The following is a 57,201-nucleotide window of genomic DNA, read 5'->3' as shown; positions in this document are numbered from 1 at the left end:
CACTGGACCTGCGCCAAAAAGAAGGCCAGGACATCGCCCGCCAGCTGATTGCCGAGGCCGATGTACTGGTCGAGAACTTCCGCCCCGGCACGCTGGAAGGCTGGGGCATGTCGCCCGAAGAGTTGCACCAACTCAACCCAGGCCTGGTGATGCTGCGCATCTCCGGCTATGGCCAGACCGGCCCCTACCGCGACCTGCCGGGCTTTGGCGCCATCGGCGAAGCCATGGGCGGCCTGCGCCATCTGACGGGTGAGCCCGGCCGCGTGCCGGTGCGCGTGGGCGTGTCGATTGGCGACACGCTGGCGGCGCTGCACGGCACCATCGGCGTGCTCACGGCGCTGTACCACCGCAAGGTCAACGGCGGCAAAGGCCAGGTGATTGACGTGGCGCTGCACGAGGCGGTGTTCAACGTGATGGAAAGCCTGATCCCCGAATACAGCGCCTTTGGCGCCGTGCGCGAGGCGGCGGGCAGCGCGCTGCCGGGCATTGCGCCGAGCAACGCCTACCCCTGCCAGGATGGCTGGGTGCTGGTGGCAGGTAATGGCGACAGCATCTTCAAGCGCCTGATGGACGCGATTGGCAGGCCCGACCTGGGCGCTGCGCCGGACCTGGCCAACAACACCGGCCGCGTGGCCCGCGTGGAAGAGATCGACGCCGCCATCGGTGCCTGGAGCGCCCAGCGCACGGTACAGCAGGTGCTGGACGCCCTGGGCGCCGCGCGCGTGCCTGCGGGCAAGGTCTACACCGCCAAAGATATTGCCGAAGACCCGCACTACCGCGCCCGCGACATGCTGCTGATGCAAGACACGCGCGACGGCTACAGCGTGGAAGTGCCCGGCATCGTGCCCAAGCTCTCGGCCACGCCCGGCACCATACGCAGCAGTGCGCCGCATTTGGGCGACGACACCGACGCGGTGCTGGTAGAAATGGGGCTCAATGCCGAACAGATTGCATTGCTGCGCAACAAAGGAGTAGTGCAATGAACGCACCCAGCACCGTTTGGCAAGGCGCAGGCCGCCGCATCCACATGCAGGAAGTGGGATTGCGCGATGGCCTGCAGATGGAGAAGACCTTCGTTCCCACCGAAGACAAGATTGCGCTGTGCAATGCGCTGTCGGTGGCGGGCCTGTCCAAGATCGAGGTGACTTCGTTCACCTCACCCACCGCCATCCCCGCGCTGAAAGACGCCGAGGTCGTGATGCGCGAGATCACGCGAAGCCCTGGCACCGTCTACACCGCGCTGGTGCCCAACCTGCGCGGGGCCGAGCGCGCCATCGAGTCGCGCACGGATGAGCTGAACCTGGTCATGTCCGTCAGCGCCACCCACAACCTGGCCAACCTGCGCATGACGCAGGAACAGTCGTTTGCGGCGCTGGCGCAAGTGGTGGCCCTGGCGCAGGGTGCCAACGTGGCGGTGAATGTGTCGCTGTCGTGTGTGTTCGGTTGCCCCATGGACGGCGATGTGGCTCAGGCCGATGTGTTTGGCTGGGTGCAGCGCTTTGTGGATCGGGGCGTGCGTGGCATCACGCTGTGCGACACCACGGGCATGGCCTACCCCACGCAGGTGCACCAGCTCACGGCGGCGGCCCGCGCGCGCTGGCCGGGGGTGGAGTTCACCCTGCATTTCCACAACACGCGCGGCATGGGCCTCGCCAACGTGCTGGCGGCCATCGACGCGGGTGCAGACCGGTTCGATGCCTCGCTGGGAGGCCTGGGTGGCTGCCCCTATGCACCGGGCGCCAGTGGCAATGTGTGCAGCGAAGAGATCGTGCATGCGCTGGCGCTGATGGGCTATGACACCGGGGTGGATCTGGCGCAACTGGTGGCCGCTGCGCAGCAGCTGCCTGGGTTTATTGGCCACGACATTCCGAGCCAGATCGCCAAGGCAGGCCCGCGCCTGGCGCTGCACCCGGTGCCTGCGGATTTCGAGGCCATCCGCGAAAGAGCGCTTGCCCGTTGAGTACGGAGAGCCTGCATCTATCTACAACAACAGGAGACAAAAGCCATGACATTTCAAACCCCACTGTCCCGCCGCATCTTCACGGCCGCTGTGTTGTGCTCCGCTGCCTTCGCAGCGGGCGCGCAGGACAAGTACCCGTCCAAACCCATCACCGTGGTCGTGCCCCAGGCTGCGGGCGGCGCCAACGACGCCATTGCGCGTGTGGTGGCGCAAAAGCTCAGCGAACAACTGGGCCAGAGCGTGATTGTGGACAACCGCCCTGGCGCGGGCGGCACTCTGGCCACGGGCACTACAGCCCGTGCACGCAACGACGGCTACACGCTGCTGCTCACGGCCGACAGTGCCCACGTCATTGGTCCTGCGCTGTACAAGAACCCGGGCTTTGACCCGGTGAAGGACTTTGCGCCCGTGGCGCCCGTGGCCACGGCCGGTTATGTGCTGGTGGCTCACCCTTCGTTCCCGGCCAACACCGTGGCCGAAATGGTCGCCCTGGCCAAGGCCAGCCCCGGCAAGTATTCGATTGCCTCAGCGGGCAATGGCACGCTGAACCACCTGATTGGCGAGATGCTGCAAAAGGCAGCTGGCATCCAGCTGCAGCACATCCCCTACAAGGGCTCGGCGGCGGCGGCCACCGACGTGGTGGGTGGGCAGGTGCCGCTGTCGGTGCAAAGTTTGCCGTCAGCCATTGCGTTCATCAAGGCGGGCAAGCTCAAGGTGCTGGGTGTGGTCAATGAAAAGCGCGTAGCGGCCTTGCCGGATGCGCCCACCATTGGCGAGACGATCAAGGGCTTTGGCCAGGCGCCCTGGTACGCACTGTTTGCTCCGGCTGGCACGCCTGCACCCATCGTGGCGCAGTTGCAGGCCGAGGTGGCGCGTGCGTTGGAGCACAAGGACGTGGTGGACAAGCTGGCCACCGTGGGCTGCGAGCCGTTCAAGGGTACGGCGGCGCAGCTGGCGGCGCTGGTGCAGTCCGACCTGCCCAAGTGGAGCCGCGTGGTCAAGGACACGGGCGCCACGGTGGATTGAGCGGTGCACAGCCGCTGCTTACCACAGACTTTTTTTTGACCTTCAGACCTTTCGCAACAACGACAACAGAGACATCCATTTCATGAAAACTACCCGCAAACAGTTCACCGCCCTGGCCCTTGCCGTAGTGGCTACGGGCTTCATCGGCCACGCAGCAGCGCAGGGCGCTTACCCATCGAAGAACGTCACCATGGTGGTGCCTACCGCAGCAGGCGGCACCACCGACCTGTCGGCCCGCATGCTGGCGCAGGCCTTGGCGCCGGTGCTGGGCCAATCGGTCATCGTGGACAACAAGGGCGGTGGCAACGGCAACATTGCAGCCGGTGCCGTCAAGCGCGCCGAGGCCGATGGCTACACGCTGCTGATGCAGTATTCGGGTTACCACGTCATCTCGCCCCACATCACCAAACAAAAGCAGTGGGACCAGACGGACTTCCAGCCCGTGGCCAACGTGATCTCGGCCCCGCAGATCATTGTGGTGCGCCACGACCTGCCGGTGAAGACCTTGCCTGAACTCATCGCCTACGCCAAGGCCAACCCCGGCAAACTCAACTACGCCTCGTCAGGCAATGGCTCGCTGCAGCATGTGACCGGCGCCATGCTGGAGCAGCAGGGCGGCATCAAGATGGTCCACGTGCCCTACAAGGGCACCGGCCCCGCGCTGCAGGACCTGCTGGGCGGCCAGGTGGACCTGACCTTTGGCACCGCGCCCCCATTCATGCCGCACATCGCCAGCGGCAAGCTGCGCGTGCTGGCCGTGACGGGCAAGCAGCGCCTGCCCAGCCTGCCCGATGTGCCCACCACGGCCGAGGCGGGCTACCCCAAGGTCGATGCCACCTCGTGGTTTGCCGTGTTTGCCCCGGCCGCTGTGCCCAAGGCGGTGGTGGACAAGCTCACGGCCGACATTCGCACCGTGGTGCAGAACCCGGCCTTCCAGCAAAAGGCGCAGGAGCAGGGCGCCACGGCCGACTACCAGACCCCGGCGCAGTTGGGCGACAAGGTGAAGGCGGATCTGGCCAACTGGGCGCAGGTGGTGAAGACCTCGAAGATCGAGGCGGAGTGATCGTGGGGCTGCGGTTTTTATAAAAATGGCTGCAAGCGCTTGTTGGATAAGCGCTGGCAGCTATTTATTTGATAGTAAGTAGACCGGATGTGCGCGGGGCCACAATACGCGCCATGTCTGATGTGCATTCCGAAGAACTCCTGGCGCAGGTGGCTGCGCTGCCCGCGTTGCCGGGCGTGTACCGCTATTTCGACGCGCAAGATGCGCTGCTGTACGTGGGCAAGGCGCTCAACCTCAAGCGCCGGGTGTCCAGCTACTTCCAGAAGAACCACGGTGGCACGCGCATCGGTCACATGGTCAGCAAGATCGTGCGCATGGAGACCACGGTGGTGCGCTCCGAGGCCGAGGCGCTGCTGCTCGAAAACAACCTCATCAAGACGTTGAACCCCAAGTTCAACATCCTGTTCCGCGACGACAAGAGCTACCCCTATCTGAAGATCACCGGCACGCCGGGCGCCCACACGCGGGGCGACGCGCCGGGGCAGGTGTTTCCGCGCATGGCGTATTACCGGGGCGCGGTCGACAAAAAGCACCGCTACTTTGGCCCGTACCCCAGTGCCTGGGCGGTGAAGGAAACCATCCAGCTTTTGCAAAAGGTGTTCCGGCTGCGCACCTGTGAAGACACGGTGTTTGCCAACCGCACGCGGCCCTGCCTGCTGTACCAGATCAAGCGCTGCACCGGGCCCTGCGTGGACTTGATTTCGCCCGAGGCTTATGCCGCCGACGTGTCGCATGCCGAGGCGCTGCTGCGCGGCGAAACGCAGGAGCTACTGCAGGCGCTGGAGGTGCGCATGATGGCCCACTCGGACAAGCTCGAATTTGAGCAGGCGGCCGAGGTGCGCAACCAGATCCAGGCGCTGTCGCGCGTGCTGCACCAGCAGTCCATCGAGACGGTGGACGACAAGGATGTGGACATCCTGGCCGTGCGCGTGTTGGGCGGCCGTGCCTGCGTCAACCTGGCCATGGTGCGCGGTGGCCGACATTTGGGTGACCGGCCGTACTTTCCGGTGCATGTGGAAGACGCTGCGGCGGTGTTTGAAGAAGAGGGCGGAGAAGGCGCGGATGAATCGGTGGCCAACCCGTCGCGCCCCGCGCGCCCGGTGGAGGCCCTGGTGCTGGAGGCCTTCATTGCCCAGCACTACATCGGAGTACCCGTGCCACCGCTGCTGGTGACCAGTGTGCCGGTGGACAAAACCTTGCTGGATGCATTGACCGAACAGAGCGGGCTGCGCGTGAGCGCCATCCACCAGCCGCGCGAACAGCGCCGCGCCTGGCTGGACATGGCGCAAAAGAACGCCGACCTGCAACTGGCCCGCCTGCTGGCGGAGGAGGGCTCGCAGCAGGCCCGCACCCGCGCTTTGGCCGAGGCGCTGGACTTGCCACCCGAAGACCTGGACCAGCTCATCATCGAGTGTTTCGACATCTCGCACACGGCGGGCGAATCCACCCAGGCGTCGTGTGTGGTGTTCCACCACCACAAGATGCAGAGCAGCGAATACCGCCGCTACAAGATCGAGGGCATCACGGGCGGCGACGACTACGCCGCCATGCGCCAGGTGCTCACGCGCCGTTACAGCAAGGTGGTGGAGGCGCAGCGTGAGGAGGGCGGCATTGACTTTGCCGCCCCGGACGCCGAAGCAGGCGCGCCCACCCGCAAAGGGGCTGCGCGCCTGCCCGACTTGGTGCTCATCGACGGCGGCAAGGGCCAGGTGGGCGTGGCGCGCGAAGTGTTCACCGCGCTGGGGCTGGACCTGACGCGCATCGTGGGGGTGGAGAAGGGCGAGGGCCGCAAGGTGGGCCTGGAAGAGCTGGTGTTTGCGGATGGCCGTGAGAAGGTCTACCTGGGCAAGGATTCGGCGGCGCTGATGCTGGTGGCGCAGATCCGCGATGAGGCGCACCGCTTTGCCATCACCGGCATGCGGGCAGCACGGGCCAAGGTGCGCGTGGGAGGCGGGCAGCTCGAAGAAATTGCGGGGGTGGGCCCCAAGAAGCGCGCGCGGCTGCTGCAGCGTTTTGGCGGGGTGCGTGGGGTCGCTTCAGCCAGTGTGGAGGACTTGGTCACGGTGGATGGCATCTCACGCGAACTGGCGGAAGAAATTTATAAGGCGCTGAGATAAGCCTATCGACAGCGCCACAGCCGCGCCGTGACACAATCGCCGCCATGTTCTGGACTATCCCCACCTTGATGACCTGGACGCGCATCGTCGCGATACCTTTGATCGTGGGGGTGTTCTACGCACCGCTGGACCCGGCCACGCGCAATCTCATTGCCACCGTGATGTTCGTGGTGTTTGCCGCCACCGACTGGCTGGACGGCTACCTGGCCCGCAAGCTCAACCAGACTTCGTCGTTTGGGGCCTTCCTTGATCCGGTGGCTGACAAGTTTCTGGTCTGTGCGTCGCTGCTGGTGCTGGTGCATCTGCAGCGTGCCGATGTGTTTGTGGCGCTCATCATCATCGGCCGCGAGATTGCGATCTCGGCCCTGCGCGAGTGGATGGCACAGATCGGCGCCAGCAAGAGCGTGGCCGTGCACATGATCGGCAAGGTCAAGACCACGGTGCAGATGCTGGCCATCCCCTTCCTGTTGTATGACGGGCACCTGTTCGGCGTGATCGACACCGGCGTGTGGGGTGCCTGGCTCATCTGGGCGTCGGCAGTGCTCACGGTCTGGTCGATGGTGTACTACCTGCAGAAGGCGTTGCCTGAGATCCGGGCGCGTGTCAAATAGTTTTCAAGTCTTTTGTGCCTCTGGCGCTGGGTACATAAGCGCAGGCAGCTATATTTTCAGGAGCATCTGAATGGCGAAGCATCGCATTGCAGTCATTGCCGGTGACGGCATTGGCAAAGAGGTCATGCCCGAGGGGCTGCGTATGCTGGACGAGGCCGCACGAAAGTTTGGCATCGATCTGCACTTCGACCACTTCGACTTTTCGAGCTGGGACTACTGCGAGAAGCACGGCAAGATGCTGCCCGACAACTGGAAGGACCAGATTGGCGGCCATGAGGCGATTTACTTTGGTGCTGTGGGCTGGCCTGAGAAGATTGCCGACCATGTCTCGCTCTGGGGTTCGCTGCTGCTGTTCCGCCGCGAGTTCGACCAGTACATCAACCTGCGCCCCGCGCGCCTCATGCCCGGCGTGATCGCCCCCGTGGTGCGCCGTGACGGCAGCCCGCGCCTGCCCGGCGAGATCGACATGCTGATCGTGCGCGAGAACACCGAAGGCGAATACTCCAGCATCGGTGGCCGCATGTACGAAGGCACCCCGCGCGAGATCGTGATGCAGGAGACGGTGATGTCGCGCCACGGTGTCGACCGCGTGCTCAAGTTTGCGTTTGAACTGGCCCAGTCGCGCCCCAAGAAGCACCTGACCAGCGCTACCAAGTCCAACGGCATCGCCATCACCATGCCCTACTGGGACGAACGTGTGGCCGAGATGGCCAAGGCCTATCCAGATGTGAAGGTGGACAAGTTCCACATCGACATCCTCACAGCCCACTTCGTGCAGCGCCCCGACTTCTTTGATGTGGTGGTGGCCAGCAACCTGTTTGGCGACATCCTCAGCGACCTGGGGCCCGCCTGTACCGGCACCATTGGCATAGCGCCCAGCGCCAACCTGAACCCCACGCGCACCATGCCGTCGCTGTTTGAGCCGGTGCACGGCTCGGCGCCCGACATCGCGGGCAAGGGCATCGCCAACCCCATCGGGCAGATCTGGTGCGGCGCAATGATGCTGGACTTCCTGGGTTACCGCGCCGCGCACGATGCTGTGCTGGCCGCCATCGAAGCCGTGTTGCAACCCGGCAGTGGTGCTCCGCGCACCCCGGACTTGGGTGGCTCGGGCGGGACGCAAGATGTGGGCAAAGCCATTGCGCAGGTGCTCGCAGCCCGTTGAGTACGGCTGGCTGCGGGGTGTCAATACGGAATGCTGCCCATACGGCGTGTTTGAGACAAAAACCCCCGCCAAGCCCTGTCGCAGCGTGAAATACGACTAGAATTCGGAGCAACGCTGACGCAAAACAGCGTGTTGTATTGACACTCTGAAACTCGATGGCTTTAATCTGATGCAGCAGCCACTGCTGTGTATGCCAGTCATTCCCCCGCCTGTTCTCCACCAGCCCACGGCTGTGCTTTCAGGCGTGTGAAGACCAGATATCCGCGAGACATTCCATTAACTCTTTTCCGAGAGGCTTCTTGTGAACAAAACCGAATTGATTGAGCACATCGCTACCAACGCCGACATCTCCAAGGCCGCTGCTGCGCGTGCCCTGGAATCCACGATCGAGGCTGTCAAGAAGACTCTCAAGAAGGGCGGCACCGTGTCGCTCGTCGGTTTCGGTACCTTTGCTGTGGGCAAGCGCGCTGCCCGTACCGGTCGCAATCCCCGCACTGGCGCTACGATTAAAATCAAAGCTGCTAAAGTTCCGAAGTTCCGTCCTGGCAAGGCATTGAAAGATGCCTTGAACTGAGGATCAGTTTAGGTGGGGTCCTTAGCTCAGTTGGTAGAGCGGCTCCTTTACACGGAGTAGGTCGGCGGTTCGAGACCGTCAGGACCCACCATCACCGAACAAAGGCGAACGCAAGTTCGCCTTTTGTTTTTTGCCTTCTGAAAGATCGACCATGTTTGAATCCATCCGCAAGCACTCCAAGATCGTGATGATCTTCTTGTTCTTGCTGATCATTCCTTCGTTTGTGCTGGTGGGCATCGACAGCAACTACTTCTCTGAAAAGAGTCCTGTGGTGGCCCGTGTCGATGGCAACAATATCAAGCAGACAGACTGGGACAATGCGCATCGCATGGAGACAGACCGCATTCGCGCCCAGTCTCCCTCGGTCGATCCCAAGTTGCTGGACTCGCCCAGTGCCCGCTATGCCACGCTGGAGCGCCTGGTACGTGACCGAGTGCTGGCGGCTGCCGCGCAAAAGATGCATCTTGTGACCAGCGATGCGCGCCTGGCCCGCAGCCTGCAGGAGATTCCCGCGATTGCCGGACTCAAGCGCCCGGACGGTACGTTGGACGCCGATGCCTACCGTTCCCTGGTCGCTGCACAAGGCCTGACGCCCGAAGGTTTTGAAGCCAATGTGCGCCGCGACATCTCGGTGAACCAGGTGATGGGTGGTGTGATGAGCACCGCGTTTGGCTCCGATGCACAGGTCAAGCTCGCGCTCGACGCGTTGTACGAGCGCCGCGAGATCCAGGTGGCCCGTTTCAACGCTGCTGACTTCGCCAACAAAGTCACCCCTGCGGATGCGGACCTGGAGGCCTACTACAAGGCCCATCCTGCCCAGTTCCAGCAGCTGGAACAAGCGGCCATCGAATACTTGGTGCTGGACCTCGACAGCGTGCGGGCGTCCATCACCCTGGGTGAAGACGACCTGCGTACTTACTACAAAGAGAACGTGGCTCGCATGACGGCGAAGGAAGAGCGCCGCGCCAGCCACATCCTGGTGAACGCTCCCAAGGATGCATCCGCTGCAGACCGCGAGAAGGCCAAGGCCCGTGCCACTGAACTGCTGGCCCAAGTGCGCAAGACTCCCGGCAGCTTTGCTGATGTGGCCAAGAAATCCTCTGACGACAAGGGCTCGGCCGTTGCGGGCGGAGACCTCAACTTCTTTGCCCGGGGTGCCATGGTCAAGCCATTTGAAGAAGCTGCTTTTGCGCTGAAAAAGGGCGAAATCAGTGACTTGGCGGAAACCGAGTTTGGTTATCACATCATCCAGCTCACTGACATCAAGACACCCCGCCAGCCCACGTTTGAAGAACTGCGCCCCACTATGGAGGCCGAACTCAAGCAGCAGCAGGCCCAGCGTAAATTTGCCGAGGTGGCAGAGTCTTTCACCAACGGTGTGTATGAGCAGGCAGACAGCCTCCAGCCCGTGGCCGACAAGCTCAAGCTCAAGATCCAAACCGCCAAGGGCGTGACTCGGACCCCCGCTGCAGGTGCCAAGGGGCCTTTGGTCAATGCCAAGTTCCTCGAAGCACTTTTTGCCACCGACTCGCTGCAGAATAAGCGCAACACCGAGGCCGTGGAAGTAGGCCCCAGCCAGATGGCCGCTGGCCGTGTGACCGCCTACACCCCCGCGCTCACGCTACCCTATGACGAAGTGAAGGCCCGTGTTCGCACTTTGTATGTGGCAGAAAAATCTGCCGAACTGGCTCGCAAGGAAGGCGAGGCTAAACTCGCTGCGTGGAAGGCCGCTCCGTCGTCCGCCACAGGCCTGGCCGCAGCCACGGAAGTATCCCGCGAACAGACCCAAAACCTGCCGCGCGCGCTGATTGATGCAGCTCTGAGGGCTCCCACCGAAGCGTTGCCCGGCTGGACCGGTGTGGATCTGGGGACTGCTGGTTATGCTGTGGTCAAGGTCAACCGTGTCGTGCCACGCCAGGCTCCGGATGCACAGCGTGCGCAGCAGGAACGTCAGCAATACGTGCAATGGCTGGCGACTGCCGAGGGTCTGGCTTACTATGAACTGCTCAAGCAGCGCTTCAAGGTGCAGATCAAGGCACCACGTCCCGAAGCCGTGCCAGCAGTGACTGCAGAAAATTAAGCGATTTGATGCCTGGGGGCAAAATCCCAGGCTATAATACAAAGCTACGGTGGCTGTAGCTCAGTTGGTAGAGTCCAGGATTGTGATTCCTGTTGTCGTGGGTTCGAGCCCCATCAGCCACCCCAAAAATAGCAAAGCGCCGCAACAGAAATGTTGCGGCGCTTTTTGCTTTGGCGTGCTGTCTTGCGTTTGCCCTTGTGCTGCATTGCGCCTCAAAGGGGTCTTTCTCAATCAATGCTCCACCTGCTGCGCATCACCGCTCCGCACGGCGCATACTGCACGCTCCACCTTTCGGGAGTTTCTGATGAGCCTTGTGATTCGCGACGCGTCGCCCAGTGAAAAGCGCGGCAACGCCATGTCTGCGGCCTTGGCCAAGGAGCAACTGCAATACGCGGTTCAGATCGTGCGTGACGTGCTACCGCAAAGTGCAGCGGATGCAGCACTGATCGGTGCCGTGGTGCAGGCCATTGCCATGAATTACGCCGCTGTACCGCAGCCGAACCGTTAGTGACTGTGCGTGAGTTGGTGCATGGGGCACCCGCCACCCATGCCAGCGCGCATTGTCAGCGCTATTCCACTCCCGTGAGAATGGTTGGGTTTGTGTGAATGCGGAGACTGAAAGCTGCCAGCCATGCGGCTGGCCTGCCCGGAGGGACTCGAACCCCCGACCTATAGCTTAGAAGGCTATTGCTCTATCCAGTTGAGCTACGGGCAGATTGGTGTTGGGCGACTGTGGAGTCGCCTAGCTTGCGGAGTGTCCGCAACTGCGTGATGCAGGGCGCCAATCATACCCGTCTTGACCATCGCCCTTGGCAGGGTCGCCGCGTCGATTTTGTGCCCGGAATGGCGATCCGGTTATAACCGCGTCATCACCCTTTGTTGCCCGCAGCCTCACTGGAGTATCTGCCCATGCCACACAGCGTTACGCTGATCCACACCGTTGCCGCTGCCTTGGGCCTGGCATTGGTGTTGGGCTTTCTGGCTGCCCGTCTACGGTTGCCAGCGTTGGTGGGGTATCTGCTGGCGGGGGTGGCCATTGGCCCGTTCACGCCTGGCTTTGTCGCAGATGCGGCTTTGGCCAGCCAACTGGCGGAGATCGGCGTGATGTTGCTGATGTTTGGCGTGGGCCTGCATTTTTCATGGGGCGATCTGCTGGCGGTGCGCAAGATTGCCGTGCCTGGTGCGGTGGCGCAGATGATCGTCGCGACATCGCTGGGCATGGCGTTGGCCATGTGGTGGGGCTGGGGTGTGGGTGGTGCCCTCGTATTTGGCCTGGCGCTGTCGGTGGCCAGCACGGTGGTGCTGTTGCGTGCGCTGGAGTCATTGGGCATTTTGGACAGCTACACCGGGCGTATTGCCGTTGGCTGGCTGGTGGTGGAGGACCTGGCCATGGTGCTGGTGTTGGTACTGTTGCCGCCGCTGGGGGGATGGCTGGGAGGTGGTGCTGGGGCTGCGTTGGACGCAGCGCAGCTGTGGCGTACGCTGGGCTGGACCTTGCTGCAGGTGGGCGGATTTGTGGCGCTGATGCTGCTGGTTGGGCGCAGGCTGTTTCCCTGGCTGTTGTGGCAGGTGGCGCGTACGGGATCGCGTGAGCTGTTCACGCTGTGCGTGGTGGCCGCAGCGGTGGGTATTGCGTTCGGATCGGCCGCGCTGTTTGGAGTGTCGTTTGCACTCGGGGCTTTTTTTGCAGGCATGGTGATGCGCGAGTCCGAGTTCAGCCACCGCGCTGCGCATGAGTCGCTGCCTCTGCGCGATGCTTTTGCCGTGCTGTTTTTTGTGTCGGTCGGCATGCTCTTCAACCCTGCGGTCTTGTGGGAGCGCCCGCTGCAGGTGCTGGCGGTGGTCGCCATCATCATGCTGGGCAAGACGGTGGCCGCTGCGGGCCTGGTGCTGGCGTTCCGCTATCCGCTCAACACGGCGCTCACCGTTTCGGCCAGCCTGGCGCAGATTGGTGAGTTCTCGTTCATTTTGGTCGCACTGGGGTCTTCGCTGGGGCTGTTGCCGCCGGAGGGGGCCAGCCTGGTGCTGGCGGGCGCTCTGTTCTCCATGGCACTCAACCCGTTGTTGTTCCGCGCCATCGCCCCGTTGCAGGACTGGCTGCGTGCCAGGTCGGCGCTTGCACGGCGGCTGGAGCAGCGTGATGACCCTTTGGCCGAACTGCCAACGAGCACGGATTCGCGTTACCTCGCGCGGCAGGTGGTGCTGGTGGGGTATGGCCGGGTGGGGCGGCGTGTGGCGGCGACGCTGACGGCCAACGATATTCCGTTTGTGGTGGCGGAGCAGAACCGTGAACTGGTGGAAGCCTTGCGGGCCGATGGCGTGGCCGCTGTGTTTGGTGATGCTGTGGAGCCTGCCGTACTGATCCAGGCCCACATCGCGCGGGCCGCCATGCTGGTGGTTGCCACCCCGGACGCGTTGCAGGTCCGCCAGATGATCGAGACAGCGCAAACCCTGAACCCAGGCATCGACATCGTGGTGCGTAGCCACAACGAGGATGAGGCCCAGCGGCTGGTGCAGGAATGCAGCCATGCCGTGGTGTTTCTGGCAGAAGAAGCCCTGGCCCAGGCGATGTCACGCCATGTGCTGGAGCGCGCGAGGGATCGCCAGGCGCGTGCCTCCCGGCCCGCACCCCTGCATGGGGTGGCATGATTTGAAGGAAATCGGCCAGCTGCGCCAGAAGAATATGCCTGAATAGCTATCTAATTGATAGCAATCTGGCGTCCGCAGTTGCTAGCGCGTTGCCCATTCTGGGTGGCGTACACACGTGGTGTCTCACCTGGCCCATTAGGGGGGGCAAGCCCCACCCCCGTGCCATGCAGGGGTTTGCCGTAAGGCTTTGGTCAATCCGTTTCTTCAAACACCAGTGACGGCACGGCCATCACGCGTGCGCTCTGGCCCAGTTCCTGGATCAGGTGGTTGGCAAAATAGCTGTTCTGAGTGTCGGGCTCCAGCGCGGCCACGGCCAGGTTGGCACGCGGCTGGTTCAGGGGCACATAAAAACTGCCGACGGGTGCGTCGATGGCGCTGCGCACGGCCGACACCTGCACGCGTACGATGTCGCCACTGCCAGCAATGGTGCCGATCACGTCCTGGCGGTTGCCGGTTTCGCGCGCGGTTTCGCGGTAGCTCTCGGCCAGGACAGAGCCGGGCTCTGCCACCCGCATGACCTGGATGCCCAACTGGCGCAGGCGTTCCACTGCACTGCTGGCGTCTGCCGACAGCCAATAGCCGCAGGGCCGCGCACGTACCTTGGTGTTGCGCAGCGTCAGCGATGAGTTCCAGTCCACGCGAATGCTGCGGTCAGCGCCGGTCTCGGGGTCCAGAAAATCCAGATCTCGCTGGGTGGGGGTGGCCTCGGCTTCGATCACCACCTGGTCGCGGCAGGCCAGGGCACTCACGTCACGGGCCACGAACGAGCGGACCTGCTCCAGGTTGGCCGCCCGCTCGGCGGTGGTGCGCAGGGCGCTGGTGATGGCCGTGACCTGCGCATGCACGCGGCGCTGGATGTGCATGCGGCCAATGCCAACGCCCCGCGTCTCGATCAGCAGGCTGACGGTGTTCTTGAGGCCATGCACGTTGCGCCCCGTGTCGGGCTGCGTGCCGCCCATGGAGATGCGCTTGTCCTGCAGGTTGGTGGAGGTGGTGTAGTACCAGTCACTCGTCAGACCCTGGGCCTTGAGGGCGGCCACCATGGGCTGGTGGAACCATTCTTGTGAGGCCTTGGTGAGGAACTCCGGGTAGTTGGCGGTGGTGGTGTATTGCAGCAGGGCGTCGTAGCGTTGGATGGCATTGAACTTCTGCAGGTATCGGCCCACCACGGTGTATTCATGGGCGTCCACGACGAGGACGGGGCGGTAGTCGTTGATGACCTGCGCCAGGGCACGGGCCTCGGGGGTGTTGAGCAGCAGGTGGTCGCGGTTCATGTCCACGCCGTTGGCTGTGACACGGGTGCCTACCTCTGCGCCATCGGGGTTGGCACGGGGCACCACCACCACGTTGATGCGGTCCAGAAGGGGTTCGAGCAGGCCTTGGGTCAGTTCGCGGCTGATGACCAGCAGTGCCTCGCTGCCTGCGGGCTCGTTGCCATGCTGTTGCCCGATCAGCACGACCGTCGGGCGCCCACTCTTGTCCAGGCTGGCTGGGTCTGTGCCTGCGGCACGGGTGAGCAGCAGGCCCTGGATGGGCTCGCCGCTTTGCGCGGTGCCGATCTGCAGCAACTGGGTGCGTGTGCCGCCGCGGGGCACGCCGTCGCTCAGTCCGCGCAGCCATTGGCCCAGCTCGACATTGGTGGTGAAGGCCCTGCGGTCGGCACCCAGGCCGGGTGTGCTGTAGACCAAAGAGGGGTTGGGGAACCGCGCGGCCACCACATCGCCATAGGGCGGAGCCATGGGCGCTTCGTCGCGAACCAAGAGCGGTGCGGACGGAGGGAGGGGACTGGCCACCACGGCGGCCCGTTGTGGCGGCAGCTGCGACGGCGTCTGCTGTCCCAGCGGTGCGGGCACCACCGTACCTTGTTGTACGCGCGGCAGCGGCGCGGGGGCGCTGCGCTGCTGGGCTGTAGGATTGGATGGCCAAGGGGGCAGCGGTGTGCTGCCGCAGGCTGTCAGCAGCAGCGCTGCCAGCGTGGCCGGGGCGGCCCAGCGCGTTATCTGTAGTACAGGACGAGAAAGCTGGGCGGCATCTGCGCTGCGGCGCTGGAAATTGTGCTGGGTCATGGTGTGGGCTGCCAAGGAGTGCCCCTGGCGTGGGGCGAGTGGGGCGCTTTGTGCGTGGATGTTACCTGCGCGCACCCGCCTCTCCTTGTCAGCGTACATCCCGTTGCAAACACGTGGCGCCGTGGGCTGGCACCGTGATCAGCGAGGGATGTCGCTGGGTGCGATGGCTGCGGTGGACGGTGGCGACACGGTCTGGGCCGGAGGCGAACTGGGCAGTTTCAGGCGCAGTAGGGCGCGCACAAACCCGTGGTCCGAGCGCGTGCGGTCCCGTCCCTCATGCAAGTGGTCGTTGAAATAATCCACCCGGCGCACATCGCCCACGCTGTTGCGGCCACTGGGCAGGAACTCTTCGCTGACCAGGATCTGGTCCAGTACATAGGGCGCGCCCTGGTGGATGTGCGAGTAGGCCACGTCCTTTTTCAGGGCGGCCTCACCCTGCAGGTCATAGGCATTGAACAGGGCCACATCACGGGCTGACCGGTCGTAGGCAATCTCGGTGGTGGCGCAGATCAGCTGCGTGGTGACGCTGTCGGGGGTGTCGTTGAAGTCGCCCAGCACCACCAGGGGCACGCTGGTGCGGTGCAGCAGGTCGATCACCAGACACCGCAGTGCCATGGCCTCAGCGCCGCGCATGATCAGCGAGCGCAGCGACGCCAGTGCCACCACTTTGCGGTCGTCGCGGTCCTCGGTGGGGCGGCCCAGCGCATCCTGCAGAAACTTGGGACGCTTGGATTTCAGGTGGGCAGTGAGGACGTTGATGGCTTGACCATGCTTCATCCTCAACGTGGCTACGAGGGGTGGGCGCTCGAAGTGCGTGTGAAGGCCCAAGCCCGGCACGTCCACCTGAAAACCCAGGGGGAAGTCGGCAAAGGATTCCAATGCCTCGACCTTGAGCCGCGTGGCCAGGCCCACACGGGGCGTGCCTTGCGCGCCCTGTTGGGTGTCGTTGTTCTCGGCCCCAGGCACGGCGACAAAGTCGTAGCGCAAGCCACCCCGACCCAGTGCCCCTTTGAAGGCCGCATCGTCCCAGACCTCCTGCACTGCCAGCACATCGGCGTTCAGTGTCCGAAAGCGCTCGCCCAGCCAGGTGATCTTGCGTTCAAACTCGGTCTGGCTGTAAGGGTCCTGGTTCTCGTAGAACAGCCGTCCCGGGTTGGCCAGATTGAGCACATTGCAGGTGGCCACCATCAGGGTGTCCAGCGGCTGGGGGAGTTCGTTGGGGCGCATGAAGGGCGGGCAGCGTCGGCAAGGTCTCGAAAGGGGCTGCAGCCCCGTATCAACCGGCCTGCAGCGCGCGGCCGGACAGCACTTGCAGCCCGGGTCGGCCCGACTGTACGGCATGGACCAGCGCACGGGCTACTTCCGCCCCTGGACGGGCACGGTAGTTGGCGGGCAGGATCGGGTTCAACCACTGAAAGAGCTTGAGCGACAGGGACTCTGCGGGCCGGTGGGCCTGCTGCAGCGCCCGGCGTTCGCCCATCAGCAGGGAAGGGCGCGCGATGACCAGCGTCTCAAAACCCAGCTGCTGCAGGTCGCGCTCTACCTCGCCTTTGATGCGGTTGTAAAAAATGCGCGACTGCGCGTTGGCCCCCATGGCGGTCACCACACCGCAGCGGGTGGCGCCCGCTGCGCGTGCCGCGCGGGCCGTAGCCATCACGGCGTCGTAGTCCACCGCGCGGAAAGCGCTTTGGCTGCCGGCTGCTGCCATGGTGGTGCCAAGGGTGATGTAGACATCATCCACCCGCGGCAAAGCGGGCATCGCCGCAAAATCCACCGCGTGCAGTTGCAAGCGGGGATGGTTCAACGCGGGTGCTCGCCGCCCCTTGGCGTGCAGCACATGGATGCTGGCGCCCGCTGCGTCCGTTGTGTTGGCAGGGGGCGATTTGTGCGTGTCAGCGGTTAAAAGAGCCGCGAGGACCGCCTGGCCCACGAGGCCCGTTGCCCCGGCCACCACCGCCACCCGCGCCTGATCCGCCGCCATAGCCGCCACCTCCAGAGTTGCGATAACCACCACCACCGCCACCACCACGGCGGCCGCGTTCAGCCATGCTGTCCACACTGGTACGCATGGGGTCGGGCTGACCGCCTGCCCCATTGCCCGAACTGCGGTGGCCCGGATTGCTGTGACCCAGGTGGGTGCCCAGGTGCGCATTGGCGCGAGGAGGCTGTGCGTCATCGTAGCGATGACCTCCGCCGCCGCCCTCGGGGCGCGGGCCCCGACCGCGTGCTGGAGCCTGGGGTGCGCCGTCACGTGCACCACCCCGACCACCACCCTGGCCGCCCCGGCCGCCGGTGGCCGGGCCTTGCGCGTTGCGCGGAGCACCACCACCGGAGCGGCCACCGCCGCCACCGTTGCCCGCACGGGGGCCGCGCTCACCACCTTGGCCGCCGCCTTGGCCCGCCTTGTTGGTGCGGATGCGCTCCATCATTTCGCTGCGAGCAGCCTTTGCGGCCGCCTGCATCACATCACGGCTCGGGGGCTTGCCTGCGCCGCCCCAGATGGTCTGGCGGCCCATGGCGATGGGCTCGGCCTTCTCGCCTGGCTCAGGGCCAAAGCCTTCGATGACCTGCACGGGAATCTGCTGCTTGGTGAAGCGCTCGATGTCCATCATGAAGCCTTCTTCGTCCATGCAGACCAGGCTCACGGCTTCGCCCGTGGCGCCCGCGCGGCCCGTGCGGCCGATGCGGTGCACATAGTCTTCGGAGACGTTGGGAATTTCGTAGTTGACGACGTGCGGCAGGTCATCGATGTCGATGCCACGTGCGGCAATGTCGGTGGCCACCAGGGCGCGGATCTCGCCGCTCTTGAAGCCCGCCAAGGCCTGCGTGCGGGCGCTTTGGCTCTTGTTGCCGTGCAAGGCCATGGCCTGCACGCCGTTCTTGGTCAGGAACTCGGCCACGTTGTTGGCGCCGAATTTGGTGCGCGTGAACACCAGCACCTGGCTCCAGTTGTGTTGCTGGATGATGTGCAGCAGCACCTGCTTTTTCTTGCCACGGCCCACAGGGTGGATCACCTGCGAGATGCGTTGCACGGTGGTGTTGCTGGGCGTGACCTGGATGCTCTGGGGATTCTTGAGCAGGGTGTTGGCCAGGTCGCGGATTTCATCGCTGAAGGTCGCCGAAAACAGCAGGCTCTGCTTGTCCTTGGGCACCAGGGCCAGCACTTTCTTCACGTCGTGGATGAAGCCCATGTCCAGCATGCGGTCGGCTTCGTCAAGCACCAGAACCTGCACGGTGGACAGGTCCAGGAAGCCCTGTTGCTGCAGGTCCAACAGGCGGCCGGGGGTGGCCACCAGGATGTCTACGCCGCGCTTGATGCGGTCGATCTGCGGGTTCATGCCTACACCGCCGAAGACCACGGTGGAGTTGATGTCGAGGTACTTGCCGTATTCGCGCACGGACTCTTCGACCTGGGCCGCGAGTTCACGGGTGGGGGTCAGCACCAGGGCTCGAATGCCCTTGCCGCCAAACTTGTTCTTGGGCGCTGCGCCTTGCGAGAGGCGGTGCAGCATGGGCAGGGTGAACGCAGCGGTCTTGCCGGTGCCAGTCTGCGCGCCGGCCAGAAGGTCGTGGCCTTCCAGAACGGCGGGAATGGCCTGGGCCTGAATGGGCGTGGGGGTTTCATAGCCCGTTTCGTGCACGGCCTTCAGGATGGCAGGAGCCAGGTTCAGTTCGTCAAATGTCATGTCGTTGGATGCGCCCGTCCGGGGCGCTGGGTATCCGCCTGTCGTGCAACCGGGAGGTTGCTGAGCCAGTCTCAGGCTGATGAGGTTCAGGATTGGGAGCCCGGAAGTTGATGCTTCCTTCGTCCCCAGCAGTGTGCTGATGTGGCGGGCAACTGGAGCCCACAACGGGGGGTATTGTCGCATGGCCCGATAATCTCGGTTTGCACGCAGAATTTCTGCTCATTTTTGCAGGTTTGACACTCAATGGCCCAATACGTTTTTTCCATGAATCGCGTCGGCAAGATCGTGCCGCCCAAGCGGCAGATCTTGAAAGACATCTCCCTGAGTTTCTTCCCGGGCGCCAAGATTGGCGTACTGGGGACTAACGGTTCGGGCAAGTCCACGCTCCTGAAGATCATGGCGGGCATTGACAAGGAAATCGAAGGCGAAGCCATTCCCATGGCGGGTCTGAACATCGGCTATCTGCCCCAGGAACCCCAGTTGGACCCTACCCAGACCGTGCGCGAAAGCGTGGAAGCTGGCATGGGCAAGGTGTTCGCCGCCAAGGCGCGCCTCGAAGAGGTCTACACCGCCTACGGTGCTGAAGATGCCGACTTTGACGCTCTGGCAGCCGAGCAGGCCGAACTGGAAGCCATCATCGCTACGGCTGGCACCGACTCCGAGCATCAGCTTGAAATCGCCGCCGACGCGCTACGCCTGCCCCCGTGGGATGCCAACATCGGCGTGCTCTCCGGCGGTGAAAAGCGCCGCGTGGCGCTGTGCCGCCTGCTGCTGTCCAAGCCCGACATGCTGCTGCTCGACGAGCCTACCAACCACTTGGACGCCGAATCTGTGGACTGGCTGGAGCAGTTCCTGCAGCGCTACTCCGGCACCGTGGTGGCCATCACCCACGATCGCTACTTCCTGGACAACGCGGCCGAATGGATTCTGGAACTGGACCGTGGGTCCGGCATCCCGTACAAGGGCAATTACTCCGACTGGTTGACCCAAAAGGGCGCACGTCTGGAAGCCGAGCAAAAGGGTGAAGAAGCCCGCGCCAAGGCCCTGAAAAAGGAACTGGAATGGTCGCGGCAGAACCCCAAGGCCCGCCAGGCCAAGAGCAAGGCCCGTCTGGCCCGCTTTGAGGAACTGAGCGATTACGAATACCAGAAGCGCAACGAAACGAACGAAATCTTCATCCCGGTGGCGGACCGTTTGGGCAGCCAGGTGATCGAGTTCAAGAACGTCACCAAGTCGTTTGGCGACCGCGTGCTGATCGACAACCTGAGCTTCAACATTCCTGCAGGCGCCATCGTCGGCATCATCGGGCCCAACGGCGCCGGTAAGTCCACGCTGTTCAAGCTGATTGCGGGCAAGGAAAAGCCGGACGCGGGGGAGGTCGTTATCGGCTCCACCGTCAAGATGGCCTTTGTGGACCAGCACCGCGATGACTTGTCGAATGACAAGACCGTCTGGGAAGACGTATCGGGCGGGCTCGACATCCTGAATGTGGGCAAATTCCAGATGGCAAGCCGGGCCTACTGCGGTCGCTTCAACTTCAACGGCGGTGACCAGCAAAAGAAGGTTGGCATGCTCTCCGGGGGGGAACGCGGTCGTTTGCACCTGGCCAAGACCCTGATTGCGGGCGGCAACGTGCTGATGCTTGACGAGCCGTCCAACGATCTGGACGTGGAAACCTTGCGGGCTCTGGAAGACGCGCTGCTGGAATTTGCCGGCACCATGTTGGTAATCAGCCACGATCGCTGGTTCCTGGACCGGATCGCCACGCACATCCTGGCCGCCGAAGGTGACAGCCAGTGGACGTTTTTTGACGGCAATTACCAGGAGTACGAGGCCGACAAGAAGAAGCGCCTGGGTGAAGAAGGTGCAAAGCCCAAGCGGATGCGTTTCAAGGCCCTCAAATAAGGGCCGAGGTCAAGTAGGATTGCATCTGGAAACCTCTTGCCCGATTCCTCTTTCCCCACCATGTCCTTGCCCGCATCGCGTCTGAGAGTCGTTTTCCGCGCCTGCGTTGTCAACGCCGTTCGCGGGGGCGAGGCCCTGATGGGGCAGCTCGTCAAGGTTACCCAAGGGGCCTTGACCAGCGAGGAGTCGGCTAGCCGCAACATCCAGCAGCGCAATTTGCTCAGCGATGCGCTGCGCCTGCTCAATGAGCACGAGGCAGCGCTGGTCAAGGGCTACCCCATGGCCCTGCTGGAGATCTTTGCTGAAGGCCCCGCCTTGGCCAAGGGGCGCAACTCGGCCGACGACACCGGCATGGACTTTGGCGAGCTTTCGCTCATGGATGAAAGCGAAATGCAGGCGCAGGTGGAGCTGTCCAAGGCGCAGCAGTCTGCGCTGCATGCCACCGACGCTGTGCTGGCCGAACTCAACACCCTGGTGAGCGCTGCGCAGGGTTTGCGCAGCGTGCAACCTGAGCGCAACCCGTTGCGGCCCGAGAGCTACATCCGTGCGTTGCAGCAGGTGGTGGGCGAAACCGGCGTATCGGCCGAAGTCCGACAGCTGTGGATGCAGCACATGCGCGACTTGCTAGGCAAGCTGCTGGCCGAAGAATACAAAAAAACCGCCCAGAGCCTGCGCGAGCACGGTGTGCAGCCTGTGGGCTATGCCGTGCTGGGCACGCCTTCGGGTGGCGGTCGCGGCGCAGGCCCGGGCACCGGTTACGGTGGGTCCGGCTATGGCGGCCCGGGCACGGGGTATGGCGGCGGTTATTCGGGCTATGGCCCGTCGATGAACGCGCCCATGGGCGACTATGGCAACACGGGCTATGGGCGTGGCATGGGCCCTGGCACCGGCTGGAGCGGCGACTCCCAGCAGGGCGCCATGGTGCCGGTGGATGCCGCCGAAGAGGCGTTGCTCACGGTGGGTATCCTGCGCCAGATGCTGGCGGGCGGCGATCCGTTTGCCCCTCCTGTTTATGGCGCTGTGCCAGCGCAGGCGGTGGTCATGCCCGGCGGCGTGGGTCAGCCGGGCTGGGTGGATCCCCGCGCGGGCTCTGCCAGTGCTCAGTCGTCGCTGGCAGGGGGCTACTATCCTTCGGGTGCGACGGCCGAAGCCATTGAAGACATGGCCCAGCTGGAGCGTCTGGTGGGGCGGCTGGCCAGCGGAGGCACGGTCAGTCAGTCGGGTTCGTTGCCTGTGTCTGTGCCTATGGCGGGTTGGCGTGGGCCTGGCGTGGCACCGGTGGTCTATGCGGCCATGCCCATGGAGGCCGCTACCCAGTCCACCGCCATGGCGGTGGAAGTGGTGGGACGCATGATGGCCAACATCGCCCAGGACACCCGCTTGCTGCCCCCGGTGCAGCAGGCCGTCAAGAGCCTGGAGCCTGCGATCAAGCAGCTGGTGCACCACGATGGCCGGTTTTTTACCGACAGCAGTCATCCTGCGCGCCGCCTGCTTGACGAGCTCACGCAGCGCAGCCTGGCATTCACCGTCGAGACCGAGCCTGGCTTCAGCCGTTTCATGCGACTGGTGACCGAGGCGGTGGGCCACTTGTCTGCCCACGAGGTCAAGGACGCGGGGCCGTTCGACACTGTGCTCAAGGCGCTGCAGTCTGCGTGGGACACCCAGGAGCAGAAAATCAAGGCCCAGCAAGAGGCTGAGCAGAAAGCCAAATTGCAGGCCGAGCGGCGCGAGCTGCTGGCCGAAAAGATTGCCGCCGACATCCGCAAGCTGCCCGATGTGGAGCGGGTGCCAGCGGACGTACTGGATTTTGCGGCGGGCCCCTGGGCCGACGTGGTAGCGCTGGCGCAGGTGATGCGCAGCGATGACAGCCAGGACGATGACCCAAGCGGTTTTCTGGCGTTGGTTCCTGTGCTGCTGTGGACTGCGCAGCCCGACCTCACACGCCAGGAGACTGATCGGCTCAACGAGGCCATTCCTGGCTTGCTGGCCAAGCTGCGCAAGGGCCTCAAGACCATCAATTACCCTGCTGTGCAGACCAGTGCGTTCTTGCAGCGGCTGGTGGCGTTGCACCAGGCGGCGTTTGAAAAACCAGCGCTCGCCCCAGCGGCAGAGCCCGAAGTGGCGGCGGACGCGACAGAACTGCCTGATCCCTCCGAGGCGTCGCCCTCTGCACCGCAGGACAGTGCCCAAGCCCCGCTGGATGCCCCAGACCCCTACGCCGACTTTGTCATTGGGGCGTGGGTGGAGCTGGTAACCAACGGCCGGGTGGTGCGCACCCAGCTCACCTGGGCCAGCCCGCATGGCACCCTGTTCTTGTTCACTGCGCCTGACGCCAGCACCCAGTCCATGACCCGCCGGATGCGCGACAAGCTGGCGGCCGAAGGCTTGCTGCGGGTGGTACCCGCCCAGCCGCCCAAGCCCGCCAAGCCCCTGGCGCGCGCGTCGGGCTCGGCAGAAACGGGCGGAGCGGAGCGCAAATCGTCCGATGGCCGTTCGGGCTCAAGCTCCAGGATGGCGTCGCTGTCCAAGTCAGCACCCCTGGCCCCGTCTTCGGGTTCCAAGTCCTCTAAAAATCGCTGAGCGCAAAGAGGCGTAGACCGTTGGCGACCCTCCGAGGCTGCGGGCGGCCTTGTGCGGTGGGAGTGCCCGTCAACGTGCAGTTGCTGAGGCGCTCCCGGTGTCTGCCATCTCGCCGCCTGCGGTGCTCGGGTGCGCAGCTCCGTTACCGCCCTCAGAGGCTCGCAACAGCTTTTTGCGCACCAGGTGGATGTGGTTGCGCAGGGCATACAGTTCATCGGCATACGACAGGGGCACGCTCACCTTTTCGGCCTGGGCTTCCAGGCTGTCCAGGGTGCGCAGCAGGGTTGCGGGGTCACTTTTACCCGCTTCCAGGTCGCTTTCGATCTCGCGCAGGCGGCCATACCAGCGGAACACCCGCGACCGCACCCGGAACTGGTAGAGCGGCGGGACGATGCGCGACAGCGGCAGCATGATCGCCAGCAAGATGCCCAGAACCAGCCACATGCGTTCGATCAGGTTGGCCAGCCAGAACGGCAGGTAGCGCTGCAGCATGGGCACCGGCTCGTTCATGGCACGGTCGCCTTCCTTGGCAATCGGCAGTTCGCTGCCCCGTGTGTTGGGGAACTCGCGTGCCCGGTTGAACCAGCCTGCGCCGCTGTGCAGCTTTTGAGCGTTCTGGGCAAACAACGTGAGCAAGGCGGGGTGCGTGCCATCGCGCGCCAGCAGGGACGTGGTGGTTGCCACCAGCCGCACATCCCTGGTAGGCACGTTGGTTGCGAGGTCCACCACACCGCGCGGCAGCGTCACGGGGGTGAGAAATGGAAACCGCCGCGCATAGGCTTCGTGCTGAGCAAAATCCAGCAACTGCACGCCGGGCGTTTGCAGCAGCATCTGCACCATCAGCGATTCGGGCGCAGAGGCAAACACCAGGGCGTCGAGCTTGCCCGCCAAAAACTCCACCGTCGCGGGCGTCTGCTCCAGGCGCGACAGTTTGACCGTCCCGGGCTCCACCTTGTTGGCCTGCAGCAGCCGCTCCATCAGTGTGGGCACGCCGCTGCCCTCCGACCCTACGTTGACCCGCCAGCCGCGCAACTGCCGCAGGCCATCGAGTCGGGGTGCGTTGTGCATACGCTCTGCTGCGTCGGTGCGGTAGAACAGCCACAGCGGCTCTACAAACAGGCTGCCCAGCGATACCAGGTTGTCCCGGTCATCGGCCAGCAGCTCAGCCGTGCCTCCCTGGACAAAAGCCACATCGGCCTGCCCGTCGCGCAGCAGCTGCAGGTTGTGCGACGAGCCCTCGCTGGGCAGCAGCACCACATCAATGCCGTCGGCTGCCAGGGCCTTCTGGTAGCGCTTGCCAAACTCCTCGTAGGCGCTTTGGGCGGGGCCGGTGGCCAGGGTGACTGTCTTGGGTGGATTGGGGTTGAGCCACCAATAGGCCAGCACCAGCAGTCCGATCGCCAAAAAAGCAAGGGGACCGGCGGACACAATCAGATCGCGCAGGGTGAGAAAAGTGTTGCGAAAGGCCTGGGGCATGAAGGGGCTGGGATGGGGATGGTGGGAGAGATCGTGGGGCCCGCCCTGGCGGGGCGGGTGGGGTTCAGGGCAGGTCTGCGGCGCAGGGCAGGTACAACCCTTCGGCCGTGGTGATGGACCGCGCCGCCCGCGCCGCCCGCGCCGTGGCGATGGCCGTGGCCTCGGCCGCCATGGTGGCCAGCACCATCATGCCCAGGCTTTTGCCGGTGCGGCCTGTGCCCAGGCTAAAGAGGGTGTCGCCGTCCGACATGGTGTGCACGGGGTTGATGCTGCGGGCCAGGCCATCGTGCGCGGCCACGGCCAGGCGGTGGGCCTGCACTTTGGTGATGACCGCATCGGTCGCCACCACGCCGATGGTGGTATTGGTGCCCGCCAGCAGGGGCTGGGGCGGGTCGCCGCGCAGCAGGGCGCGGCGCGTGTCGCGCAAACGCAGGCCGTCGTCGGTGCGGGCACCGGCAATTACCTGGGCGGTGTCGGGGTCGATCACATCGCCCAGGGCATTGCAGGCAATGAGTGCGCCCACCGTGACGCCATCCACTGTGACGGAGGCGGTGCCGATGCCACCCTTCATCGCGCGCTGTATGCCAAAAATCTTGCCCAGCGCTGCCCCCGTGCCCGCGCCCACATTGCCTTCGGCCGGGTCGGCGGTGGATGCTGCATCGCACGCGGCGTAGCCCGCCGCAGCGTCGGGGCGGATGCGCATGTCGCCCACCAGCAGGTCAAACAGCACGGCGGCAGGCACGATGGGCAGGCGGCCCACGGCCACGTCAAAGCCGATGTCGCGCTCTTCGAGCCAGCGCACGGCGCCGGTGGCGGCATCCAGCCCCCAGGCGCTGCCCCCGGCCAGCATGATGGCGTGCACCTTGTCCACCAGGTTGGAGGGGTGGAGCAGGTCCGTCTCGCGCGTGCCGGGCGCTGCGCCCCGCACATCCACACCGGCCACGGCGCCCTCGCGGGTGATGATGACGGTGCAGCCCGTGGGGCGGCGGGTGTCGGTGAAGTGGCCCACCTCGATACCCGCCACGCGGGTGATGCTGCCAGCGTCGCCAGCCAGAACATGTTGAGAACTCATGGCCGGTGATTATGGTGCCCGGGCGGGTTTGCGGGGCTGTGTGAGCTCAACCTTCGGTGGGGCGGTCAGGGCGCCTTTTCGATCCGCGTGACTTGGTAGGTGCCGCTGGCTTTCTCTGCACGAAAGCGCACCTTGTCGCCGGGCTTCAGGTCGCCCACCACGCCCGCGTCCTGTACGCGGAACACCATGGTCATGGGCGGCATTTCCAGGTTCTTGATCTCGCCATGTTTCAAGGTGACGCGCAAGGTGCGCGGGTCCCAGCGGGTGATTTCACCCTCGCTCAGCTCTGCTGCTGGCTGCTCAGATGCGGCTGGCGCTGCCGCATGGTGACTGCTGTGGCTGTCGGAGGCTGCCGCAGCAGGGGCCTGCGCCATAGCGGGCCCTGCGCCCAGGAGGAGCAGGCTGGCGGCCAATGGGATGGAGAGGAACTTCATGTGGATGCCTTCTTGTTGTAGCTCTTGAAGATGCGCGTGCTGCCGTCGTGGGCGACCAACAGCACGTCGTACGGGTCGCGCCGCTCGCCGTACACGGTGCCGTCCATGCCTGGGGAGCCTACCGGCATACCGGGCACGGCCAGGCCCAGGGCCTTGGGTTTTTGTTGCAGCAGGGCGCGCACGTCGCTGGCAGGCACGTGGCCTTCGACGACGTAGCCGCCGACAAGGGCGGTATGGCACGAGCCCAGCTTTTGCGGCAGGCCCAGGCGTGCGCGCACGGCGTTGTTGCCGGTTGCGCGCACCGTCACGGCAAAACCATGGGATTGCATGTGGTCCACCCAGTCCTGGCAGCAGCCGCAATTCGGGTCTTTCCAGACCTCCAGCGGCGTGGGTGTGCTGGTGGCCGCTCGGGACAGACCTGGCAGGAACGCGAGGGCCACCCCCGCCCCCAGCAACGGAAGGGTGGTGGCGAGCCATTGGCGGCGGGCCGGGCTGGCTGTGGCGGATGTGGAGCGATGGCGTACGGTGGTCATGGTGTTTCTCCTGGCGTTATGGGTTGCGGGGCAGCACGGTGATGGTGCCGGTCATGCCTGCCTGGTAGTGACCGGGGATCAGGCAGGCAAAGTCAAAACTCCCGGCGCGGTTGAAGTGCCACACGATGTCGCCGGTCTTGCCTGAGGCCACATGCGCCATATAGGGCTCGTCGTGTTCCATGCCGGGGTGCTTTTTCATCATCTCGGCGTGCTGGCCCAGCTCGGTCTTGGTGCCGATCACGATCTCGTGCAGTACCTTGCCCTTGTTGGCGGCGCGCAGCCGCACGGTGTCGCCCTCGCGCACTTCGATATGGCTGGGGCTGAAGCGCATGTCATCGCCCATGCGAAGGGTGATGGTGCGGCGCACGGCCTTGGCATCGCCCGCGATGCCCCAGTCCTTCTGCTCCTTGACGACGGGGCTGGATGAGGTGGCGTGATGGGAGTTTTCATGGCCAAAAGAGGCGCTAGCGCTTATCCATAAAGCGCAAGCAGCTATAAATTTGATAGTTTTCATGGTGCTGTGGATTTCTGCGTTCAGTGCTGGTGGCCGCCGGTAGCGGGCTTGCGGGCGGTGGCTGCGCCGGGGGCTGTGCCTGGGGTGTCGGTGCGTGCGGGGCGTGGCGTGGTGGCGGGCGCACCTTGCCATTCAAAGGCCCGGGTGCCGGGTGGCTGTTTGAAGTCGCCGGGATCGGCGTAGCTGCCTGCGGGCTGGTCGGCGCGCACCTTGAGCGTGGTGAACATGCCGCCCATCTCCAGCGGGCCAAAGGGCCCGGTGCCGGTCATCATCGGGAAGGTGTTGTCGGGCAGCGGCATCTCCATGGCGCCCATGTCGGCCATGCCACGTTCGCCCATCACCATGTAGTCGGGCACGATCTTCTGGATCTTGCCGACCAGGCCCGCATGCTGAACGCCGATCATGGTGGGCACGTCGTGTCCCATGGCGCCCATGGTGTGGTGGCTCTTGTGGCAGTGCAGCGCCCAGTCGCCGGGCTCGTCGGCGATGAACTCCACCTGCCGCATCTGGCCCACGGCCACGTCGGTGGTCACCTCGGGCCAACGCGCGCTTTTGGGCACGGGGCCGCCGTCGGTGCCGGTCACCTCAAACTCGTGGCCGTGCAAGTGGATGGGGTGGTTGGTCATGGTGAGGTTGCCCACGCGGATGCGCACGCGCTCGCCCTGGCGTGCCACCAGCGGGCTGATGGCGGGGAACACGCGGCTGTTCCAGCACCAGATGTTGTGGTCCAGCATGGTGTTGACCTTGGGGGTCATGCTGCCGGGCTCCACGTCAAAGGCGTTGAGCAGGAAGGCGTAGTCGCGCTGCACCTTGGCAATCTGTGGATGGCTGCCCTTGGGGTGGGTGATCCACAGGCCCATCATGCCCATGGCCATCTGCACCATCTCGTCCGCATGTGGGTGGTACATGAAGGTGCCGGGGCGGCGCGCCACAAACTCGTACACGAAGGTCTTGCCGGGCTGGATGGCGGACTGGGTGAGGCCGCCCACGCCGTCCATGCCGTTGGGCAGGCGCTGGCCGTGCCAGTGGATGGTGGTGTGCTCGGGTAGGCGGTTGGTGACGAAGATGCGCACGCGGTCGCCCTCGACCACCTCGATGGTGGGGCCGGGGCTCTGGCCGTTGTAGCCCCACATGTTGACCAGGAAGCCGGGCGCCACTTCGCGCACCACGGGCTCGGCCACTAGGTGGAATTCCTTGACGCCTGCATTCATGCGCCAGGGGGCGGTCCAGCCATTCAGTGTGACCACGGGGTTGTAGGGGCGGCCGGTGGGCGGGTGCAGTGGCGGCGCGGTGTCGGCACTGGTCTGCATGGCGGGCTCGGGCAGCGCGGCCAGAGCCACGCGGCTGACGGAGGCTGCGGCCACGGCCGTGGCGGCGCCGGAGAAGAAATTGCGGCGGTTCATGTCAATGGCCTTGTGGGGTGGTGGAGGCTGCGGCGCCGGGGGTGAGGCCCTGCAGGGCGCCCGGCGATGTGCCAGTCAGCGCAAGTTGCAGGTCCGTCTCGGCCAACCAGAAGTCGCGTTGCGCTTCGATGGCGTTGGCCACGGCCTGGGTGCTGTTGCGCGCTTCGGCCAGCATGTCCCACACGCTGGCCAGCATGCCGTTGTAGCGCAGGGTGGTTTCGTCGCTGATGAGCTGGCGCAGGGGCACCACCTCGGCCTGCTGCTGGCGCGCCAGGTCGAGTGCGGTGCGGTAGGTGAGCCAGGCGCTGCGCACTTCGCTGCGGGCGCGCACGGCGGTGTCTTGCAACTGGGCGGCGCTTTGTTCTACCTCGGCCTGGGCGCGGGTGCGGGCGGCGCCGCCCCAGTCGAACAAGGGCAGGGGCAGCTCGATCTCCCAGCCGCGCTTCACGTCGCTGCTGCCGGTGTCGCGCTCGGTGGTGGTGTTGCGGCTGTACGCCAGGCCGATGTCGCCAAACACCGCGCCTGCACGGCTCCAGCCCTGGCGCACGGCCTGGGTGTCGAGCTGGCGGCGGGCGGCTTGCACATCCAGCCGCTCGCGCAGTGCCGTGGTTTCGATGCCGTCGGCGGGCAAGGCTGTGGTGGGCAGGGGCGGCAGCTGCTTGGCCAAATGGTATTGCGCTTGCAGCCCCCACACGCCCATGCGGCGGTTGAGCTGCTCGCGTTCAGTGGCTGCGGCCAGGCGGGCAAGGGCGCGCTGGCGGGTGGTCTCTTGCAGCACGGCCTGCTCACGGGCTTGCTGCAGGCGGCTCCAGTTGCCCACCTGCACCATGCGGCGCGCCAGCTCGGCCCCGGCCTCGGCGGCTTCGACCATGCGGTCATGCGTGGCCGCCACTTGCTCGGCGGCCACGGCACGCAGCCAGGCGCGGCGGGTGTCGGCGGCAAGCGTCACCACGTCCTGCGCGGCTTGCTGCGTGGCGATCTGCAGGCGCTCGGCCTGCCGCTCGGTGCGCCAGGGCAGGGTGATGAGGTCGATCAGGCTGAAGGCCAGCGTGCGTTCGATTTCGCGCTCGTGGCTGTTGGTGAACCGTCCCAGCGCAAGATGCGGGTTGGGCAGGGTGATGGCCTGCACACGCTCGGCATCGGCCACGCCCAGTGCGGCCAGCCGGGCTTGCAGGCCGGGGTTGTTGAGCAGGGCAATGCGCACGGCAGCGTCTTGTGTCAAGGGCTGTGCCAGCCAGCCTTCGATGGACTGCTGGGCTTGTGCGCGGGCGCTGGGGTCCATGGCGGGCAGGGCCGCCTGTGGCGCGCTGGCGGTACGGCCTGCCGTGAGTGCAGCCACGTCGCCGCGCAGGCCGTCGGGCGACACGCTGGCGCAGCCCGCCAGCAGGGCGGCAGCGGCCAGCAGGGAGAGGCGGTGTGCGCTGGTCATTGCTTGCCTTTCTGCATGGGGTGGTGGGGAGGCGGAGCACTGCCATGGCCCCCGTGGGGCATCCCATGGGACATGCCGTGGTGCATTTCATGGCGGTGAGGCGACATTGGGGCCGCCGTGGAGGCTGTGGGCGCGGGGGAGGGGGCAACGCCGCCCTGCGCCTCCCACGCCACGATGTCTGCATGGCCGCGCGGGAACGCGCCCACGGCTTCATGCGCCTGGCGCCAGGCTTGGGGTGTGGGCGGGGCGTCCACCAGCGGGGGCTGCGGCGGCATGGCCGTGTACGTCAGGGGGGCGGTGGGCGCATCGGCGCGGGCGGCGTCGAGGGCGGATGGGCTCTGGGCTTGCGCCAGCAAGGGGGATAACAGGGCAAGGCATGCCAGTCGCATCGGCCACAACGGCCAGGGCGACTGCAAGGAGAGAGAAACGGCAGGGGCGCGCATGGCGATCTCCAGACAACGAACGAAAAAACATGGCGCTGCCGCCCAAAGGGCCCCACTGCTCGGGGGCATTCAGGCCGTGGCAGACGCACTTCGGGCGTCGGGGATCAGGCGATGGGTGGTTTGATGGCCAGCGCTGCTGGGGCACTGTCAAACTGCGCGGCGGCCAGGGGCAGCAGGGCCCCAGTCGGCAGAGGGGAGGGGGTCAGCGATGCGGGCAGACCCAGCATGGCCGAATGGCAGATTTCGCAGGCCGAGCAGCTAGCGCTGTGGTGGTCGTGCGTGTCGCAGCCTTCGCTCTGGTCCTGGCAGGCAGCAAAGTAGATGCCGGTGTGGTCGATGGCGGGTTCAACCGCAGGGTCACCATGGTGGCCATCATGGCCGCGATCCGTACCGACTGGCATGCCCCCAGCCTGCGCATGGGCTGCGGGCTGGTCGTCTTGGTGGTCCTGGTCCTGGTGGGCCATGCCCTCTGGCTGGGGCACATGGGCCACAGTGTGCTGCGTGGGGCCTGCTGGCAGCAGCGGCGCCACGATGCCCGCCGCCATGGCAGTGCCCGTCAGGCCCCGAAGGACCAGCACCACCATCAGCAGGAAGAAAAAGCCGCGACGCATCCCAACATGATACGGCGGGCGGACAAAAGGTTCCGCCCGTGCGCGCTCTCTGGTGCCTTATTCCGGCACGCACGGCGGGCAAACCCGCGCAAATCTTGCATGCCTTTTGGGAGCATGGGCAGTAACATGTGACAAAACATGTCTGCCGCTGGCTGGGTGGCTGGTGGTGGTTGTGTGCACACGCCTTCTTTCTTTCTCTCGAACAGAAAGGTCGGTATGCCCTCATGGGTCGCTGGAATGTGGAGCACTTTGTCCGCGCGGATCCGCTGGCTGGTGCTGTGGGCCACGCTGCCAGCGGTGCTGCTGGTGGTGTACCAGGCACGGGCCCACCGCATGGATGCGATTGCCGCGGCAGAAGAGCGCGCGCTGCAGACCCTGCAGTCGGTGGCCGGCACCCAGCAACGCCTGATCCAGAACACCCGCCAGTTTCTGCAGCAACTCGCGGCCATGCCGCAAGTGCACGACCCTGCAGCGCCCCAGTGCGGGCGCTACTTGGCCGAGGTGCTGTCGCTCAACACCACCTACGTCAACATTGGCGTGCCGCGTGCGGATGGCGAGCTGCTGTGCAATGCGCGTCCGCTCAAGGCTCCTGTCAACGTGGCCAACCGCCCTTATTTTCAGCAGGCGATTGCGGGGCGGGACTTTGCTGTGGGCAGCTTTCAGGTTGACCGTGCCGCCCAGGTGGCCAGCGTCAACTTTGCCTATCCGGTGGTTCCCCCTGGCACGCAGGATGTGGTGGCGGCCGCCGTGGCGGTGGTGTCGCTGGAGTGGTGGAGCCTGCGCCTCACCGACCTGGGGCTGCCTGAAGGCGCGGTGGCCCGGGTGTCCGACCCCGACGGCCGCGTGCTGGCACGCTACCCGCCCGATGCCAGCGAACTGGGGGCTCCGTTTGCCGATGCCGAGTTCCGCGCCCTGGTGCTTCAAACACCCCAGGGGCAGCGCCAGCGCTACCGCCCCGATGGCGCACCCGAACTGGTGGTGTTCCAGCCCCTGATCGAGTCGGGCGGCAAACCGGTGGCCACCATGAGCCTGGCCGTGCCGCTCGACAACCTGTACGCCGCCGCCAACAGCCGCATGTGGACCGAGATGGCGTTTTTGCTGGCGGGCCTGGTGCTGTCATTTGCCGTGGCGCAGGTGGGTGTGCGGCGCGGCGTGATGCGGCCCCTGCGGCGCCTGCTGCACGCCACGGACGAGCTGGCCGAGGGGCGCTATGTGTCGCGCGCGCCTGCCACGGGCCTGCAGGAGCTGACCGAGCTGGGCCGCCGGTTTGACCGCATGGCCCTGACGCGACAGAACGCCGAGGCCGAACTGCGCCAGAGCGAAGAAAACCTGGCCATCACGCTGCACTCCATCGGCGATGGCGTGATCGCCACCGACGCGCAGGGCCGCATCACCCGCATGAACGCGGTGGCCGAGCGCCTGACGGGCTGGCCGCTGGCACAGGCCTTGGGCCAGCCTCTGCCAGAGGTGTTCCGCATCATCAACACCAGCACCCGCGAGCCACAGGTGGACCCGGTGCAACAGGTGATGGACAAGGGCCAGGTGGTGGCGTTGAGCAACCACACCACCTTGCTGGCGAGACATGGGGCCGAATACCAGATCGCCGACAGTGCAGCGCCCATTCGCAACCCCCAGGGGCAGATCGTAGGGGTGGTGCTGGTGTTCAGCGACGTGAGCGAGTCCTACCGCGTGCGCCGCAAGCTGGAGGACAACGAGGCGCGCTTTCGCACCCTGACCGCGTTGTCGTCCGACTGGTACTGGGAGCAGGACGCGCAGTTCCGCCTGACCCATGTGGAAGGCCGGGCCGACGACCGGCTGGTGCAGGAGGCCGCGCTGCACATGGGCAAGACGCGTTGGGAGCTGGCTGCGCCGGGCATGAGCGATGCGCTGTGGGAGGAGCACCGCGCGCTGCTGGAGCGCCACCAGGAGTTTCGCGACTTCGAGTTCGAGCGCCATGACTTGCAGGGGCGCTCGTATTGGGTGTCCATCAGCGGCACGCCGGTGTTTGATGACGAGGGGGTGTTTTGTGGCTACCGGGGTGTGGGCAAGGACATCTCGGCCCGCAAGCGCGACGAGAACGAGCTGCGTATCGCCGCCATTGCGTTTGAATCGCAAGAGGGCATGATCGTGTCCGACGCGGACACCCTCATCCTGCGCACCAACCGGGCGTTCAGCCGCATCACCGGCTATGGCGCCGGCGAGGTGGTGGGCCGCCGCACCAGCCTGCTGGCCTCGGGCCACCATGACAAGGCGTTTTTTGATGCCATGTGGGCCAGCCTGGCCAGCACGGGCGAGTGGAAGGGCGAGCTGTGGAACCGCTGCAAGAGCGGCGAGGTGAGCCTGCACTTCATGGCCATCTCCGCAGTGACGGACCAGCATGGGGTGCTGACGCACTATGTGGCCACACTCAGCGACATCACCCAGCGCGCGGCGGCAGCGCGCGAGATCGAGCACCTGGCGTTCTACGACCCGCTCACCCACCTGCCCAACCGCCGCCTGATGATGGACCGGCTGCAACAAGCCTTTGCCACCAGCGCGCGCGCAGGCCAGCAAGGGGCCCTGCTGTGCCTGGACCTGGACCACTTCAAGACCCTGAACGACACCTTGGGCCACGACATGGGTGACGTGCTGCTGCAGCAGGTGGCCCAGCGGCTGACGGCCTGCGTGCGTGAAGGCGACACGGTGGCGCGCCTGGGGGGCGACGAGTTTCTTGTGCTGCTGGAAGACCTGGGTGCGCTGGCCACCGACGCTGCCGAACAGGCGCAGACGGTGGGCGAGAAGATTCTGGCCGCGCTCAACCAGCCCTACCAGCTGGCATCGCACCATGTACACAGCACCACCAGCGTGGGTGCGGTGTTGTTCAGCGGCCAAAGCCAGACGGTGGAAGACGTGGTCAAACACGCCGACCTGGCCATGTATGCAGCCAAGACGGCAGGGCGCAACGGCATCCGCTTTTTTGACCCCCGCATGCAGGCCGCCGTCACCGCCCGCGCCGCGCTGGAGAACGACCTGCGTGCTGCACTCGACCAAGGCCAGTTCACGTTGCACTACCAGGTGCAGGTGGGTTGCGGCACCCACGTGGTGGGGGCCGAGGCGCTGATCCGCTGGAAGCACCCGGCGCGCGGCATGGTGCCTCCGTTTGAGTTCATCCCGTTGGCCGAAGAGACCGGGTTGATCCTGCCCATCGGCTTGTGGGTGTTGCAAACCGCCTGCGCACAACTGCGCCGGTGGCAGGACCACCCCGCTACTGCGGACCTGCAACTGGCCGTCAACGTGAGCGCGCGCCAGTTCCGCCAGGCCGACTTCATGGAGCAGGTGGTGGCCGTGTTGCGGCAGACCGGCGCGCGACCCGACCGACTGAAGCTGGAGCTGACCGAGAGCCTGGCACTGGACAACGTGGACGACACCATCGCCAAGATGAATGCGCTGCGCGCGCTGGGCCTGCGCTTTTCGATGGACGACTTTGGCACTGGGCAGTCATCGCTGTCGTATCTGACACGGTTGCCGCTCGACCAGCTCAAGATCGACCAGAGCTTTGTGCGCAACATTGGCATTCAGCACACCGACGCGCTCATCGTGCAGACCATCATCGGCATGGCGCAGAGCCTGGGCATCGACGTGATTGCCGAGGGGGTAGAGACCGAAGCGCAGCGCGCGTTTCTGGAGCGCCACGGCTGCACGCTGTGGCAGGGCTACCTGTTCAGCCGCCCAGTGCCCATCGAGGCGTTGGAGCAGCGCCTGCACAGTGGGCTGGGCTGGCAGGTGGTAGCTGGGACTACATCGCCCTAAACCGCCATGTAGCGGCCTGGCCGGTGGTTCATGGCCAGCACCAGGTTCAGCGCCACGGCGCCAGCAATGGACCACGCCACGCGCAGGGGATCCACCGTCCACAGCGCCAGCAGCACGATGCAGCAGTCCACGGCCATCTGCACCTTGCCCGCACGCCAGCCGTAACGGTCTTGCAGGTACAGCGCGGCAATGCCCACGCCGCCCAGGCTGCAGCGGTGGCGGAACAGCACCAGAAACCCAGTGCCGGTGATCAGCCCACCCGCAATGGCCGCATACAGCGGCTGCAGTTGTGCAAACTGTAGGAACTGCGACTGCAGCTCGGTCAGCAGCGACAGCAACAGCACAGCGATGAAGGTCTTGACGGTGAAGGCCCGCCCCAGCTTGCGCAGTGCAAGCCAGTAAAACGGCAGGTTGAGCACAAAGAAAATCTTGCCAAAGCCGATGCCCGTGGCGTAATGCAACAAGAACGCCAGCCCGGCCGTGCCGCCCGTGAGCAGCCCGGCGCTGGTGAAAAACGCCACCCCCACCGAGATCAGCAACACCCCGGTAAAGATCGCCACGGCGTCTTCTGTCAGGCTGTGGGGCACGGCCAGGGGGGCAGGCGCTGCGGGGGCGGTAGGGGACTGGGATGACATGGGCAAAGTGCAGGGAGGTGAAGGCTGTGCGCGGCGCCCCCTGGGCAAACGGACACGCGCAAGCGGCAGATTGGACCACGCAGGCCCCATGCCCGGCTTGCTGTGCGTCAAGTTGCCGACGGCCTGCTGCAGCGCGTTGGTATGCAAATACTCCTGAATTGATAGCTGCTTGCGCTTATGGATAAAGCGCTATTGCCAGTTTTGGTCATATTTTTGGTGCAGACGGGCTCGCAGCGTCACAGCGCACTCACCCGGCCCTGGCGTCGCGCAGGTCGGGCAACTGTTGTGCGTAACGCAGTATGTCCGTGTGCGACCGCCAATGCAAAGGCGGGGCAGGCGCACGCGCATGCACGTCGTTCAATGCCCGTGCGCTGTGGGCGCGGCTGCGGTGCCGGCCAGCTCCTGCTGCGCATGGCGGATCACGCTCCAGCCGCCGCTGATGGCCAGGCCCGCCATGATGGCGGCCACCGCCAGATCGGGCCAGGCGGTGCCTGTGCCCAACACGCCGAGGGCTGCCCCCATCACCGCCAGATTGCCCAGGGCATCGTTGCGGGTGCACAGCCACACGCCGCGCATGTTGGCGTCGCCCTCCCGGTAGGCATAGAGCAGGGCGGCCACGCCCAGGTTGGCCGCCAGCGCCAGCAGGCCCACGCTGCCCATGGTGATCGGCTCTGGCGGGATGCCTTGCCACGCGCCCCAGGCCACGCGCCCGATCACGAACACACCAAACGCCAGCATGCTGGCCCCTTTGACCAGGGCGGCGCGTGCGCGCCAGGTGAGGGCCATGGCCAGCACCCACAGCGACAGGCCGTAGTTGGCGGCATCACCCAGAAAATCGATGGCATCGGCCAGCAGCGATGCAGAGCCCGACCGGGTGCCTGCGCCAAGTTCCACCACAAACATGGCGGCGTTGACGATGAGCGCTGCCCACAGAATGCGGCGGTAGCGTGGGTCTGCGGTGGCTGTGGCGGTGGCGTCGTTGTCGGAGGCGCAGTGGTCGTGGTGGCAATGGGCAGACATCGTTATTTCTCCTGGTGTTTTTTGAAAGCGATGGCATCATTGGATACCTTGAAGTCACTTGAAGGTCAAGCCCATGGATCACCACGCCGCACAGTTCCGCATTGGCGAGGCCGCCCAGCAGTCCGGGGTGTCGCCCGCCAACATCCGCTATTACGAGAAAGAAGGGCTGCTGCCGCCCGGTGTGCGCGGCGAAAACAGCTACCGTTTGTACAACAGTGCCGATGTGCACCAGCTGCGCTTCATCCGCTTGTGCCGCGCCATGGACATGTCGCTGGACGAGGTCAGAACCCTGCTGGCTCTGGACTGGGACAACAAGACGGACTGCCATGCCGCCTGCGACACGCTGGATGAGCACTTGCTGCACGTGCGTACCCGTCTGGCCGAGCTGCAAGCGCTGGAGGCCGACCTGCAGGCGCTGCGCAGCCGCTGCGACGGGTCGGATGCCACCTGCCACATCATCGAAGCGCTGCATGCGCGTGCCGACGCGCAGCCCGTAGGCTTGGTCGCCACTGCCAGCCTGGGCAAGCGGCATGTGTGAGCAGTTGTTGTGCGATGTGGCTGTGCGCGATTATTTGCTATCTAATTGATAGCTGCTTGGGCATATGTTTGTAGCGCTACCGCCCGAAAATGGCCCAAATAGCTCCAGAAACTCGCCATGGGCTGCCCTGGTGCATGCCCCCGCTATGATCCGCCCATGATCTCGCGCCTTCCCGGCCTCACCCTGCCCGAACGTGTGTGGAACACGGCGCGGCGCTGGGCGGTGGCCTGGTGGCGCATCCTGTACCTGGGCGCGGTGGTGCTGGTGCTGGTGTTGTCGCCGTCCAGCTACGGCAAGGGCACCCGCCGCGCGCTGGCCCGGCACCTGTATCTGGACACCGCGCCGGTGCTGCTGGGCTTCACGGTGCTGGCGGCGCTCATCAGCCTGGTGCTCACGCGCATTGTGGTGGTCACGGCGCTGAGCTACGGGCTGTCGCGCTATGCGCTGGAGATGGTGATCCGCGTGCTGGTGCTGGAGCTCATCCCGCTCACAGCCGCCTTGTTTGTGGCCATGCGCTGCACCATTCCCAACGGCTCGCAACTGGCGCACCTGCGGCTTACGGGCCGGTTCGAGGCGCTGCGCCGCCAGGGCTCCGACCCGGTGCGCATCGAACTGCTGCCCCGCGTGATTGCCGGGGTGTTTGCCTGCGTCACGCTGGCTGCGCTCAGTTGCGTGGTGGCGCTGGTGCTGGCGTACCTGGGGGTGTACGGCTTCAACATGGCGGGGCTGCCGAGCTACACGCGCATGTTCGGCCAGGTGTTTTCGCCCAGCGTGACCATGGTGTTTGTGCTCAAGACCTTATTCTTCAGCTTGGCCGTGGCGCTGATCCCCATGGCTGCCGGGCTGTATGACAGCGGCGAACGCACCCAGCCCGACTCGGAACTGGGCGGCCTGGCCCGCATGTTTGCGGTGCTGCTGCTGATCGAGGTGGCCTCGCTCATGGGCAACTACTACTGACGGCCCGCGCCGGTCGAACCCACCCGCATAAACCCACGACATGAACGACCATCCTCCTCCCCCATCGCATGGCCCCGCCGCGCCCCCCGCCGGGGTCGACGCGCCTCCGGTCGAGACCCTGCGCCCGGTGGCCTATCTGGAACTCAAGGCTGCCGCGCTGCTGTTGTTCACGCTGGCCCTCATCGTGGGCTCGGGCCTGTACCTGCTGTATGCGCGGGGCGCGTTTGAGTCCACGCAAACGCTGGTGCTGACGGCCGACGACTCCGAAGGCGTGGTGGTGGGCATGGACATGACGTTCTCGGGCTTTCCCATCGGCCGCGTGCGGCGCATTGAGCTGGCCGAATCGGGCAATGCCCGCATCCTGGTGGATGTGCCGCGCAAGGACGCGCACTGGCTGCGCGAGTCCAGCGTGTTTACGCTGGTACGCGGCCTGGTGGGGGGCACCAACATCCGGGCCTACTCTGGCATCCTCACCGACCCTGCGCTGCCTGATGGTGCCGTGCGGCCGGTGTTGCGCGGCGATGCGACGGCGGAGATCCCGCAGCTCATGGCCACGGCGCGCGAGCTGCTCACCAACCTGAACGCCCTGACATCGCCAGATGCCGCGCTGGGCAACACCCTGACCAACGTCAAGGCCCTCACCGAGCGTCTCAACGGCCCCGGCGGCGCGCTGGGCGTGTTGATGGGTAACGAAGCCGACGCGAAGAAGATTGTGGCCACCCTGGAGCGCACCAACGCGCTGCTGGCGCGGCTGGACGGCATGGCCGCTCGCGCTGACAAACAGGTGTTTGGCAGCGAGGGCAACAAGGATGCGTTGGTGCCCGAAGTCCGCGCTACCGTGGCCCAACTCAATGGCTTGCTGGCCGATACCCGCACCAGCCTCAAGAAGGTGGACGCGGTGCTGGTGGAGGCCCAGGCCATCGGCGCCAATGCACGCGAAGCCACCACGGACCTGGGTGCGCTGCGCGCCGAGGTGGAAAGCAACCTGCGCAAGGTGGAAAGCCTGGTCAACGAGATCAACCGCAAATGGCCCTTTGCACGTGATACGGAGCTGAAGCTGCCATGAACCCATCTGCTCCATTTCGCTCGCGGTTTGTGTTGCGGCTCTTGTCAATCGGCTGTGCCTGCGTGTTGGCTGCATGCTCCAGCCATCCCTCGGTGCCTGACTGGCAGATGAACGCCCAGGGCGCGTCCCAGAAGGCCATCGAGGCCTACCTGTCAGGCAATGCGCGCGTGGAGAAGCTCGAATGGGACCGGGCCCGCGCCGAAGTCGCCCGCACGGGTCGCCCTGATCTGCTGGCGCGCCTGGAGCTGATGCGCTGCGCCGCCCAGGTGGCCAGTCTGGTCACCGAACCGTGCGAGCGCTTTGAGGCGTTGCGTGCCGACGCCGCCGCGCCCGAGCAGGCCTACGCCGACTATCTGGCGGGCCGTGCCCAAACCGCCCAGGTGACGCTGCTGCCCCCGGCGCAGCGTGCAGTGGCAACGTCAGGGGATGCAGCCAGCCTGGCAGGCATCACCGACCCACTCTCGCGCTTGGTGGCGGCGGGCGTGCTGTTGCAGACGGGGCGCGCCAGCCCCACAGTCATCGCCACAGCCACCGATACCGCATCGGCACAAGGTTGGCGCAGGCCACTGATGGCGTGGTTGCTGCTGCAGGTGCAACGGGCAGAAGCTGCCGGGGACACCGCTGCAGCCAGTGCGCTGCGCCGCCGTGTGGGGGTGGTGGAGCAGTCGGGGGCTCTGCCTCGCTAGTGCGCAACACCACACCAAGGAGGGGGCGGGGAGCTGAGCGGCGGCGAGCGCAATAGGTCGCTCAGGCTGGTTCGGCCACCGCGTCTGCGGTCATTTCAGCGCCGCAGGCGTGCTCTTTGCCGCCGCTTGTGGCTTCATCAGCGCAGGCGCGCTTGCAACTGGGTCTCGATGTCGTCACGCTCCATGGCGAATTGCTGGGGGCTGATTTCGTTGGACTCCAGCTTGCGTGCTACGGACAGCAGCAGCACGGTGTTTTCGAGTCGGGTGTCCTGTTGCAACGAGGGCGGCAGGGCGGTCAGGCGGTCGAAGCTTTGCTTGTACAGCTCGCTCCAGCTCATGGCGCCTGCCTGGGCCTGGGCCCTGGCACCGTCGTACCAGCGCGAGAACTCATCCAGGGCGTTGTCACGGGGGCTGGAGCAGCCCACCACGGTGGCTAGCAATACCATCGAACCCCAGGACTTGGGGTGAAAAATCCAGAAGAAACGGTTTGCAGAGATGCGAAAACGTGTGGTCACGATCGTCCTCCATTCCAGAATGCCACCGAAAAACCCGGTGTGCAGCGTCGAATGGTACTCTGATGCTATGCTTTTTGCTAATGTGTTGCTGTTTGGCCCTGCACGCGCTGCAGCGCATCACCCATCAATTTGGCGCACATCACTGCTCAGCGGTCCAGAAAGCTGGAAGACAAAATCTGATCCAGCCCCGTGAGCCCGTGCGACATCGAATCCACAGACTGCACGGCCACGTCCGGCATCAATGACGACACCGCTGCCAGCACTGCCAGCACCACGGTCCCGATGAACGCTATCAACGCGCGCGCTCCCGGCGGTAAGGAATGGCGTTTCATGGTGAAGTCCTTTTCAGCAAAAAGGGTGAGGGGTCGCAATGACCTCCCAGCGCAACCTCAATGGCTACTGGCTAGGATTTCAACAAAGTGCCGCAGTTCCGTGTGTAAGACAAGTGCCATACCAGGGCTCCATGGGCAACTGTTACGGCCTGTTGCCTTTACAAACCTGCCGGAAACCTTCGTGGCGCCGCGCTCCGGTGAGGGGAGCTTTTGCGCCCTGGCTGCTTGTATGGGCACGAGCCCACGCGGCGCATCCGAAGCATCCACTCATCCTGAGTGCACTCCAATGCGATCCCCGAAAAGACATTGAATAGATTCTTAGGGAGAGTTCATCGACGACACACCGAGCAGAGCGCCCAGTCGGCGATGTTCAGCGCGCAGCCGTGGCGCACTGACGTACAAAAAGCAGCCAAACAACAAAAAACCCAGGTGACCGAAATCACCTGGGTTGATATGTGGCGGAGAGGGCGTCTGTATGGAAAAACCGCCAAAGAACCTCAAGAACTACTAGAGTGGCTCAGAAGCCAAGTGTTTACGCCATTCCGGCGTCTTTCTACAACCTCATTTCGACTCAAAGAGATTGTTTGAGCAAAAAATAAAATGGGGGTAAGATTGTACGGTGACCAAGCAAAAATTGCTAACCGACCCCGCTGTAAGAGCCAAAGATAAGCCGCCCGGCTACTACTTGGATGGCCACGGACTTTACCTACAAGTTAGCGCCTCTGGATCGCGGTCGTGGATATTTCGCTACACCCTGAACAAGAAGACCAGAGAGATGGGAATGGGCTCTCTGGATGATTTCAGTTTGGCGGAGGCGAGAGAGCGCACACGCCGGTACAGGCAAATCCTTGCTGACGGTCACGACCCTATCGAGTACCGCCGGGAAGAAAAAGCAAAGCTTCAGACGTCCCAACTGGAGGCCAAACGCAGGGGCATCACCTTCTCCGATTGCGCGAAGGAGTACCACGAAACCAACAAGGACGACTGGAAAAACGCCAAGCATGCCGCGCAGTGGATCAACACCTTGTCCACGTATGCCTTTCCTAAGTTCGGCGACCTGCCGGTGGGCGAGGTGACAAGAGAGCACATGCGCGCGGCTCTGCTGCCCATCTGGAAAGAAAAGGCGGAAACAGCGTCACGGGTTCTCCAGCGCATTCGTACCGTCATCAACCATGGTGCGGCCATGGGGTACTGCGATGGCCTCGATAGCGAAGCCTGGGACCAACTCAAGAAATCTCTTCCAAAAAACTCGAAGCAGCGGGTGGTAGAGCACCACGCGGCCTGTCCGTACTCCGAAGTAGGAGCGCTACTCCTAGCAGTGTCTCGCAGCACTTCTGGGGACGTGGTGAAGCTGGCGTTTGCTTTCATCGTCCTCACAGCCGCAAGATCGGGGGAGGTGCGGAATGCAGTCTGGGAGGAAATCGACATGGATGCACGCTGCTGGACCATCCCGAAAGAACGGATGAAAGCAGGCCGCGAGCACACGGTTCCACTGTCAGATGCAGCAGTGCGCGTCCTTCAAGCGGCCGCGAAGCTCAGAAAGTCCGATACGCCTCATTCCGGCTTGATCTTCAGGAACCTCCAAGGTCACGCGCTGAGCGACATGACTTTCACGCAGTTGCTGCGGCGGATGGGGTACGACTTCACCATGCATGGGTTCCGCGCGAGCTTCCGGACCTGGGGTGCGGAAATTGCGCATTACGAGCACGAAATGCTTGAAGTCGCCCTTTCCCACGTGGTCGGAGACGCATACGTCCGGGCCTATCACCGATCCGACATGGTCGAAAAACGGCGCAAGCTGATGGACGAGTGGGCAGCATACCTGGCACAAACCGCCGACGCAGGCGAGACCACGAATGAAGAGAAAGCCTAAGCCTCCTTTTGATCGGCAAGAGTTCCGGCGTAGGGCCGAGTCGGCAGACAGCGCCCTCGCAGAACGCACCTTCGTTGTTCCAACCGATTTTTCTGACTATCTCGTTCGCTTTCGTACGATAGCCATCGCTCGACCAACAATCTTGAAGCTTCTGGAAAACGAGGGCGCCGCAAACGAGTTGTGGAGCCTCTGTGACACCGGAGAGATTGAAGACCTCCTGGCTCATCTGCGACAACATCCTCCGTCAGCAGAACTCATTGCAATGGTGATGCTCACCGGAAAATCGAAGCTTCAGCATCACAGTCAGACTAGCAAAGGTGGCAAGGTAAAAGCGAGTGGGTACGGCCCTCTCAAAGCTCAGGTTCAACAAGCTTGGCATAGGGACACCAGCAAGAGGTCGGCATCCGCGTTCGCGGATCAGTGGCTGGACAAGAAGACCGCTGAGAACGTGGTGCTTGAACGCGAGGGGAAGCCCACCGAGAAGCTACCCGAAGCGGGGACGGTACGAAAGTGGCTGGCAGGCCTCGGAAAAGAAACCAGCAAATAGTTGGCATTCAGCTAAGCAGAGCACTTTCCGTATTGGCGGCGGAAAATCATCATCGGGGTTCAATTTTTCGCAAAGGAGCGTAAATGAACCCAGACATTGGCAGCGTGATTTTTGGCCCGATTGCGGCCAAAGGCAGACCCAAAAACCGCCGCATTCACCGCAAGGCAGCGGTATGCGAGATGCTCGACATTAGCCACGGCACCCTCGACAACATGGTTGCTGAAAATCTCTTTGTCAAACCCATCAAGATTGGCGCCCGCTGCGTGGGCTTCGTAGCTGACGAGGTTGAAGCTTGGCTGGAGCAGCGCATCGCTGAGCGCGACGCCAAGACCGAGCAACGCAAGGCGCTGCGGTAGCACCACGCAATCTGCCAACGCTCTTCGCAGGCCGACCATGTCCTTGTCCCGGTCATTGTCCCTGCTTACCGCCCTTTAGACGGCGCACCTCCCTTACTTTTTATTGAAAGTGCCACAGCTTCGGCTGGTGGCAAAGGACTACTCATGCCCATTTCTTCTGTATCTCCTCAAGCCCAGGACTTGGAAACGCAGCAGCCTGTTGTGGCCACCGATGCCAAACTCTCTGACGGCACAGTTGCTGATCTCTTGGATCAGGTTGACCTTCAAGCGCTGATTGCAGACAAGACCTTGTCGATTCACAAGCGCTCGAAGCTCTCAATCGACCAGCCTGAGTTCCGCCTCCACATCCAAATCTTTGATCTCGCACACGTCTACATCACAGCCGAAGCCAAGGCTGCACTGAGCCGCTGCTATCTCACGCCAGCGTTCCTTCTGGACAAGTTTGGTGCTCAGTATTCCGAGACCATCCTTTCCACGTGCACGCGCGGCAAGTTGAAGGGCGCGACGTACCTGAACGCACAGGCAAACACGTACCGCCACGTCACCGACAACGACCAAGAGATCGTAGTCACCGGCACTTGCGGTAAGCGCGAGGGCAAGATCACCCGCGAGGTCCATATCACCTGCAGCCCGCGCGTTGCTCAGCCCGTACTGGCGGTTTCTCACGAAGCAACACCGTCGCTGTAAATACCGAACACATCTCAAGTCTCACGGCTGCAGTCGCAGCCGTGGCTTCCAACCAATCATGAAAACAACCTCTCAATCAGCGAAGGTGGCGCGCCCCCGCACCCCAATGCCGGAGCCAAGCGACGGGCTGTTTCGCCCTCGCAGCGAAATGCATTTGATCTCCGCAGCCAAGTTCGTGCACCTCGAAGTGCCACGCCGCAAGAACCACTGGGGCCGTCTCATCCAATCCAACCAGACCGGCATGCTGTTCGGACCGCGCGGTCGCGGTAAGACCTGGGTGGCGCTGAGTCTGGCCATCTGCATCAGCGCCTGCATCTCCTTCCTCGGCCGCAAATCACGTCGCGCTCGTCGCGTCATCTACCTTGATGGCGAGATGGACCTTTTCACCCTGCGCCAGCGCATCCTGTCTCTGTGCGACAGCTTCAAAGTGGACCCTCCCGACAATCTAGAACTCTTCACTCCTGAAGCCTTTACCGATCTGCTGCCCTCGATCAACACGGTAGAAGGTCAGCGTGCCATTGACCAGATGATCGGAACGGAATGGGATGTCATCTTTATCGACAACTACTCAGCCTGGAGCGGTGACGGCCGCGAAACCGCTGAGGCCTGGGCGCCCATGATGCGCTGGATGCTCGGTCACAAACGCGCTGGCCGCACGGTGATCGTGATCCACCATACCGGCAAGACGGGCAAGCAGCGTGGCAGCAGCAGCCATGAGGATGCCCTAGACTGGTCGGTGGCCCTCAAGCCGGTGGACGACGTTGCCGGTGATGGCGCCCTGCGTTTCAACCTGGTCTGGGAGAAATCCCGCCACCTGGCAAACACCGAGGTCCAGCCTATCGCGGCGACGCTTCTCCAAGGTGAGAACGGCGAAGTGTCCTGGCACCACAAAACAGGCATGCACCAGGACCCGCGCATCGAAAAAGCCCATGCGATGAAGGCCAAGGGCATGTCGCAGGTCGCCATTGCCGACGAGCTGGGTGTTGATCGCACGACGGTCGGCCGCTGGCTCAAAACGAAGTGATGCACATGTGCATCCACTAGCGAATGCACCGCTGCGCACCCATGCACGACCACGTCAAAGCATCCGTGCGCGGTGCCATCGCCAAGTAGAGCTATGGAGATCACTGTCACTATTGGATAGGTGGTCTGTACTGCTCAGAAATGAAGAACTGCAGACCACCATGCACACATCACCATGATCGACTTCATCAACATAACCATCGACGGTGACGACTTTCCAGAAATTGGCAAACCTGTCACTACTCTTCAGCCCAGCGGAGCTGCAACACACTCGCTCACCGAAGTCAAAGTACGTTCTGCCAGTGGCGCCCCAGACTTCACTGTACAGGTGGAGACCCGTGGCAAGCAGCCGCGCATGCGTTTCAGCGGCTCACCGGCGAAGTGGATTCAGGGCCACAACGGCATGGGCTCCAACGACTTACAAGCTGTGGCCAAAGCATCGGTCTTGCTGGTGTTTCAGACTTTGGGAATCGACTGCCCGGCATCGGTTTTTGCAGCACTTTCGAGCGGTGAATACGAAGTTCACGAGGCTCATGTTGCTGAGCACTATCGACTCCCGCGAGGGCTGATTCCGAAGCTCTGTGACAACATCCGTCGTCATGCTGATTCGTCGTTGCGGGCAGTTCCCATGGAGAGAGGTATCGGCATTCGCTTGTGGCCTGATTCGCGCGACCTGAGCGTGGCGGTTTATGACAAGTACAACTACTTTTTGGATCGTCTATGCCGGCACAAATTCGCCCTGCTGGGCAACATGCCAGCCGACTTCCAGCGCATCGGGATCGGCATAGATTTCGACCAGATGATGGAAGAACACCTTGCCAACATTGTGCGCATCGAAACCCGCCACATGCGCAGCGTGAACAGCAAGGATCGCCCGCTCAACCGAGGCTCACTCTGGCTGCCGGGATCGGCCCGGGAACTGCACATCAACGCAGTTCAAAAGATACCTCTGCAAGACATGCCGCCCCTCGACCAGCGTGAACTGCTTTTGGAGAATGCGAGTCTTGGGCATCGCACCCTTATTGCGCTTTGGCTCGATGGCCGCGACCCCCTGAATTTCTGCACCAGTGAGTCGGCGTATTTCCGTCGCCGCAAACAGATTTTGGCGTTGTATGGCATTGATCTGTCTGTGCGCCCTTTGCCCGAAGGCGCGATCAAATGGTCCGATCTCACTAACCCGGCGTCGATAGTCGAGCCACCTGAGTGGGCAGTGGAAAACGGCTTTATGTATGACCCAGTGGCGCGCAGTGCGTGGGAGGTCAAAACTCAAAACGAGGCGGCCTGGCTCCGCCCCGCACCTCAGCATCGTATGTTCAAGAACTACTGACGAGGGTAGGCACTTCGAGCATGATTGAAATTGCTCGCAGTGCCGTTCCGGTAGGCCCTAGCAGTCAAACCTCCGTACTGTTACTGGTGCTCGTTACCACCGTTCCAGTCACCGGAATTGCTGCATAAGTTCATCTTGCCGAAGCTCAGTACCGATTGCTATCGGTATTTCAGTGAGCCGCTTTTCCCCAGTCTCGCGCGAGCTCATACACCTACGGTATCCACGCCTCTCTGCTGGAGAATACGACCACCATCCGGTCGTTGCCGTAGGTCCAGCCGATACGCTGACCACCCCACCCAGTGGCCCATGCCGTGCCAGGTGCCGTGGTGTTTTCCGTCCACATAAGGTAGCCATAGCCCCCGAACATCCGTCCATGCTTGCGAGCCGCAGGGTTGCGGTCGTTGCCGATCTGCTTGGCCATCGCAGCTTTCACGAAGCCACCGAAGCAGTCCGATTTCTTGGACGACTCCTTGACCCACACAGCGAAGCGCATCCAGTCTTCCATGCGCAGCCGCATGCCGGAGTCCCCGAGTCCGTTCTTGGCGCGGTCCTGAGAGTACAGCCCCGGATGCGCGGCGCCCATCGGGTTGAGCACCTGCTCTTGAATCCACTGACTCAGCGGCATGCCAGTCGCGCGGCTGACCATGAGACCGAGTGTCATGGGGTCCGTGGATTTGTACGCGAACACCTCGCCGGGCTTGTACTCCGAGAACGCACCGCGCGCCGCCTTGGAGATGCGATCCGTGGCAATCAACTCTGCGAGGTTCAGAAGGCCCTGGTTCCAGTCTTTGGTCTGCTCTGGCGTCCAGATGGTGCTGTCGCCGTTTTGCTCTGCTGCACCCGATGCCATGCGCAGCAGATCGTGCACCGTGGCATTGCCCAGGGCTTTGCCCTGAAGTTCCGGCAGCACGTCTCCGGCCTTGGACTGCAGCGTGAGCTTGCCCGCGCAGATGGCTTGTCCCGTTGCCATGGCCGTGACCGTCTTGCCCATGGACATGCCGAAGAACAGGGATTCGGAGTCGGCCGGGGCGTTGAACGCGGAGTACACGATGGTGTTGCCATCCATCAGCGCAAAGGCCTTGGCGGGCCGTTGGCCGACGAGGGCGCGAGCGCGGTCCACGAGGGCCTTTTCTCCAGCCGATGGCGCGCGGGTGCTGAGCGTGCTCGGATTCGGGCTCGGCTGCGTGATTTGAAACCAGCGCGGCCCGGTCTTGGCCAGCAGCCATTCGTCCGGCGCTGCGGCACCGCCATCAGCCACCGGAGTGACTTGCGCCATGGCCTGAGCGCAGAAGACTAGTGCAGCGGTCGCCAGCAGCCGCAGGGAGTGTTTGGTGGCGCGCTTCATTGGATGCCTTCCAGAAATGCCAGAACGTCTTTCACGGCTTGCTCGCGGGCCTTGTCGTTGCTCTCCACCGTGATCCAGGAGGTCTGCTTGCACTTCGGCATGTAGGCGTTCCACTCCTTGTCGTCGGTGAACGTCTTCCCCGAGACTTTGTCGAGCGCCGGCCCCCAACTGCTGCGGTCGTTGGCGCCATAGGGCATGCGCACGTCCATCGAGCAGAGATTGAAGTTGCCCTCGTTGTACTTCTTCCAGGGCTGGTTGAGCCGGTCAAAGACATGTGTGGCACCGGCATAGACCTTGTAGCTGACCGGATGGCCTGCCGCCGCATACTCGTCGGCCAACTCCATGCAGGGCTTGGCGGGGGTCATGTCGTCTTTCTCGCCCAGCACCATCAGAATCGGAGCCGGTAGCTTGCTGTGCTGATCCACCCGGTAGCGCATATTGCATCCGGGGTAGACCGCCACGCCGCCAGCCCATTTCACGTTGGCGGGAAGCACATGCTGCTGGTACGTCGGCCATGCCGCATCCAGCAAGGCTTGCCCGCCACGCGACCAGCCCATGTGGAAAATGCGGCTGCTATCTATCTGTGGATGGGTTGCCAGCAGCTTGAGCGCATTCAGGGCATCCGTGGTGTTCGCCATGGTGTTCCAGGTCAACTGCTTGGTGGGGCCGGTCACGCGGTCCTCGCCGCGTGGCTTGAAACTGTCCACGACGAACACGGCATAGCCCGCGTTGTTCAGAGCCTTGGCCCAAACATCGAAGTACACACTGCTGACGCCTTCGCTGCCGTGCGAGAACACCACCGCTGGCACCTTGCCGTCCGACCGCGGATTCGGCATCAGCAGATCGCCGAAGACGGTGACCTCGGGACCCAAGCGACCACGGATCAGCGCCCATCGGTGATCGGGCGTGGACGAGGTGAATTCAATGCGGCCGGATTGGCCGCCACTTAGGTCAGCAAGCGGCGCTGCAACAGCAAAATTCGCATTCAGCGCGCATGCCATAGCAAGCCAGCCTTGCACGGTTTTGTTCAGATTGGTTCTCATCCCAGTTCCCTCTTTTGAATCCGAAGTTTCTCACAATGAAGAATTTACTCTGTCGTATTTAAGTCGTCATTGAGGCATTTTTGCCTCAATGGAATCTACATCAACCACCGTCAAGAAGAAGGTCACTGCTGACCGGCATCCTTTGGCCGTGGCGTTTGGTGAATACTTGAAAACTGTTCGCAAGGACTGCGACAAATCGCAGGCCGAATTGGCCTTCGATGCCTCCATGGATCGCACTTACGTGTCGCTCTTGGAGAGGGGCCTCTCTGCCCCTACGCTGCTGGTGCTGGACTCGCTGGCAAAGTCCCTCGGCATGACCATGACTGACTTGATGGCTGGCTTCGAGGCCCGACTGCCAAAGGAGCTTCGCCGCACGTCCGTGAAACGCCGGATCAATGAGGCGTCGTTGGCCAAGACCGGGGCTGATCGACCGCAGGGAACTCGCCGCTCACCATTGCGCTAGGCATCTGGTGCGCCAGCCAGCCAAGTAACGCTCATGGCATCCCCTAGCGTGGGATCGAACCGCGCGCCAAATACCAAGTATGTCGATTCATCCACGGCTTGCCGGGCCACCTTGAAGACCTCCGCGCAATGGCTAAGTTGAAAGCCCTTGCCGTACCCGCTACACACAACCACTGCGGCGGGCACCTTGCGGTTCGGCATGCATGTCAATGCGTAGCAATAAGCATCAAGGGCCTTGTCCGCGCCATGGGCTGTCACCGTAAGACTCACGGGAAAGCGACCACAGAGATTCAGCGCGTCGCGCAATTCTTCCAGGTTGATCTGCAGTATGGAACCTTCTTCCGTTGCCTCCAGCAGCGCTGCCAAGGTCTGCTGAACCGTTGTGGCTTGGCTCGATGCCGCAAGCAGTGACGATGGCGACAACGCCATGCCAGCGACGATCTTGAGAACCTGGCGCCGCATCAGCGCGCGCTTCATGCTGTCAACCTCAGCTGTACCCGAATCGCGGCGAGCAAGCGAACTTCTTCGGCATTCCACTCGGCAGCCTCGTATAGCCAATGCACGGGCTTACGCTTTTCCTCTTCCGAGGGCTTGAGCCAATTCGGTGCGGCTCGCCGACCAGGACCTGTCTGCGGCAAGCGCAGCCGAGCGTTGAAGGGTGAAAAACTGGGCTCGCTGGCGCTGGGGTCGATCAAGAGCATTGAGTCCGGAGAAAGCACTTTGCCAACCGCGGCACCCTCCACCCCAACCGCCAGTGCCCAGTGCTTGGTTCTGGCGTGTTTGACCGACGCAAATGCCAGCGCCACCAGATCGCCGCCACGCATCAGCCATTCAAGGGCGTGACTGTCAGCGTTGTCTTGCACGCCGTACTTGGCTGTCAACGCCAGAGGCAGGTTGAGACCATCCATCAATTCCACCCACTCTTCGGGGTGAACACCAGCAAAATATGTGTGCTGAAACGCCTGCCAAACGAGCGCAGAAATTCCTGATTTTCTGTGGCTCATCTCATGCAGAGCAGACGGCTTGGCAAGATCGTGTATCGCCAAAATCATCGCTGCAATATGCACCCCGCAGGCTCCGTCAAGATCGGATTGCTGCATGAAGAACCGGACTGGTTCTTGTCGTTTGGTCTTCACGGTCAGAGCGTGTCCGGTTTGGATTCCGGGGTACACGCGCTGGAACCGATAGGACACCGCCGATCGGCTCAATGAGATTGCCTTGGGCATTTCAATAATCCGATGGGAGCAGTAGCGTGGTCACACTGCGGTCGGCTTCCGTGATGATCCAGAGGGTGGGTAATGACGACCGCTTGTCGGTCGGTGTTGCAGCCAGCCGCGCAGCGTCCACCAGCCGGTAGCAACTCAGAATCCGCAGGCGTCGGGTCACGGCAAACTCGCTTTCTGCGCGGTCTTCTTCACACAGATCGCCCCAGTCACCATGCACGTGGCGGCTGATCAGTGCGGCAGCGCTGAAGCCGGTTTCTTGAAGCAACTCCAAAGCTCCGGGCGTGGCCACGATCTGGCCCAGCGGGAACCGGGCGGTGTTGGAATAGATGATCGTTGGTGGGGGCGGTGCAGGAGCCGCTGCATTGGTTGTGGACGTGGGTGTTGTGGTCATGAAAATCTCCTTGGGTGGGGAACGAAACAAAACGGTAAAAACAAACGGGCGCGCGTAGACCTCCGCAAACAGGTACCGGATAGAAAACACGGGTGAGAGAAATCAGTTCGGCCGCAGAAAAGCAGCCGACGAGAGACGAGACCTCAGCGAGACGCCATTAACGAAACATGCGCTTGGCAGAGCGCAATCAACAGGTCAGTGTGCGAGTCATAGGGCTGCTCGATCCACTCTGCAAACGGGTCGGTGGCCAACAGCCAGCCACTGAGCAAGGGTGGCGTCGAACTATCGGCATCACCGCCATCCAGCAAGCCCCAGGTGTGCAACCGGCGCGATGCCACGGCATCTCGTACAGCGTCAACCGGCATCTCGCATAACAGCGCCAACATGTCGCAGCCATGGTCTTTGTCACGCATTGGGATGACTGGCAAGATCGAACGGCCCAAGCGTCGGATGCAGTACGACCACAGCAGCCACTGGCACTCGAAGGGTGTGAAGTTCAGCAGGCGAGCCAGCGCACTGAGATTCGTGCCAACGAATGAAGATGCCGACAGTGGCGATGGTTCCAATGCAGCCATCCGGGCAGCCAGTTCTGCCGGGGCCGTTGGCATCGACAGATTGGCGGAGTAACCATCAACATCCACCATCAAAAACGGCGGCAGGTCACTTTCAAAAACGGGCTGCTGTGGGTAGCCAAGTTCACGCCAGCACAGTTGCTCCAATCCACGGCATTCCCGCACCAAAGTCCGAGCCGTTCAGCCACAGAGGAAGCAGCGCCCCCATTCGATGCAGCAATCTGCACACATGGTGGCGGCGGAAGGCCGCATTGCAAGTGGCTTCGTGGGTCATTTTTCCCTCCGGACGTGGGCACTCCGACCGCCTCGACCAGCGGGTCGTCAAGGTGGCTGCGACGGCAGGGATAAATTGCTTGTAATTCAGCCGAAAAAATATTCAGCTAGGGGCAAACGCAGCATTGCGAGTCGAGAAAATCACCGTGAAGCGAGCTATAAAACCGGCCAAAAAGCACAATGACTGCACTAAATTCAAAATGCGAAGATTCATTCAATTATATGCCAAAATGAATACAATTATAAAAATTTGAGTGAATTGAGCATGAAATCACCAAATTGACTGTCAGATGGCCGTTAAACGCACTGATTTTTTGCTCGGCTTACTTTTTCAATCCAAGCGGTCACGCCAAGAATAGCACTTGATTTACTTAAATTTTAAGCAATTTGCAGCTTGGGCGAATCTGCCGCGCGTGTTCTTAGCCATTCCAGAAATGACGAAGGACGTTCACCGGAGGTTGGTGAACACCTTGGACATTGAACACTGGCGCGGATGGTCGCGTCTCGACCCGGCCTTGTACTCGATGCGCTCGCCCTCGATGATGCACTAACGCAGCAAGTTATGGAGGCTAATGGGGAGCTTGGTGCTCATGCGGGGACACCTCCGGCACACTTTGATTTGATGAACTCAAAAACTGGCTTAAATGGCTCAAAGCACGATTTATCGAGAGTCGGCACGACCTCTCTGGCAAACGCGGTCTTATCTCTATCTGATTTGAAAACAACCTTGGAGCCACCAACGCATGGCTCCAGGTGGTAGTAGTCCGTTGTCGGTGCTTGCCCATAAAACAGATGCTCTATTTCACAGCATGAATCCCCGCCAAAGGTTTCGCCGGTTGCCGAGTTCCGGATCACCTGCTTTTGAATATCCGCATGCGCAGGGACCGGCAGCATTACCGCATAAGACTCACCGTGCGCCCACTTCTTAATCAAGCCTTTGAACGGATCATTAGCGGTCACATCTCCGTTGAGGCCATTCCATTGATCATATGCTTTGTCGAAATCGAACAAGGCGAAAATAGGTAATCCGCCCATCTCACCGTGAATTCGGTTGTCGGTCAGCAGCTGATTGATATAAGTGCAGCTGAAGGCATAGAACGGGATGAAGGGCATCTCCTCATCATAGAGCTTATACCAAGCCTCCTTGATTATGATCGGATCGGTACTGCCTTCCGTAAAAAGCACGGGCTTCTTTTCAATTTGAACGGCATTAATAATGCTGAGCAACTGTTCCTGTTCTGAATACTTGATCAAGTCGGAACTTAGCTTCTTGATTGCAATTGTTTTCGGCAAATCGTAGCAATTTGCTAGATTGTCCTTGACATCAAAGAATTTAATCTTTTTCTTGTCGTGTGGAATGAGGGTCACAGCGCTATGGCTGCTCATCAAAACGTGGCTGGTTTTCGCTGCCGCATCAGTGATATCGAATACCTGCCGCAAGAAATCGAACTGCCATTCAGGGTGGAGAAAAGCATCCGGCTCATCCAGCAGTATCAGGCAATTGCGGTCTTTGAACAGTTCGACGATGGAGTATATATATACCGACTGGAACTGACCATCGCTGAAGTGGGCGATGGTGGCATTCGGCCCGCTGGTCAGCGTGAGCGGGATGGATATGTCCGCCAGCATGCCTAGGGTCTTCAAATTATCGAACTGGCGAAAGATGTCCGATAACGACTGATCGGTGAAGCGCTGCTGAAACAATTCGATATTGATAGGGATTTGATAGCGGTCTTTCTCCGCATCAAACACATTGCCATGATTGAACTCACCCTTGACGCAGGTGATTAATTTTCCCAAAAAATCACGAGTGATGCCATCTGCGCCCCAATAGTGAGTGCGGGGGTCGAAGTTCTCGATACCGTCCGCGTCGAGCGCCTTAAGCGCGCCGGCGGCAAAGGATGGTCGTTGCAACACCAGCTGCAGGTCAGCGCCAATACTTTGTATTCCCAGCTTCTGGCAAACGAACTGCCGCGCCTTCATGCCCTCTGGCTGCGTCAGCAATACGGATAGCAGCAGTGCCTTGTACTCCGGGCCAACGCCGATAAAGCGGCGGCTCTCATCTAGATTAGCGCCTCTGATGCGCTTACGAAAACCTTCCTCGTAACGCTGCATCAAATCGGCCACGGTGGTGTTATGGCCGGAATAGTACATCAGCACATTGTCTGGCAAAGGTGTCCTGCCCAGTGTGGCGCGTGCCTTACCGTCAATGGTGAATGCGTCCGCTTTCCAGGCTATTTCCGTTTTCGTTCCGTCGATTTCGTATTTGATGGTGTAGTCGAAACCAACGTTGCCTTTCTCTTTGTCGTACTCAAAAAGATGGCGAAAGATTTCCATTAATGCCTCGAAAAGATTGGATTTTCCGCTGCCATTTTTGCCGACAAATACATCGATAAAGCTGTTGCCGTCGAAATTCAAGGAAAAATCCCGCAAATTCTTGTACTGGCTGATGGTGATTGATGTCAGGCGCATGGCATTTCCCTATACCTGTGCCATCACGGCGCCCAGCAGTTCCGATTGTTTTTTGGTGGCGGCATCAATTTGCTGGTCGAGCGTGTCGCATTGGATCATTAGCTGGTCGATGCGACTGACAATCCTACATTGCTCCTCAATGGATGGAATGGGAATAATTAAATCCCTACATTGCTCCAAGGACAAATTGTCCTGCCCAGCGGTTCCTTTCACCTCGCGCAGAACAGTTTTCAAAGTCGAGCGTGCAGACAAAGCATAGTAAACGTATTTGCTCAATATTCCCCCAAGAGGTCGGAAAACAGCCAAAGCTTGATTCATGTTCCACTCTGGAAACTGATTTGTCACTATTGCCACTTTCCCAAGTGGTGGTCCGACGATATTCATTATGACGTCGTTAGGTCGAATGATCGAGCGTCCAAGTTTATTTCGATGCACATCGACAGATATAAAACTTGGCTTGTAATTAAAATCGAGCTTATTCCCGACTATGTTATATACTTTTAAAAATGGAACTTCTCCAATATCGGTCAATTCATTCGCTGATGGAGTGGTGCCTTTTGTAATAAACTCACAAAACAGACGCGCACTAAGCAGAACTCTGTTGCGCACAACGCCGTTGGCTGCGGCCTTCAAAGCTGCATGAATGCTATCGTACTCACTTTTTCGTAAAGAAGTATTCTTTGATTGATTGGTCTGCAATATGTCCAATAGAGAAGCCACCTGGCTATCTGTGTCCATAGGCGATGACAGGCGCCCGGCCATAGCTAAATGAAGGATGGCGTTGCGCAGTTCGGCGACGTTTTTCTTGACGGTATAGAGCGCGTCGAAGTGCCGCTCGATAAAGTCCCAGGCCAAAGCGTCCCCTGCTTCCAGCAGTTGCTGGATGGCGGCGGCGTGAACGGCCAGCTGCTTTTCCTCCTGCTCGTTGCGCAGCATTTCCAGCGTATCGCAGCGCGCCATCAACTGGTCGATGCGGGCGACGATGCGATGTTGCTCGGTGAGTGGGGGGAGAGGAAAAAGACCAGAGAAGAAGTCGCCATCGTTGATGGCAGGATAAGCAACCCCCTTCTGAGTTGCCTCAACGTAACGAATAAACGCAGGCGATCGAAGGTAATAGTATATAAAGCGCGCATTTAACGACCCAAATGGGTGGAGAATTGCAAATGCTGTACTTGCAATAGGCTCGGGGTCGTATTCTTTCTCGATAATTGCGATGTTCAACAAATATGGGCGAACAGTCGAATAGATAACGGTCCCAGCCTTAACGATTTTTCTCGCCCGCGATGGGGCATCGGATGCGCCAAGGATCTGAATATTCGAGCCGATTTTCCCCAATGAATTATCAATGGCTCCAACATCAATATAAGTAAATTTGCTATCCGGAGTTTTCTGCCCCCAATCGTGGCATATTTCTCTCACCCTCACCCACGACCACCCCTGCGGTAGTGAGTAAGGGACTTCCTCCGGCTTGATAGTCGGCAACGGCTTGGGCGCTTTGATCTTGCCAGCCTTTACCAGCCGCTGTTTTTCGGTTTCGATTTCTTTTAGCAGTTCCGAGGCTGGCTGATCGGCGGGGTCTTGCTCCATCAGCTTGCCTTGCATGGCCAGCGTCAAAATCAGCTCGCGCAGCTTGGCGATGCCATCGGTGGCAGCAAAGGCGGTGTCGAAGTGTTGTTCGAGCACATCGCGGATGGCGTGGCTCATGTCTTGCTCCGGAGGTCTGCTGAGAGGCAGGCCATCAACTCGGCTTTCAAGGCCTGTTGGGCGGATTGCAATTGGTGGCTGATTTCCCGATATTCCGCCATCAACTCGGCGGGATCACGGTGGCTCACTTCTACGGAGTGGGGGTTCTTGCAGTCCAAGTTGTAGTTGCGTGCCGCTATGTCTGCCGCCGACACCTTCCAGGCGTACTCTGTCGTCTTGCGCCCTTTGCGGGCGTTGCCACCCCACCAAGCTTTTTCGAGGTCGAATTCCTCGATGGTCAACGGCTTGGAGCGTGAATAGCTCTTGTAGCCCTCAGGGTACGGGTGCTCAAAGAACCAGACGTCCTTAGTGGCTTTGCCTTTCTCGAAGAACAGCACGTTGGTAGCAATGCTGGTGTAGGGCGCGAATACGCCCTTGGGCAGACGCACGATGGTGTGGAGGTTGAACTCTTCGAGCAGTTCGCGTTTGAGCGTGGTTTTAGCGCCTTCACCGAACAGGAAACCATCGGGCAGCACGACGGCGGCGCGGCCTGTGTCGTGCTTGAGCAGATGCATGATCAGCGCCATAAACAGATCGGCGGTTTCGCGGGTCTGGTACTTGCGCGGAAAGTTGTTCTCGATGCCGTCTTCCTCCATACCACCAAAAGGTGGATTGGTGAGAATGATGTCCACACGGTCTTTCGGGCCGTAATCCTTGAGCGGGCGGCTCAGGGTGTTGTCGTGGCGGATGTTGCTGGGCACATCGATGCCGTGCAGCATCAGGTTGGTCATGGCCAACATGTGGGGCAGTGGCTTTTTCTCGACGCCGTGGATGCTGTCTTGCAGCGTGAGGCGGTCGGGCGATGTTTTGATTTGTGCTTTCAGGTGTTCGATGGTGCAGGTCAAAAAGCCGCCGGTGCCGCAGGCCGGGTCCAGCACGCTCTCGCCCAACTGCGGGTTGAGAATATCCACCATGAACTGAGTGAC

The 57,201-nt window shown here is 62.6% G+C and carries 51 protein-coding genes and 3 tRNA genes (2 of these 54 only partly in view); 27 read left to right on the top strand and 27 right to left on the bottom strand.

The genetic code is table 11. The features are described from left to right. The 12 genes from OIN59_RS10220 to OIN59_RS10165 form a co-directional block, all read left to right on the top strand. A protein-coding gene (locus OIN59_RS10220; RefSeq protein WP_274109842.1) for a CaiB/BaiF CoA transferase family protein crosses the window boundary here: on the top strand, positions 1-983 show its 3' portion. 223 nt of this gene lie to the left of the window's left edge; the window shows 983 of its 1,206 coding nt (coding positions 224-1,206); its start codon lies beyond the left edge, outside the window; the stop codon is at positions 981-983. Continuing rightward, complete coding sequence (locus tag OIN59_RS10215; RefSeq protein WP_274109840.1) at positions 980-1,960, top strand: hydroxymethylglutaryl-CoA lyase; 981 nt, start codon at positions 980-982, stop codon at positions 1,958-1,960. Before OIN59_RS10220 ends, OIN59_RS10215 begins: the two co-directional genes overlap by 4 nt. A gap of 45 nt (positions 1,961-2,005) precedes the next feature. Further along, a complete protein-coding gene (locus OIN59_RS10210; protein WP_274109838.1) occupies positions 2,006-2,986 on the top strand; it encodes a Bug family tripartite tricarboxylate transporter substrate binding protein in 981 nt (326 codons plus the stop codon). An 82-nt stretch (positions 2,987-3,068) separates the two neighbouring features. Beyond that, entirely contained in the window at positions 3,069-4,049 is a 981-nt protein-coding gene (locus OIN59_RS10205) for a Bug family tripartite tricarboxylate transporter substrate binding protein (protein WP_274109836.1), read from the top strand. A gap of 113 nt (positions 4,050-4,162) precedes the next feature. Next, the gene (gene uvrC / locus OIN59_RS10200; RefSeq protein WP_274109834.1) at positions 4,163-6,166 is read left to right on the top strand and encodes an excinuclease ABC subunit UvrC; all 2,004 of its coding nucleotides are present in this window, start codon (positions 4,163-4,165) and stop codon (positions 6,164-6,166) included. 44 nt (positions 6,167-6,210) lie between these two features. After that, on the top strand, positions 6,211-6,777 hold the full coding sequence (gene pgsA / locus OIN59_RS10195; protein ID WP_274109832.1) for a CDP-diacylglycerol--glycerol-3-phosphate 3-phosphatidyltransferase: 567 nt from the start codon (positions 6,211-6,213) through the stop codon (positions 6,775-6,777). 70 nt (positions 6,778-6,847) lie between these two features. Further along, positions 6,848-7,942, top strand: a complete 1,095-nt coding sequence (locus OIN59_RS10190; protein ID WP_274109831.1) for a tartrate dehydrogenase — start codon at positions 6,848-6,850, stop codon at positions 7,940-7,942. Between the two features lie 301 nt (positions 7,943-8,243). Next, the gene (locus tag OIN59_RS10185) at positions 8,244-8,516 is read left to right on the top strand and encodes an HU family DNA-binding protein (protein ID WP_008906675.1); all 273 of its coding nucleotides are present in this window, start codon (positions 8,244-8,246) and stop codon (positions 8,514-8,516) included. Between the two features lie 15 nt (positions 8,517-8,531). After that, positions 8,532-8,607, top strand: a tRNA-Val gene (locus OIN59_RS10180). A gap of 60 nt (positions 8,608-8,667) precedes the next feature. Further along, the gene (locus OIN59_RS10175; RefSeq protein ID WP_274109816.1) at positions 8,668-10,596 is read left to right on the top strand and encodes a SurA N-terminal domain-containing protein; all 1,929 of its coding nucleotides are present in this window, start codon (positions 8,668-8,670) and stop codon (positions 10,594-10,596) included. Positions 10,597-10,645: 49 nt separating this feature from the next. Beyond that, positions 10,646-10,721: transfer RNA gene (locus OIN59_RS10170), tRNA-His, on the top strand. Positions 10,722-10,900: 179 nt separating this feature from the next. Next, entirely contained in the window at positions 10,901-11,104 is a 204-nt protein-coding gene (locus OIN59_RS10165; protein WP_274109814.1) for a hypothetical protein, read from the top strand. A 130-nt stretch (positions 11,105-11,234) separates the two neighbouring features. Here the strand turns inward: OIN59_RS10165 and OIN59_RS10160 are convergent. Beyond that, a tRNA-Arg gene (locus OIN59_RS10160) sits at positions 11,235-11,311 on the bottom strand. Positions 11,312-11,505: 194 nt separating this feature from the next. On the opposite strand from OIN59_RS10160, the gene ybaL reads away from it, so the two are divergent. Next, entirely contained in the window at positions 11,506-13,245 is a 1,740-nt protein-coding gene (gene ybaL / locus OIN59_RS10155; RefSeq protein ID WP_274109812.1) for a YbaL family putative K(+) efflux transporter, read from the top strand. A gap of 191 nt (positions 13,246-13,436) precedes the next feature. On the opposite strand, the gene OIN59_RS10150 is transcribed toward ybaL, so the two are convergent. The 4 genes from OIN59_RS10150 to OIN59_RS10135 all read right to left on the bottom strand — a co-directional run bounded on the left by OIN59_RS10150 (position 13,437) and on the right by OIN59_RS10135 (position 18,997). Then, positions 13,437-15,311, bottom strand: a complete 1,875-nt coding sequence (locus OIN59_RS10150) for a M14 family metallopeptidase (protein WP_274109810.1) — start codon at positions 15,309-15,311, stop codon at positions 13,437-13,439. A 138-nt stretch (positions 15,312-15,449) separates the two neighbouring features. Then, the gene (locus OIN59_RS10145) at positions 15,450-16,538 is read right to left on the bottom strand and encodes an endonuclease/exonuclease/phosphatase family protein (RefSeq protein WP_274109808.1); all 1,089 of its coding nucleotides are present in this window, start codon (positions 16,536-16,538) and stop codon (positions 15,450-15,452) included. 49 nt (positions 16,539-16,587) lie between these two features. After that, positions 16,588-17,070 carry a Rossmann-fold NAD(P)-binding domain-containing protein gene (locus OIN59_RS10140; RefSeq protein ID WP_328517978.1) on the bottom strand — a complete coding sequence of 161 codons (483 nt, stop codon included), beginning with the start codon at positions 17,068-17,070 and terminating at the stop codon, positions 16,588-16,590. Positions 17,071-17,203: 133 nt separating this feature from the next. Continuing rightward, complete coding sequence (locus OIN59_RS10135; protein ID WP_274109804.1) at positions 17,204-18,997, bottom strand: DEAD/DEAH box helicase; 1,794 nt, start codon at positions 18,995-18,997, stop codon at positions 17,204-17,206. Positions 18,998-19,240: 243 nt separating this feature from the next. Here OIN59_RS10135 and ettA point away from each other — a divergent pair, with 243 nt between their 5' ends. After that, positions 19,241-20,902: an energy-dependent translational throttle protein EttA gene (gene ettA, locus OIN59_RS10130; RefSeq protein WP_274109802.1), complete on the top strand. Its 1,662-nt coding sequence runs from the start codon at positions 19,241-19,243 to the stop codon at positions 20,900-20,902. A 60-nt stretch (positions 20,903-20,962) separates the two neighbouring features. Continuing rightward, positions 20,963-23,482 (top strand): DUF1631 family protein, encoded by a 2,520-nt coding sequence (locus tag OIN59_RS10125; protein ID WP_274109909.1) that lies wholly within the window; start codon positions 20,963-20,965, stop codon positions 23,480-23,482. A gap of 69 nt (positions 23,483-23,551) precedes the next feature. Here the strand turns inward: OIN59_RS10125 and OIN59_RS10120 are convergent, their stop codons facing one another. The 9 genes from OIN59_RS10120 to OIN59_RS10080 all read right to left on the bottom strand — a co-directional run bounded on the left by OIN59_RS10120 (position 23,552) and on the right by OIN59_RS10080 (position 31,397). Further along, complete coding sequence (locus OIN59_RS10120) at positions 23,552-24,958, bottom strand: TAXI family TRAP transporter solute-binding subunit (RefSeq protein ID WP_274109800.1); 1,407 nt, start codon at positions 24,956-24,958, stop codon at positions 23,552-23,554. Positions 24,959-25,022: 64 nt separating this feature from the next. Next, on the bottom strand, positions 25,023-26,030 hold the full coding sequence (locus OIN59_RS10115; RefSeq protein ID WP_274109798.1) for a P1 family peptidase: 1,008 nt from the start codon (positions 26,028-26,030) through the stop codon (positions 25,023-25,025). A 65-nt stretch (positions 26,031-26,095) separates the two neighbouring features. Continuing rightward, a complete protein-coding gene (locus tag OIN59_RS10110; RefSeq protein WP_274109796.1) occupies positions 26,096-26,464 on the bottom strand; it encodes a copper-binding protein in 369 nt (122 codons plus the stop codon). Continuing rightward, entirely contained in the window at positions 26,461-26,997 is a 537-nt protein-coding gene (locus OIN59_RS10105) for a DUF411 domain-containing protein (protein ID WP_274109794.1), read from the bottom strand. Before OIN59_RS10105 ends, OIN59_RS10110 begins: the two co-directional genes overlap by 4 nt. 16 nt (positions 26,998-27,013) lie before the next feature. Then, a complete protein-coding gene (locus OIN59_RS10100; RefSeq protein WP_274109792.1) occupies positions 27,014-27,511 on the bottom strand; it encodes a cupredoxin domain-containing protein in 498 nt (165 codons plus the stop codon). Between the two features lie 20 nt (positions 27,512-27,531). Continuing rightward, positions 27,532-28,914 (bottom strand): multicopper oxidase family protein, encoded by a 1,383-nt coding sequence (locus tag OIN59_RS10095; RefSeq protein WP_274109790.1) that lies wholly within the window; start codon positions 28,912-28,914, stop codon positions 27,532-27,534. A gap of 1 nt (position 28,915) precedes the next feature. Further along, positions 28,916-30,343: a TolC family protein gene (locus tag OIN59_RS10090; protein ID WP_274109787.1), complete on the bottom strand. Its 1,428-nt coding sequence runs from the start codon at positions 30,341-30,343 to the stop codon at positions 28,916-28,918. Next, positions 30,340-30,786 (bottom strand): hypothetical protein, encoded by a 447-nt coding sequence (locus OIN59_RS10085; RefSeq protein WP_274109785.1) that lies wholly within the window; start codon positions 30,784-30,786, stop codon positions 30,340-30,342. Before OIN59_RS10085 ends, OIN59_RS10090 begins: the two co-directional genes overlap by 4 nt. 104 nt (positions 30,787-30,890) lie before the next feature. Further along, complete coding sequence (locus OIN59_RS10080; protein ID WP_274109783.1) at positions 30,891-31,397, bottom strand: hypothetical protein; 507 nt, start codon at positions 31,395-31,397, stop codon at positions 30,891-30,893. A gap of 237 nt (positions 31,398-31,634) precedes the next feature. Here OIN59_RS10080 and OIN59_RS10075 point away from each other — a divergent pair, with 237 nt between their 5' ends. Then, positions 31,635-35,186 (top strand): EAL domain-containing protein, encoded by a 3,552-nt coding sequence (locus OIN59_RS10075; protein WP_456057488.1) that lies wholly within the window; start codon positions 31,635-31,637, stop codon positions 35,184-35,186. Here the strand turns inward: OIN59_RS10075 and OIN59_RS10070 are convergent. Both OIN59_RS10070 and OIN59_RS10065 read right to left on the bottom strand, forming a co-directional pair. Next, positions 35,183-35,821 carry a YitT family protein gene (locus OIN59_RS10070; RefSeq protein ID WP_274109779.1) on the bottom strand — a complete coding sequence of 213 codons (639 nt, stop codon included), beginning with the start codon at positions 35,819-35,821 and terminating at the stop codon, positions 35,183-35,185. The two genes, OIN59_RS10075 and OIN59_RS10070, sit on opposite strands and share 4 nt — an antisense overlap. Positions 35,822-36,178: 357 nt before the next feature. Then, positions 36,179-36,841: a cation transporter gene (locus tag OIN59_RS10065; RefSeq protein WP_274109777.1), complete on the bottom strand. Its 663-nt coding sequence runs from the start codon at positions 36,839-36,841 to the stop codon at positions 36,179-36,181. A 73-nt stretch (positions 36,842-36,914) separates the two neighbouring features. Here OIN59_RS10065 and OIN59_RS10060 point away from each other — a divergent pair, with 73 nt between their 5' ends. The 4 genes from OIN59_RS10060 (at position 36,915) to OIN59_RS10045 (ending at position 40,088) form a co-directional block, all read left to right on the top strand. Further along, positions 36,915-37,379, top strand: a complete 465-nt coding sequence (locus OIN59_RS10060; protein WP_274109774.1) for a Cd(II)/Pb(II)-responsive transcriptional regulator — start codon at positions 36,915-36,917, stop codon at positions 37,377-37,379. Positions 37,380-37,535: 156 nt separating this feature from the next. Continuing rightward, positions 37,536-38,336, top strand: a complete 801-nt coding sequence (locus tag OIN59_RS10055) for an MlaE family ABC transporter permease (RefSeq protein WP_274109772.1) — start codon at positions 37,536-37,538, stop codon at positions 38,334-38,336. A 40-nt stretch (positions 38,337-38,376) separates the two neighbouring features. Then, the gene (locus OIN59_RS10050; protein ID WP_274109770.1) at positions 38,377-39,402 is read left to right on the top strand and encodes an MlaD family protein; all 1,026 of its coding nucleotides are present in this window, start codon (positions 38,377-38,379) and stop codon (positions 39,400-39,402) included. Then, positions 39,399-40,088 (top strand): hypothetical protein, encoded by a 690-nt coding sequence (locus OIN59_RS10045; protein ID WP_274109768.1) that lies wholly within the window; start codon positions 39,399-39,401, stop codon positions 40,086-40,088. Before OIN59_RS10050 ends, OIN59_RS10045 begins: the two co-directional genes overlap by 4 nt. Before the next feature lie 137 nt (positions 40,089-40,225). Here OIN59_RS10045 and OIN59_RS10040 read toward each other — a convergent pair whose 3' ends face one another. Beyond that, positions 40,226-40,603, bottom strand: coding sequence for a hypothetical protein (locus OIN59_RS10040; RefSeq protein WP_274109766.1), 378 nt, complete (start codon positions 40,601-40,603; stop codon positions 40,226-40,228). 146 nt (positions 40,604-40,749) lie between these two features. After that, positions 40,750-40,935 carry a hypothetical protein gene (locus tag OIN59_RS10035; RefSeq protein WP_274109764.1) on the bottom strand — a complete coding sequence of 62 codons (186 nt, stop codon included), beginning with the start codon at positions 40,933-40,935 and terminating at the stop codon, positions 40,750-40,752. A gap of 619 nt (positions 40,936-41,554) precedes the next feature. Between OIN59_RS10035 and OIN59_RS10030 the strand changes: the two genes are divergently transcribed. The 6 genes from OIN59_RS10030 to OIN59_RS10005 all read left to right on the top strand — a co-directional run bounded on the left by OIN59_RS10030 (position 41,555) and on the right by OIN59_RS10005 (position 46,748). Next, entirely contained in the window at positions 41,555-42,808 is a 1,254-nt protein-coding gene (locus OIN59_RS10030) for a tyrosine-type recombinase/integrase (RefSeq protein WP_274109762.1), read from the top strand. Then, a complete protein-coding gene (locus tag OIN59_RS10025) occupies positions 42,792-43,355 on the top strand; it encodes a hypothetical protein (RefSeq protein ID WP_274109760.1) in 564 nt (187 codons plus the stop codon). The genes OIN59_RS10030 and OIN59_RS10025 overlap by 17 nt, the downstream gene beginning before the upstream one ends. Positions 43,356-43,438: 83 nt before the next feature. Then, positions 43,439-43,711: a helix-turn-helix transcriptional regulator gene (locus OIN59_RS10020; protein ID WP_274109758.1), complete on the top strand. Its 273-nt coding sequence runs from the start codon at positions 43,439-43,441 to the stop codon at positions 43,709-43,711. Between the two features lie 144 nt (positions 43,712-43,855). After that, positions 43,856-44,398, top strand: a complete 543-nt coding sequence (locus OIN59_RS10015; RefSeq protein WP_274109756.1) for a hypothetical protein — start codon at positions 43,856-43,858, stop codon at positions 44,396-44,398. 58 nt (positions 44,399-44,456) lie between these two features. Continuing rightward, positions 44,457-45,422 carry an AAA family ATPase gene (locus OIN59_RS10010; protein WP_274109754.1) on the top strand — a complete coding sequence of 322 codons (966 nt, stop codon included), beginning with the start codon at positions 44,457-44,459 and terminating at the stop codon, positions 45,420-45,422. Positions 45,423-45,596: 174 nt separating this feature from the next. Continuing rightward, entirely contained in the window at positions 45,597-46,748 is a 1,152-nt protein-coding gene (locus tag OIN59_RS10005; protein ID WP_274109752.1) for a phage/plasmid replication domain-containing protein, read from the top strand. Positions 46,749-46,959: 211 nt separating this feature from the next. Here the strand turns inward: OIN59_RS10005 and OIN59_RS10000 are convergent, their stop codons facing one another. Both OIN59_RS10000 and OIN59_RS09995 read right to left on the bottom strand, forming a co-directional pair. Then, a complete protein-coding gene (locus tag OIN59_RS10000; RefSeq protein ID WP_274109750.1) occupies positions 46,960-48,093 on the bottom strand; it encodes a serine hydrolase domain-containing protein in 1,134 nt (377 codons plus the stop codon). Then, complete coding sequence (locus OIN59_RS09995; protein WP_274109748.1) at positions 48,090-49,136, bottom strand: dienelactone hydrolase family protein; 1,047 nt, start codon at positions 49,134-49,136, stop codon at positions 48,090-48,092. Before OIN59_RS09995 ends, OIN59_RS10000 begins: the two co-directional genes overlap by 4 nt. A gap of 88 nt (positions 49,137-49,224) precedes the next feature. On the opposite strand from OIN59_RS09995, the gene OIN59_RS09990 reads away from it, so the two are divergent. Further along, positions 49,225-49,599: a helix-turn-helix domain-containing protein gene (locus tag OIN59_RS09990; protein WP_274109745.1), complete on the top strand. Its 375-nt coding sequence runs from the start codon at positions 49,225-49,227 to the stop codon at positions 49,597-49,599. On the opposite strand, the gene OIN59_RS09985 is transcribed toward OIN59_RS09990, so the two are convergent. The 7 genes from OIN59_RS09985 to OIN59_RS09955 form a co-directional block, all read right to left on the bottom strand. Next, positions 49,596-50,075, bottom strand: a complete 480-nt coding sequence (locus tag OIN59_RS09985; protein WP_274109743.1) for a hypothetical protein — start codon at positions 50,073-50,075, stop codon at positions 49,596-49,598. The two genes, OIN59_RS09990 and OIN59_RS09985, sit on opposite strands and share 4 nt — an antisense overlap. Next, the gene (locus OIN59_RS09980; RefSeq protein ID WP_274109741.1) at positions 50,072-50,734 is read right to left on the bottom strand and encodes a hypothetical protein; all 663 of its coding nucleotides are present in this window, start codon (positions 50,732-50,734) and stop codon (positions 50,072-50,074) included. The genes OIN59_RS09985 and OIN59_RS09980 overlap by 4 nt, the downstream gene beginning before the upstream one ends. A gap of 91 nt (positions 50,735-50,825) precedes the next feature. Then, a complete protein-coding gene (locus OIN59_RS09975; RefSeq protein ID WP_274109738.1) occupies positions 50,826-51,215 on the bottom strand; it encodes a type I restriction endonuclease subunit M in 390 nt (129 codons plus the stop codon). Between the two features lie 143 nt (positions 51,216-51,358). Then, a complete protein-coding gene (locus tag OIN59_RS09970) occupies positions 51,359-51,934 on the bottom strand; it encodes a hypothetical protein (protein WP_274109736.1) in 576 nt (191 codons plus the stop codon). A 714-nt stretch (positions 51,935-52,648) separates the two neighbouring features. Further along, the gene (locus OIN59_RS09965) at positions 52,649-54,532 is read right to left on the bottom strand and encodes an ATP-dependent nuclease (protein ID WP_274109734.1); all 1,884 of its coding nucleotides are present in this window, start codon (positions 54,530-54,532) and stop codon (positions 52,649-52,651) included. Between the two features lie 9 nt (positions 54,533-54,541). Further along, a complete protein-coding gene (locus tag OIN59_RS09960) occupies positions 54,542-56,236 on the bottom strand; it encodes a restriction endonuclease subunit S (protein ID WP_274109732.1) in 1,695 nt (564 codons plus the stop codon). Beyond that, a protein-coding gene (locus OIN59_RS09955) for a type I restriction-modification system subunit M (RefSeq protein WP_274109730.1) crosses the window boundary here: on the bottom strand, positions 56,233-57,201 show its 3' portion. The gene runs 510 nt beyond the window's last position; only the last 969 of its 1,479 coding nucleotides appear in the window; its start codon lies off the right edge, out of view; the stop codon is at positions 56,233-56,235. Before OIN59_RS09955 ends, OIN59_RS09960 begins: the two co-directional genes overlap by 4 nt.

It is taken from the genome of Acidovorax benzenivorans (genome assembly GCF_028680575.1).
Classification (GTDB): Bacteria; Pseudomonadota; Gammaproteobacteria; order Burkholderiales; family Burkholderiaceae_C; genus Acidovorax; species Acidovorax benzenivorans.
The sequence above is the reverse complement of the archived record's forward strand: the minus strand, read 5'-3'. Positions and strand labels throughout refer to the sequence as shown.

Coding starts and splice junctions, on each gene's coding strand:
- OIN59_RS10215 (WP_274109840.1), top strand. CDS start 980: ATGAACGCACCCAGCACCGTTTGGCAAGGCGCAGGCCGCCGCATCCAC.
- OIN59_RS10210 (WP_274109838.1), top strand. CDS start 2,006: ATGACATTTCAAACCCCACTGTCCCGCCGCATCTTCACGGCCGCTGTG.
- OIN59_RS10205 (WP_274109836.1), top strand. CDS start 3,069: ATGAAAACTACCCGCAAACAGTTCACCGCCCTGGCCCTTGCCGTAGTG.
- uvrC (WP_274109834.1), top strand. CDS start 4,163: ATGTCTGATGTGCATTCCGAAGAACTCCTGGCGCAGGTGGCTGCGCTG.
- pgsA (WP_274109832.1), top strand. CDS start 6,211: ATGTTCTGGACTATCCCCACCTTGATGACCTGGACGCGCATCGTCGCG.
- OIN59_RS10190 (WP_274109831.1), top strand. CDS start 6,848: ATGGCGAAGCATCGCATTGCAGTCATTGCCGGTGACGGCATTGGCAAA.
- OIN59_RS10175 (WP_274109816.1), top strand. CDS start 8,668: ATGTTTGAATCCATCCGCAAGCACTCCAAGATCGTGATGATCTTCTTG.
- OIN59_RS10165 (WP_274109814.1), top strand. CDS start 10,901: ATGAGCCTTGTGATTCGCGACGCGTCGCCCAGTGAAAAGCGCGGCAAC.
- ybaL (WP_274109812.1), top strand. CDS start 11,506: ATGCCACACAGCGTTACGCTGATCCACACCGTTGCCGCTGCCTTGGGC.
- OIN59_RS10150 (WP_274109810.1), bottom strand. CDS start 15,311: ATGACCCAGCACAATTTCCAGCGCCGCAGCGCAGATGCCGCCCAGCTT.
- OIN59_RS10145 (WP_274109808.1), bottom strand. CDS start 16,538: ATGCGCCCCAACGAACTCCCCCAGCCGCTGGACACCCTGATGGTGGCC.
- OIN59_RS10140 (WP_328517978.1), bottom strand. CDS start 17,070: ATGCCCGCTTTGCCGCGGGTGGATGATGTCTACATCACCCTTGGCACC.
- OIN59_RS10135 (WP_274109804.1), bottom strand. CDS start 18,997: ATGACATTTGACGAACTGAACCTGGCTCCTGCCATCCTGAAGGCCGTG.
- ettA (WP_274109802.1), top strand. CDS start 19,241: ATGGCCCAATACGTTTTTTCCATGAATCGCGTCGGCAAGATCGTGCCG.
- OIN59_RS10125 (WP_274109909.1), top strand. CDS start 20,963: ATGTCCTTGCCCGCATCGCGTCTGAGAGTCGTTTTCCGCGCCTGCGTT.
- OIN59_RS10120 (WP_274109800.1), bottom strand. CDS start 24,958: ATGCCCCAGGCCTTTCGCAACACTTTTCTCACCCTGCGCGATCTGATT.
- OIN59_RS10115 (WP_274109798.1), bottom strand. CDS start 26,030: ATGAGTTCTCAACATGTTCTGGCTGGCGACGCTGGCAGCATCACCCGC.
- OIN59_RS10110 (WP_274109796.1), bottom strand. CDS start 26,464: ATGAAGTTCCTCTCCATCCCATTGGCCGCCAGCCTGCTCCTCCTGGGC.
- OIN59_RS10105 (WP_274109794.1), bottom strand. CDS start 26,997: ATGACCACCGTACGCCATCGCTCCACATCCGCCACAGCCAGCCCGGCC.
- OIN59_RS10100 (WP_274109792.1), bottom strand. CDS start 27,511: ATGAAAACTATCAAATTTATAGCTGCTTGCGCTTTATGGATAAGCGCT.
- OIN59_RS10095 (WP_274109790.1), bottom strand. CDS start 28,914: ATGAACCGCCGCAATTTCTTCTCCGGCGCCGCCACGGCCGTGGCCGCA.
- OIN59_RS10090 (WP_274109787.1), bottom strand. CDS start 30,343: ATGACCAGCGCACACCGCCTCTCCCTGCTGGCCGCTGCCGCCCTGCTG.
- OIN59_RS10085 (WP_274109785.1), bottom strand. CDS start 30,786: ATGCGCGCCCCTGCCGTTTCTCTCTCCTTGCAGTCGCCCTGGCCGTTG.
- OIN59_RS10080 (WP_274109783.1), bottom strand. CDS start 31,397: ATGCGTCGCGGCTTTTTCTTCCTGCTGATGGTGGTGCTGGTCCTTCGG.
- OIN59_RS10075 (WP_456057488.1), top strand. CDS start 31,635: ATGTGGAGCACTTTGTCCGCGCGGATCCGCTGGCTGGTGCTGTGGGCC.
- OIN59_RS10070 (WP_274109779.1), bottom strand. CDS start 35,821: ATGTCATCCCAGTCCCCTACCGCCCCCGCAGCGCCTGCCCCCCTGGCC.
- OIN59_RS10065 (WP_274109777.1), bottom strand. CDS start 36,841: ATGTCTGCCCATTGCCACCACGACCACTGCGCCTCCGACAACGACGCC.
- OIN59_RS10060 (WP_274109774.1), top strand. CDS start 36,915: ATGGATCACCACGCCGCACAGTTCCGCATTGGCGAGGCCGCCCAGCAG.
- OIN59_RS10055 (WP_274109772.1), top strand. CDS start 37,536: ATGATCTCGCGCCTTCCCGGCCTCACCCTGCCCGAACGTGTGTGGAAC.
- OIN59_RS10050 (WP_274109770.1), top strand. CDS start 38,377: ATGAACGACCATCCTCCTCCCCCATCGCATGGCCCCGCCGCGCCCCCC.
- OIN59_RS10045 (WP_274109768.1), top strand. CDS start 39,399: ATGAACCCATCTGCTCCATTTCGCTCGCGGTTTGTGTTGCGGCTCTTG.
- OIN59_RS10035 (WP_274109764.1), bottom strand. CDS start 40,935: ATGAAACGCCATTCCTTACCGCCGGGAGCGCGCGCGTTGATAGCGTTC.
- OIN59_RS10025 (WP_274109760.1), top strand. CDS start 42,792: ATGAAGAGAAAGCCTAAGCCTCCTTTTGATCGGCAAGAGTTCCGGCGT.
- OIN59_RS10020 (WP_274109758.1), top strand. CDS start 43,439: ATGAACCCAGACATTGGCAGCGTGATTTTTGGCCCGATTGCGGCCAAA.
- OIN59_RS10015 (WP_274109756.1), top strand. CDS start 43,856: ATGCCCATTTCTTCTGTATCTCCTCAAGCCCAGGACTTGGAAACGCAG.
- OIN59_RS10010 (WP_274109754.1), top strand. CDS start 44,457: ATGAAAACAACCTCTCAATCAGCGAAGGTGGCGCGCCCCCGCACCCCA.
- OIN59_RS10005 (WP_274109752.1), top strand. CDS start 45,597: ATGATCGACTTCATCAACATAACCATCGACGGTGACGACTTTCCAGAA.
- OIN59_RS10000 (WP_274109750.1), bottom strand. CDS start 48,093: ATGAAGCGCGCCACCAAACACTCCCTGCGGCTGCTGGCGACCGCTGCA.
- OIN59_RS09995 (WP_274109748.1), bottom strand. CDS start 49,136: ATGAGAACCAATCTGAACAAAACCGTGCAAGGCTGGCTTGCTATGGCA.
- OIN59_RS09990 (WP_274109745.1), top strand. CDS start 49,225: ATGGAATCTACATCAACCACCGTCAAGAAGAAGGTCACTGCTGACCGG.
- OIN59_RS09985 (WP_274109743.1), bottom strand. CDS start 50,075: ATGAAGCGCGCGCTGATGCGGCGCCAGGTTCTCAAGATCGTCGCTGGC.
- OIN59_RS09975 (WP_274109738.1), bottom strand. CDS start 51,215: ATGACCACAACACCCACGTCCACAACCAATGCAGCGGCTCCTGCACCG.
- OIN59_RS09965 (WP_274109734.1), bottom strand. CDS start 54,532: ATGCGCCTGACATCAATCACCATCAGCCAGTACAAGAATTTGCGGGAT.
- OIN59_RS09960 (WP_274109732.1), bottom strand. CDS start 56,236: ATGAGCCACGCCATCCGCGATGTGCTCGAACAACACTTCGACACCGCC.